The sequence below is a fragment of the Clostridium sp. genome (genome assembly GCF_050717535.1).
Lineage (GTDB): Bacteria > Bacillota > Clostridia > Clostridiales > Clostridiaceae > Clostridium_AD.
In genome coordinates, this window is the sequence record NZ_JBOITM010000088.1 from 1 (window position 1) to 57,671 (window position 57,671).

47 protein-coding genes, 1 pseudogene and 1 other annotated feature are annotated in these 57,671 nt (G+C 31.0%); of the genes and pseudogenes, 15 read left to right on the forward strand and 33 right to left on the reverse strand.

All coding sequences use genetic code 11. The features are described from left to right. Positions 1–105 precede the first annotated feature (105 nt). The 3 genes from ACREVU_RS19030 to ACREVU_RS19040 form a co-directional block, all read right to left on the reverse strand. Complete coding sequence (locus ACREVU_RS19030; protein ID WP_431553174.1) at positions 106–1,425, reverse strand: hypothetical protein; 1,320 nt, start codon at positions 1,423–1,425, stop codon at positions 106–108. A gap of 348 nt (positions 1,426–1,773) precedes the next feature. Then, on the reverse strand, positions 1,774–2,187 hold the full coding sequence (locus ACREVU_RS19035; RefSeq protein ID WP_431553175.1) for a hypothetical protein: 414 nt from the start codon (positions 2,185–2,187) through the stop codon (positions 1,774–1,776). Positions 2,188–2,280: 93 nt separating this feature from the next. After that, a complete protein-coding gene (locus ACREVU_RS19040; protein WP_431553176.1) occupies positions 2,281–5,280 on the reverse strand; it encodes a DEAD/DEAH box helicase in 3,000 nt (999 codons plus the stop codon). Positions 5,281–5,619: 339 nt separating this feature from the next. Here ACREVU_RS19040 and ACREVU_RS19045 point away from each other — a divergent pair, with 339 nt between their 5' ends. Further along, the gene (locus tag ACREVU_RS19045; RefSeq protein WP_431553177.1) at positions 5,620–6,669 is read left to right on the forward strand and encodes a resuscitation-promoting factor; all 1,050 of its coding nucleotides are present in this window, start codon (positions 5,620–5,622) and stop codon (positions 6,667–6,669) included. A gap of 191 nt (positions 6,670–6,860) precedes the next feature. On the opposite strand, the gene larA is transcribed toward ACREVU_RS19045, so the two are convergent. The 10 genes from larA to ACREVU_RS19095 all read right to left on the reverse strand — a co-directional run bounded on the left by larA (position 6,861) and on the right by ACREVU_RS19095 (position 19,053). Continuing rightward, a complete protein-coding gene (larA, locus tag ACREVU_RS19050; RefSeq protein WP_431553178.1) occupies positions 6,861–8,135 on the reverse strand; it encodes a nickel-dependent lactate racemase in 1,275 nt (424 codons plus the stop codon). A 154-nt stretch (positions 8,136–8,289) separates the two neighbouring features. Next, positions 8,290–9,432 (reverse strand): acyl-CoA dehydrogenase, encoded by a 1,143-nt coding sequence (locus tag ACREVU_RS19055; protein WP_431553179.1) that lies wholly within the window; start codon positions 9,430–9,432, stop codon positions 8,290–8,292. A gap of 47 nt (positions 9,433–9,479) precedes the next feature. After that, a complete protein-coding gene (locus tag ACREVU_RS19060) occupies positions 9,480–10,913 on the reverse strand; it encodes a D-lactate dehydrogenase (RefSeq protein WP_431553180.1) in 1,434 nt (477 codons plus the stop codon). 124 nt (positions 10,914–11,037) lie between these two features. Next, positions 11,038–11,976: an electron transfer flavoprotein subunit alpha/FixB family protein gene (locus ACREVU_RS19065; RefSeq protein ID WP_431553181.1), complete on the reverse strand. Its 939-nt coding sequence runs from the start codon at positions 11,974–11,976 to the stop codon at positions 11,038–11,040. A gap of 19 nt (positions 11,977–11,995) precedes the next feature. Next, entirely contained in the window at positions 11,996–12,781 is a 786-nt protein-coding gene (locus tag ACREVU_RS19070; RefSeq protein WP_431553182.1) for an electron transfer flavoprotein subunit beta/FixA family protein, read from the reverse strand. 237 nt (positions 12,782–13,018) lie between these two features. Continuing rightward, positions 13,019–14,542: an L-lactate permease gene (locus tag ACREVU_RS19075; RefSeq protein ID WP_431553183.1), complete on the reverse strand. Its 1,524-nt coding sequence runs from the start codon at positions 14,540–14,542 to the stop codon at positions 13,019–13,021. A 110-nt stretch (positions 14,543–14,652) separates the two neighbouring features. Continuing rightward, positions 14,653–16,050, reverse strand: coding sequence for an FAD-binding oxidoreductase (locus ACREVU_RS19080; protein WP_431553184.1), 1,398 nt, complete (start codon positions 16,048–16,050; stop codon positions 14,653–14,655). A 65-nt stretch (positions 16,051–16,115) separates the two neighbouring features. Further along, on the reverse strand, positions 16,116–17,330 hold the full coding sequence (locus ACREVU_RS19085; RefSeq protein ID WP_431553185.1) for an electron transfer flavoprotein subunit alpha/FixB family protein: 1,215 nt from the start codon (positions 17,328–17,330) through the stop codon (positions 16,116–16,118). A gap of 17 nt (positions 17,331–17,347) precedes the next feature. After that, positions 17,348–18,136 (reverse strand): electron transfer flavoprotein subunit beta/FixA family protein, encoded by a 789-nt coding sequence (locus ACREVU_RS19090; RefSeq protein ID WP_431553186.1) that lies wholly within the window; start codon positions 18,134–18,136, stop codon positions 17,348–17,350. A 218-nt stretch (positions 18,137–18,354) separates the two neighbouring features. After that, entirely contained in the window at positions 18,355–19,053 is a 699-nt protein-coding gene (locus ACREVU_RS19095) for a FadR/GntR family transcriptional regulator (protein WP_431553187.1), read from the reverse strand. Between the two features lie 580 nt (positions 19,054–19,633). Between ACREVU_RS19095 and ACREVU_RS19100 the strand changes: the two genes are divergently transcribed. Beyond that, positions 19,634–20,521: a resuscitation-promoting factor gene (locus tag ACREVU_RS19100; RefSeq protein WP_431553188.1), complete on the forward strand. Its 888-nt coding sequence runs from the start codon at positions 19,634–19,636 to the stop codon at positions 20,519–20,521. Between the two features lie 165 nt (positions 20,522–20,686). Here the strand turns inward: ACREVU_RS19100 and ACREVU_RS19105 are convergent, their stop codons facing one another. The 5 genes and pseudogenes from ACREVU_RS19105 to ACREVU_RS19125 form a co-directional block, all read right to left on the reverse strand. Next, positions 20,687–21,118, reverse strand: a complete 432-nt coding sequence (locus tag ACREVU_RS19105) for a hypothetical protein (protein ID WP_431553189.1) — start codon at positions 21,116–21,118, stop codon at positions 20,687–20,689. 305 nt (positions 21,119–21,423) lie between these two features. After that, positions 21,424–21,843: a type VII toxin-antitoxin system HepT family RNase toxin gene (hepT, locus tag ACREVU_RS19110; RefSeq protein WP_431553190.1), complete on the reverse strand. Its 420-nt coding sequence runs from the start codon at positions 21,841–21,843 to the stop codon at positions 21,424–21,426. A 12-nt stretch (positions 21,844–21,855) separates the two neighbouring features. Continuing rightward, positions 21,856–22,260, reverse strand: coding sequence for a type VII toxin-antitoxin system MntA family adenylyltransferase antitoxin (mntA, locus tag ACREVU_RS19115; RefSeq protein ID WP_431553191.1), 405 nt, complete (start codon positions 22,258–22,260; stop codon positions 21,856–21,858). Positions 22,261–22,404: 144 nt separating this feature from the next. After that, positions 22,405–22,554 (reverse strand): annotated as a pseudogene (locus ACREVU_RS19120) (TipAS antibiotic-recognition domain-containing protein); the annotation flags it as partial. A 2-nt stretch (positions 22,555–22,556) separates the two neighbouring features. After that, on the reverse strand, positions 22,557–22,646 hold the full coding sequence (locus ACREVU_RS19125; protein ID WP_431553192.1) for a MerR family DNA-binding transcriptional regulator: 90 nt from the start codon (positions 22,644–22,646) through the stop codon (positions 22,557–22,559). Between the two features lie 397 nt (positions 22,647–23,043). Here ACREVU_RS19125 and ACREVU_RS19130 point away from each other — a divergent pair, with 397 nt between their 5' ends. Together ACREVU_RS19130 and ACREVU_RS19135 are read left to right on the forward strand one after the other, a co-directional pair. Next, positions 23,044–24,060 (forward strand): 2-hydroxyacyl-CoA dehydratase family protein, encoded by a 1,017-nt coding sequence (locus ACREVU_RS19130; RefSeq protein ID WP_431553193.1) that lies wholly within the window; start codon positions 23,044–23,046, stop codon positions 24,058–24,060. After that, positions 24,042–24,800, forward strand: a complete 759-nt coding sequence (locus tag ACREVU_RS19135; protein ID WP_431553194.1) for an acyl-CoA dehydratase activase — start codon at positions 24,042–24,044, stop codon at positions 24,798–24,800. The genes ACREVU_RS19130 and ACREVU_RS19135 overlap by 19 nt, the downstream gene beginning before the upstream one ends. 138 nt (positions 24,801–24,938) lie before the next feature. Here the strand turns inward: ACREVU_RS19135 and ACREVU_RS19140 are convergent, their stop codons facing one another. Continuing rightward, the gene (locus tag ACREVU_RS19140; protein ID WP_431553195.1) at positions 24,939–26,444 is read right to left on the reverse strand and encodes a DUF1846 domain-containing protein; all 1,506 of its coding nucleotides are present in this window, start codon (positions 26,442–26,444) and stop codon (positions 24,939–24,941) included. A 390-nt stretch (positions 26,445–26,834) separates the two neighbouring features. Between ACREVU_RS19140 and queD the strand changes: the two genes are divergently transcribed. From queD to queC, 4 genes are read left to right on the forward strand one after another with little or no spacing between them, the layout of a single operon-like run. Further along, positions 26,835–27,263: a 6-carboxytetrahydropterin synthase QueD gene (queD, locus tag ACREVU_RS19145; RefSeq protein ID WP_431553196.1), complete on the forward strand. Its 429-nt coding sequence runs from the start codon at positions 26,835–26,837 to the stop codon at positions 27,261–27,263. 4 nt (positions 27,264–27,267) lie between these two features. Beyond that, positions 27,268–27,933, forward strand: coding sequence for a putative 7-carboxy-7-deazaguanine synthase QueE (gene queE, locus ACREVU_RS19150; RefSeq protein ID WP_431553197.1), 666 nt, complete (start codon positions 27,268–27,270; stop codon positions 27,931–27,933). Positions 27,934–27,937: 4 nt separating this feature from the next. After that, a complete protein-coding gene (gene folE, locus ACREVU_RS19155) occupies positions 27,938–28,528 on the forward strand; it encodes a GTP cyclohydrolase I (protein ID WP_431553198.1) in 591 nt (196 codons plus the stop codon). Positions 28,529–28,545: 17 nt separating this feature from the next. Then, a complete protein-coding gene (queC, locus tag ACREVU_RS19160) occupies positions 28,546–29,202 on the forward strand; it encodes a 7-cyano-7-deazaguanine synthase QueC (protein ID WP_431553199.1) in 657 nt (218 codons plus the stop codon). A 59-nt stretch (positions 29,203–29,261) separates the two neighbouring features. On the opposite strand, the gene ACREVU_RS19165 is transcribed toward queC, so the two are convergent. The 7 genes from ACREVU_RS19165 to ACREVU_RS19195 form a co-directional block, all read right to left on the reverse strand. After that, on the reverse strand, positions 29,262–29,585 hold the full coding sequence (locus ACREVU_RS19165; protein ID WP_431553200.1) for a thioredoxin family protein: 324 nt from the start codon (positions 29,583–29,585) through the stop codon (positions 29,262–29,264). Positions 29,586–29,831: 246 nt separating this feature from the next. Then, complete coding sequence (locus tag ACREVU_RS19170; RefSeq protein ID WP_431553201.1) at positions 29,832–30,527, reverse strand: hypothetical protein; 696 nt, start codon at positions 30,525–30,527, stop codon at positions 29,832–29,834. Between the two features lie 72 nt (positions 30,528–30,599). Then, positions 30,600–31,130 carry a hypothetical protein gene (locus ACREVU_RS19175; RefSeq protein WP_431553202.1) on the reverse strand — a complete coding sequence of 177 codons (531 nt, stop codon included), beginning with the start codon at positions 31,128–31,130 and terminating at the stop codon, positions 30,600–30,602. A 169-nt stretch (positions 31,131–31,299) separates the two neighbouring features. Next, the gene (locus ACREVU_RS19180; RefSeq protein WP_431553203.1) at positions 31,300–31,878 is read right to left on the reverse strand and encodes a 5' nucleotidase, NT5C type; all 579 of its coding nucleotides are present in this window, start codon (positions 31,876–31,878) and stop codon (positions 31,300–31,302) included. A gap of 112 nt (positions 31,879–31,990) precedes the next feature. Continuing rightward, positions 31,991–32,887 carry a GNAT family N-acetyltransferase gene (locus tag ACREVU_RS19185; protein ID WP_431553204.1) on the reverse strand — a complete coding sequence of 299 codons (897 nt, stop codon included), beginning with the start codon at positions 32,885–32,887 and terminating at the stop codon, positions 31,991–31,993. 134 nt (positions 32,888–33,021) lie between these two features. Next, complete coding sequence (locus ACREVU_RS19190) at positions 33,022–33,675, reverse strand: hypothetical protein (RefSeq protein WP_431553205.1); 654 nt, start codon at positions 33,673–33,675, stop codon at positions 33,022–33,024. A 284-nt stretch (positions 33,676–33,959) separates the two neighbouring features. After that, positions 33,960–35,123: an iron-containing alcohol dehydrogenase gene (locus tag ACREVU_RS19195; RefSeq protein WP_431553206.1), complete on the reverse strand. Its 1,164-nt coding sequence runs from the start codon at positions 35,121–35,123 to the stop codon at positions 33,960–33,962. A 312-nt stretch (positions 35,124–35,435) separates the two neighbouring features. Here ACREVU_RS19195 and ACREVU_RS19200 point away from each other — a divergent pair, with 312 nt between their 5' ends. From ACREVU_RS19200 to ACREVU_RS19210, 3 genes are all read left to right on the forward strand, one after another. Next, positions 35,436–36,146, forward strand: coding sequence for an HAD family hydrolase (locus tag ACREVU_RS19200; protein ID WP_431553207.1), 711 nt, complete (start codon positions 35,436–35,438; stop codon positions 36,144–36,146). A 105-nt stretch (positions 36,147–36,251) separates the two neighbouring features. Then, positions 36,252–38,342, forward strand: coding sequence for a helix-turn-helix domain-containing protein (locus ACREVU_RS19205; RefSeq protein WP_431553208.1), 2,091 nt, complete (start codon positions 36,252–36,254; stop codon positions 38,340–38,342). A 149-nt stretch (positions 38,343–38,491) separates the two neighbouring features. Beyond that, positions 38,492–39,919 carry an MATE family efflux transporter gene (locus tag ACREVU_RS19210; RefSeq protein WP_431553209.1) on the forward strand — a complete coding sequence of 476 codons (1,428 nt, stop codon included), beginning with the start codon at positions 38,492–38,494 and terminating at the stop codon, positions 39,917–39,919. Positions 39,920–40,045: 126 nt separating this feature from the next. On the opposite strand, the gene ACREVU_RS19215 is transcribed toward ACREVU_RS19210, so the two are convergent. Further along, positions 40,046–40,705 (reverse strand): Type 1 glutamine amidotransferase-like domain-containing protein, encoded by a 660-nt coding sequence (locus ACREVU_RS19215; protein ID WP_431553210.1) that lies wholly within the window; start codon positions 40,703–40,705, stop codon positions 40,046–40,048. A 117-nt stretch (positions 40,706–40,822) separates the two neighbouring features. Further along, on the reverse strand, positions 40,823–41,353 hold the full coding sequence (locus ACREVU_RS19220; protein ID WP_431553211.1) for a GNAT family N-acetyltransferase: 531 nt from the start codon (positions 41,351–41,353) through the stop codon (positions 40,823–40,825). A 486-nt stretch (positions 41,354–41,839) separates the two neighbouring features. Next, positions 41,840–42,091 (forward strand) — a binding site (T-box leader). A 61-nt stretch (positions 42,092–42,152) separates the two neighbouring features. Between ACREVU_RS19220 and gltX the strand changes: the two genes are divergently transcribed. Together gltX and ACREVU_RS19230 are read left to right on the forward strand one after the other, a co-directional pair. Then, positions 42,153–43,808, forward strand: a complete 1,656-nt coding sequence (gltX, locus tag ACREVU_RS19225; protein WP_431553212.1) for a glutamate--tRNA ligase — start codon at positions 42,153–42,155, stop codon at positions 43,806–43,808. 105 nt (positions 43,809–43,913) lie between these two features. Beyond that, positions 43,914–46,409 carry an MBL fold metallo-hydrolase gene (locus ACREVU_RS19230; RefSeq protein WP_431553213.1) on the forward strand — a complete coding sequence of 832 codons (2,496 nt, stop codon included), beginning with the start codon at positions 43,914–43,916 and terminating at the stop codon, positions 46,407–46,409. Between the two features lie 45 nt (positions 46,410–46,454). On the opposite strand, the gene ACREVU_RS19235 is transcribed toward ACREVU_RS19230, so the two are convergent. After that, positions 46,455–47,318: a metallophosphoesterase gene (locus ACREVU_RS19235; RefSeq protein WP_431553214.1), complete on the reverse strand. Its 864-nt coding sequence runs from the start codon at positions 47,316–47,318 to the stop codon at positions 46,455–46,457. Positions 47,319–47,671: 353 nt separating this feature from the next. Here ACREVU_RS19235 and ACREVU_RS19240 point away from each other — a divergent pair, with 353 nt between their 5' ends. After that, positions 47,672–48,244 (forward strand): hypothetical protein, encoded by a 573-nt coding sequence (locus ACREVU_RS19240; RefSeq protein ID WP_431553215.1) that lies wholly within the window; start codon positions 47,672–47,674, stop codon positions 48,242–48,244. A gap of 105 nt (positions 48,245–48,349) precedes the next feature. Here the strand turns inward: ACREVU_RS19240 and ACREVU_RS19245 are convergent, their stop codons facing one another. From ACREVU_RS19245 to ACREVU_RS19260, 4 genes are all read right to left on the reverse strand, one after another. After that, on the reverse strand, positions 48,350–50,197 hold the full coding sequence (locus tag ACREVU_RS19245; protein ID WP_431553216.1) for an ABC transporter ATP-binding protein: 1,848 nt from the start codon (positions 50,195–50,197) through the stop codon (positions 48,350–48,352). A 45-nt stretch (positions 50,198–50,242) separates the two neighbouring features. Further along, a complete protein-coding gene (locus ACREVU_RS19250; RefSeq protein ID WP_431553217.1) occupies positions 50,243–52,045 on the reverse strand; it encodes an ABC transporter ATP-binding protein in 1,803 nt (600 codons plus the stop codon). Between the two features lie 554 nt (positions 52,046–52,599). Continuing rightward, the gene (locus ACREVU_RS19255; RefSeq protein ID WP_431553218.1) at positions 52,600–53,412 is read right to left on the reverse strand and encodes an SWIM zinc finger family protein; all 813 of its coding nucleotides are present in this window, start codon (positions 53,410–53,412) and stop codon (positions 52,600–52,602) included. 23 nt (positions 53,413–53,435) lie between these two features. Beyond that, positions 53,436–56,465 carry a DEAD/DEAH box helicase gene (locus ACREVU_RS19260; RefSeq protein WP_431553219.1) on the reverse strand — a complete coding sequence of 1,010 codons (3,030 nt, stop codon included), beginning with the start codon at positions 56,463–56,465 and terminating at the stop codon, positions 53,436–53,438. Positions 56,466–56,756: 291 nt separating this feature from the next. On the opposite strand from ACREVU_RS19260, the gene ACREVU_RS19265 reads away from it, so the two are divergent. Beyond that, the gene (locus tag ACREVU_RS19265; protein ID WP_431553220.1) at positions 56,757–57,650 is read left to right on the forward strand and encodes a chemotaxis protein; all 894 of its coding nucleotides are present in this window, start codon (positions 56,757–56,759) and stop codon (positions 57,648–57,650) included. Positions 57,651–57,671: the final 21 nt, after the last annotated feature.

Genomic DNA, 57,671 nt, shown 5'->3' on the forward strand with positions numbered 1-57,671 from the left:
GTGATGTTTATGTATTTGTAGTTACTTACATTATATCATTTTTAAGAGGATTTTTATACTTATTAATGCTTTTAAACGTTTATATATCAAGGTTTTATGCGAGTTTTACTTGTGCGAAGTTTGAGTAATAGATAAAACTTCAACAAATTTATTGTTTAAATCTCCTAATATAGAAAAATTGAAGGTTGGTAAAATTGAACTTCCAGAATTATTAATTATATCATCTGCAGAATAAGGTGTTGTATCTGCTGGTCTTGTTATTTCCAATGAAATCTGAAAATCTGATGTAGTTGTATAAACTGGATTTATTGCACTATTACCAATAAGTACTGGCACATTACTAAGACCAGTAACTATTTGTAATGCATCAACATTTCCAATAAAAATGTTGTTAATAGACATTGTTGTTGTACTTGCAGGCGCTACTCCATTTAACCAACCTGCCACAGCATTCATGTAAGCATATGGTGATGGTATATGGTTTTTGTGTGTTGCTACCAAATTATCATTAACATAAAATGCCACGTATTCTTGAGCTAATTCTATCCTGTACCTATTTTCTAAAGAAGTCGGTTGTGATAAATTTATGGTGCTAGTTTCAATATCTGATACCTGTGCACTAAATTGTGTTACTGTTTTTATTATCGTTTCATCTGTGCCATCAAATTTAAAATATGCTGATATAGTGGGTGTTATCGCAGCATCTAAAAGTCCAAAATATCCTACCTGATTATTAATTCTTTGAGAAATTATTGCGTTTGTTGTCATTATTAATGGACCATAGTCAATATTTCTTGTGATCACTGTAAAAGAACTATTCGTAGTTCCACTTGCAATTGAACATAATGAGTTTGCTACTGTTATTGCTCCTCCTAAACCTGTAATTGGCTTGAATTTTGTGTGATGTCCTGGTCCTGTTCCTGTTGATCCTGTATACACATCTGCCAATAAAATTTCTGTGTCACTGATTACGCTTTCAATTTTTGTATAATTTGTGTCTGGATCAGTGCCTAATTTTATATAATCTCCGTATGCTTCTGAGCCATCTGTAAAGTCTGTAGTAACACCTGTAACCACATTGCTATTATTTGTAAATGTTAAATCTCCACCTGTTTCAATATAATAAATTGTTGTTCCAGGAAAATCTTCTCTTAAACTTCCCTCATCTGTTGTAATAGGTCCCCTCATTGACAAATTTCCCCTAGAGTCTATTTTGTAATCTGTTAGGTCACCAATATTTGTTAAAGTTGTTAATGTTCCCGGTTCTGGCCAAAATCCACCTAAACTTTCATATGTTTCTGCGGTTGTTAGTGTTACTGTTGTGATTTTTTTTAACCTGTCTAGAATTGTGTCTGGGGTTGGGTTCTCCTGTAATTCACCAATTTTATTATCAATTGATTGTATAACTCTTGGTACAATTGCCATAATTTCCTTTCTACTTTAATTATCTATTTATATGATCCTTAATTCTATAGTTAACATAGCCTTCAACGAGAAATAGTGTATTTTTATATAGAATATTTATAATCACTATTCTATATAATATTAATTTTTAGTGTAATTATTACAAATTTTATGAGTCCTCTTATTCTAAAATAAAAGAAATAATTTAAACAGCATTATAAGTATTTCATAATAATCAAATTCAATAGCATCCAAATAAATATTCTTTAAAATATATTTGCCACCCAAAAATAATTAAGGGTGGCAAAAAGGTGGCAATAAAGACTAACTCAAAAGGTCAGTCGATTGTAAAACTTAGTTGTTATGTCATTACTCCAGTTGTGTTGTAAGCTTCTTCATAACATCCCTTAATTTAACTTCGTAAAGCTCCTCAGGAGCTATTATTAAAATTAATTTTACGGCATTATCGGATTTATCCCATTTATAAGCTTTAATATCCATAATAGCACCCTCTGGAACATATTCTTCAATGTCCATTGCAATTTCTTCTGCCAGTGAAAGATATTCTTCAAATAATTCATCTTCCGTTAATTCAGCTACATCACACTCTTCTTCCATTAAACCATTTAGGGTATTTACATCTACACTTAAATTAAAAGCTAATGTGTCCTCTCGTTTTGTACCTTTACTCATGTCCTTAACTACTTTAAACTCTGTGTTTTTTTCAATTATATTTTTTATATCTTCACTACCTACTATTTCACTATTAAATTCTACGTACATTTTTACTCCTCCTTTGAATCTTGCTGCCAATTGGCCTCTTATTATATTATACTAAAATATTGCGAGAAATCAATTCGCTATTTTTTTTCACCTCTAAAATCTAAAAAGCTCCAACAACTCTTCCTTTGTAAGTTTTCCTAAAACATGACTGTTTGTAAGTTCCCCTGTAATTACACTGTCTATTAAATCTTTTTTATTTTCCTGAAGTAGAATAATTTTTTCTTCTATAGTTCCCTTAGCCACTAACTTTATTACTTCTACTACATCCCTTTGGCCGATTCTATGAGCCCTATCTGTTGCTTGATCCTCAACTGCTGGATTCCACCAGGGGTCAAAATGAATAACTAAATTTGCCGAGGTTAAGTTAAGTCCTGTTCCTCCCGCCTTTAGGGAGATTAGAAAAACTCTTTTCTCGGAGCTACTATTAAATTCATCTACCAATTTAATTCTATCCTTAGGTTTTGTTTTTCCATCTAAATAAAAATATGAAATTCCTTTTTTATTTAAATTCTTACCAATGTTTTTAAGTGCCGACGTAAATTGGGAGAATAACAACACTTTACCCTCTGAATCTATATGTTTTTCAATAAGTTCCGTTGCAACTTTTAGCTTACCACTTCCACCTTTGTATTCTTCTATTACAAGTGATGGGTCAAGGCAAATTTGCCTTAGCCTAGTTAGATAAGAAAAAACCTGTATTTTGTTGTCACTGCTGTTTTTCATTTTTTCCCTAACAGCTTTTATATATGCTTTATATACAGCCTTTTGAGGACCTGTCATTTCAACAATAAATTTCTTTTCTATTTTATCTGGCAGTTCTTTCATTACTTCCTTTTTAGTTCTTCTTAATAGGAAAGGCTTAATTAACAATTTAAGTTCCTCTAAATCGCCTTCTTTATTAAGGGTGAATTTACTTTCAAAAATTTCTTTAGAATATAAATAATCTGGCATTATAAAATCAAAGATAGACCAAAGTTCAGTTAAATTATTTTCCATTGGAGTTCCTGTTAATGCGAATCTTACCTTAGCTTTAACTTCTTTTATAACTTTTGTGTTTTGAGCTAAATAATTCTTTATATTTTGGGCTTCATCTATAATACAAGCATCAAAAATAATATCCTTATATTGCTCTATATCCATTCTTAAAGTTCCGTAGGTTGTTAATATAACATCATAATCTTGCATATTATGAATTATTTCATGTCTTTCAATTTTTTCTCCATGCACAATGCCTATCTTTATACTTGGCGCAAATTTTTCAAGTTCTGCCTTCCAATTATAAACAAGGGAGGTAGGACTAATTATAATTGATTTTTTATTTTCCTGCGACAATAGGAAAGCTATTGTTTCAATAGTTTTACCAAGACCCATTTCATCAGCGAGTATTCCTCCAAAACCTAAACTGCTCAATCTTTTAAGCCATTTAAAACCGTCAATTTGATATTCTCTAAGTTTTGCATTTAAATTAATCGGCACCCTAATATCCATATTATTTATATTCACTAAATTATTTTCTATATCCTCTAATACTTCAATACCTTTAATAAATTTAAGGTTTTTGGTTTTTATCTTTTCATTTAAATATAATGCTTTGTTTTTCTGTATTTCTATTAACCCATTTTCATTATTTTCCTTTGTAGTTAATGAAATTAATAAATCAAAAAAGTTCTTAACTCCCTCATCTTCAAAATCCAAAAAGTTATTATTATCAGTCTTGTAAAACCTATTGTTTTGCTTAAATGATTTAAGTACACTATCAAGCTCTCTATTTTCAATGTCATGTATACTATAGGAAAAATCATAATAGTCATCCTTATCCTCAAACTCAGCTTCAATCGCCGTAAAATCAAAAATTCTCCTATGTTTAAACCCTTTCCCAAAGGTAACATTTCCTAGGCAATGTAAATTATTTTCGCTTTTACTTAATATATCAAATAATTCCTCATCTCCACCTATAAATAGTAACCTTTCATTTCTTTTTATGAACCTAAATTTCTCTAGCTCCATAAGGATTTTTTCTTCTTTTTTATAATCTCGTACAATCGTAGCATTACTTTTATCATCTTTTAATATATTGATTGTCTTATTAGCATAAATAATTTTTATGTCACAATAAATATTATCTTCATTATCATATAAGTGAAACTCTGGCTTTATATAATTTGATGCAAAGATTTTCACCTCTTGACTAATATTAATATTATTTGAAATACTACTTAGAAAAGTTATAAGTTTGTTATAGTTTTCTATGTCTTTTCCGTATTTAATTTCACCATTTCTTTTTAATTTATCAGATAGAAGAATATATCTTGCCACCTGATTTACTGATGGTAAATAAAGCTTCCAATTAAATAAATACACATCGTTCTTATCATTTAAGGAAACTGGAAATTGCTTATGGGTTGTTAACACGAAATACTCTTTTCTAATTTTCAGTGTAAATGTTATGGGCAAATCGACATTTAAGATTGGTGCATCAAATTCAAAACTATCATAATTGAATTTAATTTTTCCTCCCTTAACTCCTTCTAAAAAAACTCTTAGATCAATAGGTTCAATCTTAGTTTTTATGTTTCCTATCGCTTGTTGAGCTTCATAATAAGTAGGGTCTTTTGAAACTTTACGAACTAATCTTACATAAGTATTAGTACCTTTACTATTGAAATTATTATCTTTATACTTTTCCTGATTCTCATTTAGTTTCATCTTTTGATTTATTTCAGTTTTTCCATTTATCTCTGGTTTTTGTTTTTTAGCAGAACTTTTTGGTGTAATTCTGCTAAAAAAACTATATGCTGTAGCCGTTATATGACTACACATAAATAAGTAGCCCGTATTAGAACTTTCTTTGAAATCCTCACAAGTACATTTTACACTATCTAACCTTCTCTTTATTAAGTCTATTTTTATATGCGTGTTTAGCTCACCTGTCCTGGTTTCATTACTAACGCATCCATAAATATGATACATACTTTCAATTTTCGTTCCTTTGATCTTAGTGACCAATCCACTATTAAAAACCCTTTCGCCCTCACTTCTCATTAAAATAGAAGATGACTTAAATACTATGTTCTCTAACTCTTTTAACTTCAAAATATCACCTCCATATTAATGTTAAGTAGTTGTAAATGGCATATCTTTAACCTCTTAAAATAATTGGACCCTTACTGTCTGAATTTTTACAAATTATATTAATTATAACACTTTCAACAAAAGTTGATATAATAAATTTATTTCCTCCTAACTTAAAATGTGATATACTGCTATTAAAATAAATTACCCTACACCTCTTGGTATAGACATACATAATTCCCTACAACTCATACATCTTTATAGATTTCTGTTAAATATTAAATATTTTCAGATAATGTATTTAGGAATCACACATAATGATTGTATTGAAATTGATTGTATTGAAATTTAAATTAGGAGATGGTTATTATTGTAAAATTCATAAAGAATAAAAAGCTAAAAATTATAATTGGATTTGTGCTGGTGACTATAATTGCAAGCTTTACTACTTTCATGTGTATAGCAAGAAAAACCCTTGTAGTGATTGTAGATGGTAAGCAAATTAAATTAGTTACTTACCAAAAAACTTTTGACAGTGCTTTAAGAAAAGCTGGTATAGATATAGCCTTAAAAGATAAGATTGATAAAGTTTTAGCTTCAAATATAGTTAACAATGATGTTATAACTATTAAACATGCTGTAAATTTCAAGGTATTAGTAGACAATAAAGAGCTTAACATAACTTCAGCAGAAAAAGATATTACTCTAATGTTAGATACAGAAAAAATAGTTATAAGTCCTAATGATAAGATTTCCCCACCAAAGGAAGACAATTTATATAAGGATATGAATGTTGTCATAACTAGGGTTAAAACAGAAACAATCCAAGAAAAAAAACCTATTGACTTTAAAATAGTTATAAAAAAGGACACTGCTGCATTAAAATCTCAAAGTAAAGTTGTACAAACGGGCATAAAAGGCGAAAAAAATGTTACTTCAAATGTTACTTATGAGAACGGGAAAGAAGTAACTAGAAAAGTTATTAAAGAAACTGTAGTTAAAGAGCCTCAGCATAAAATTATAGCTCAAGGCACACTATCAACTTTAACCCTTTCAAGAGGATCATCCTCAAATAATTCTTCTAACATTCAAAATATAAAAGCTGATACAAGCTATAATAAGACTTTTACCGTAAAGGCTACTGCTTATTGGGCTACTGATGGAATAAACAATACATATACTTTCTCTGGGAGAAAGGCTGTGCGAAATTCAAATGGCTATAGTACAATAGCAGTAGACCCTAATGTTATTCCTATGGGAACAAAATTATATGTTGAAGGGTACGGTTATGCTATCGCAGCTGACAAAGGTTCTGGAGTTAAAGGCAAATTTATAGATGTGTTTTTCAATACATCTGAAGAAGCATCTAATTGGGGAGTTAAATATTTAGAGGTTAAAATATTAGATTAATTTTTAAAAATCTCATATATAGTTTTTTTGATTACCAGTTTTAAATTAGGTGGCACATTTTTTAAAGGGACTATCTCAAAATAGAAAGTAATTTCTATTTTGAGATAGTCCCTTTACTTGTAACTTACCTCTTTTCACGTGATTGATACCTTCTTACTTGTCCAACTTGCCACTTACCAAGTGGATGGCACCTATTTTACCACTACTGAAACTCCATCTGGTATTACTGTTATTTTTGCATCCTTCCCTTTTATCTCAAAAGCTTTTTCAAGCGCTTCTTCAAAGGTAAATGCATGCAACATATGCATATTTTTTACAATTCCCGGATCACACATATCTGTAACATAAATTACAGTATATCTATCAAGTATACGCGCAAGAATTTGAAATTCCCACTGATCTGGTACAGTATCATTTCTTCCAACTTTAAGCACCCTATCAAGAACTTCCCGAGGGCTACTTGCATTTGCCATATTGTCATAGAAAGACTGACCACCATGTCCATCATTACTAGCAGACATCATGATTATAACTCCGCCCTCTGTACAAGTTGCTTCTGCTGCACTCATACCTTTTACTGACTGATATATATTTTGATCAAGAGGATATCCTCCATTAGATGTAATTACAATATCTGCTTTAACAGCTTTTACAGATGCAAGTTCCATTACAAATTCACATCCCTTTATGTGGGCAAGCTGACTATCCCCTGCAAATGCATTTATAACCTTTTTATCACTATCAATAACAACATTTAGTATAAATGCTAACTTAGCTTGTTTTGCAGCATAAAGCATATCTCTATGAAGTGGGTTATTTTCAAGAATTCCTGTCCTAGCATATTCACTTGCTATAAATTCAGAGCAATGATTTGCCATAACTGTTTTCGCTGATGCCACTCCTGGAAGAACGCTCTTACGTCCGCCTGAAAATCCTGCAAAGAAATGTGGTTCTATAAATCCTTCTGCAATTAAAAGTTCTGCTTCCATTGCTACTTTATTAAGTAATAGTTCTCCACCTGAAGGAAGCATTCCAACGTTAACCATATTATCATAATCCGTTGATACATGAATTTTTATAACTTCATTATCCACAATTTCAAGGCCAAACTTATCAATCATTTCTTCTCTTGTAGTTGGTCTATGAAAACCTGTTGCAATTAATATTGTTATATCAATTGTAGGATTTGCATTTCTAATTCTTTTAAGTAATATAGGCATTGTTACTTTACTTGGTACAGGTCTTGTATGATCACTAGTTATTAGAACTAAATTTTTTTTACCTTTAACTAACTCTTCTAGTTTTACACTCCCAATGGGATTATCTAGTGCTTTATTCACAATTTCCTGCTGAGTATCATTAACCTTAAAATCATGTGCTTGTGATTCCAGTATTGCTGCCAAGTTTTCATCTGGTATTTCTATATCCAAAAATTGTTTTGAATAAGGTATTTTAATTTTACTCATATATTTTTCCTCCCTACATTTTAAAAATAGTCAAGAGATTAAAATTCTCTTAACTATTCTATACTGCTTATTTAATCAAAGTTAGTTTACTAACTGATTTATTTCAATTTATAGAAAGTAAGCTTTTATTTTAGTGTTTAATTTTAGTTTTCTACTATTTAACACCCATCCATCCAGCAATTACCATCATTTGAACTTCTGATGTTCCTTCATAAATTTCTGTAATTTTTGCATCACGCATCATTCTTTCAATTGGATAATCACTTGAATATCCATATCCACCAAATAATTGTAAACAACGTCTTGTTACATCGCTGGCATTTCTAGAAGCAACTAATTTTGCCATAGCAGCGAAATGTGTAAATTTTTCATGATTATCCTTTGCACATGCAGCTTGATATACTAAAAGTTTTGCAGCTTCTGTATTTGCACGCATTTGAGCAAGTTCAAATTGTGTGTTTTGGAATTTTGAAATAGTACGACCAAATTGAACACGTTCATTAACATATTTTATAGTTTCTTCTATCGCACCTTCTGCAATACCAAGAGCTTGAGCTGCAACACCAATACGACCACCATCAAGAGTTGCCATTGCAAGGCTAAATCCTCTACCTTCTTCTCCTAAAAGATTTTCCTTTGGAACTATGCAATTATCAAAGAATAATTCACATGTAGAAGATCCCCTTATTCCCATCTTTAATTCATGAGTTCCAACAGTAAAACCAGGGAAATCTTTTTCAACGATAAATGCTGAAATACCTTTTGTTCCCTTACTCTTATCTGTCATAGCTAAAATAATATATACGTCTGCATATCCTGCATTAGTAATAAATATCTTACTGCCATTTAATATATAATTGTCTCCCTCGAGTACTGCTGTTGTCTTTTGCATAGAAGCATCAGTTCCAGCAGAAGGTTCTGTTAATCCGAAGGCACCTAATTTTTCACCTGAAGCAAGTGGTTTTAAATATTTCTCTTTTTGCTCGTCTGTACCATATGTGTAAATTGGTGTTGCACAAAGACTTGTATGTGCTGAAACAATAACACCTGTTGTAGCACAAACTTTAGATAATTCTTCTACACATTGTACATAACTTAATGTATCCATTCCAGCGCCACCAAATTGTTCTGGAAATGGAATCCCGAGCAAGCCCATTTCAGCCATTTTCGCTACATTTTCTTCTGGAAAGCGCATATTTTCATCAATTTCTTTTGCGATTGGTTTTACCTCTTTTTCTGCAAAATCGCGATACATTTCTTGTAGTTGTTTGCTGTCTTCATCTTGTTTAAAATTCATATTAATTCCCACCTTTTTTTTTATTTGTGTTTGTCAATTGTGTTTTATTAGTTAGCACCATCTATGACATCGCATACTTTACCTGGATTCATAATACTATTCGGATCGAAAGTTTTTTTAATACCTTTCATGAGTTCCATATTTATTCCTCCGACGCACTCTAATAAATAGCTGATCTTTCCACTACCAATCCCGTGTTCTCCTGAAACAAGTCCGCCACAATCAATTGCTTCTTTATAAATAATATCAAAGAATTTCTCAACTCTTACTTTAAATTCTGCTTCCTCTAAATCATTACTACATTGGTATATATGAAGATTTCCATCTCCTGCATGTCCAAAACTCCTAATAGTGAGTCCACACTCCTGCCCAGTTTTATTTGCAAAAGCAAGATAAGAAGCAATTTTATTTATTGGAACTACCACATCACATTCATCGAGTAACTTTGTTTCTGCCATAATTGCATCTAAGAAACTAGAACGTGCAGCCCATGCATCTTTAATTTTTGCAGGTGTATCAGCTACAAGAACATCAATTGCTCCTGCTTCTAATACTATTTCACTTGCTTGTTCAATAAGGTTGTTTAATTCATCTTCATCACTTGCATCTATAGTAACAAGTAAATAAGCATTTGCGGTTACTCCACCAACTACTTGAGGGAATACGCTCTTTCCAATAAACCTTTCACTAGATAAAACAATTTCTCTTTCCATAAATTCCAATGCTTGTGGATTCATGTGTTGCATTTTAAATTTAGGAACAGCAGAAATACAATCATCTAGATTTTCAAAAGGAATAATTAAACTTGCAACTGCCTTTGGTGCTATAATAGTTTTCAAAGTAAGCTCTGTAATAATCCCAAGTGTACCTTCTGACCCAATCATTAAATTCAAAAGACTGTAACCTGAACTTGTTTTTGATACTGTAGCTCCAAATTTAGTAATTTCTCCTGTTGGAAGAACAACTGTCATTGCACGTACATAATCACGTGTTGCACCATACTTAACAGCTCTCATTCCACCAGCATTTGTTGAAACGTTTCCACCTAAACAAGCGGACTTTTCACCGGGATCTGGAGCATATAATAATCCTTGTTTTGCACAATCCTCTGCAAGGTCCTTGAGAAGTACTCCTGCCTCAACATGAACAACAAAATTTTCTAAGTCATAAGAAAGTATTTTATTCATCTTTGTAAGATCAATTAAAACTCCTCCAAGTAGTGGAACTGCTCCTCCTACAAGTCCTGTTCCTGCTCCTCTTGGAGTCACTGGTATCTTATTTTCATTACATATTTTTACTACCGCAGCAACTTCCTCTGTAGAGTGTGCCATAAATACAACTTGTGGAGCGTTTGTCCCATAAATAGGCATTTCATCATGAGAATAATCTTCATTGATATCATCACCTGTTAAAATATGTCCTGGAGCCGCCTCCTGTAATTGTAAGATTAATTCTTCTGTCAATTGATTATACTTAGCCATAATAACCCTTCCCTTCTAAACTTTTTCTTACTCTATAATGCTTCTAAGAAACATAATCTGAATCCTGTTTTACATAATGGAATGTTCATGCTTACATTTTCCTTTAATTTTTTTTATAAAACCTTTAGTTTACTTTTATTTTCTTCATTTCTTCAATCATAACTGGAAGAATATCGCTCACATTTCCAATAATACCTATATCTGCTATTTCGAAAATTGAAGCTTCTTCATCTTTATTAATTGCCACAATATATTTAGAACCTGACATTCCTGATGTATGTTGTGTTGCTCCAGAAATACCACATGCAATATAAAGTTTTGGTGCTACAATCTTTCCTGATTGTCCAACTTGGTGTGTACGACAAATCCAGTCACTTTCAATTGCTGGTCTTGTTGCACCTACTACACCACCAAGTACACGTGCTAATTCTTCAACAAGCTTAAAATTTTCTATATTTCCCATTCCACGTCCACCAGAAACAATAACTTGTGCTTCTTCTAAATTGACAGATTCACACATTTCTTTTACCCTATCAACAATTTTTGCCTTAACAGCACCAGCTGGAATTTCTACTTTTTTCTCTGTAACACCTGCATTTAAACCAGCTTCTGGCTTTGAAAAGCTTCCTTTTCTAACTGTAACTACGGCTGTCCCATCTACTTCAAGGTTTTCTAAAATAGTACCACCATAAGCTGGTCTAGTGTATATAACTTTACCATCAGTTTTATTAATTCCTATTACGTCAGTTACACATCCCAGGCACATACGTCCTGCAATACGTGGTGCAATATCTTTAGCCATTGGTGTACTTGCAAGTAGTACAATATCTGGGTTTTGCTGCTTAACAGTTTCTGCTAATACTTCTGTCAAAGTATCACAGTCTGTAGCAGTTTCTGTAAAAATAACTGGAATGCCTAGTGCTGCTACAGTATCTGCCGCAGCACTGTTACCTACTATAAGAGCTGCTGCCTCTGCATCTAATGCTTTTACTGCACTAATCAATTCAAGACTTCCGCTTAATACTTTTTCTCCATCTGTTTCAATAAATAATAATGCTTTCATAATTTCGTTTTCCTCCTTATTAGATTGTCTTATCTTTTTTCATTTGCTCTATAGCAGCGCTTACTGCTAGCGACGCATCTTTTTCTTTTATTTTGATACCAGCCTCTTTCTTAGGAGGCTGCACATATTCAATCAACCGTACTTTTGCCTTTTTTACCTCTCCAATTTCTGCTGCGCAGTAAGTTGGAATGATTGCCTTACGGCTTGCCATCTTAGTTCTAATAGTAGGATAACGTGGATCATAATTTGGTTTACTTACTGTTACTACAGCTGGAGATTTTATAGAAACTATATCATATCCTTCTTCGGTTTCCTTATAAACTTCCATGCCACAATCTTTCAAATTAATTTCAATTGCGCTACTAACAAAGCTTGTCTCCAATTTTTCAGAAAGTATTGCTCCTACCTGACCAGTAATTTCATCTGTGGATTCCTTTCCACAAAGAATTAAATCAAATTTTTCACCTTTGTCTTTTTCAATTTTATGAATAGCATCTGCCAAAACATAAGCTGTTCCAGTAGCATCTAAATCTGCATATAAATCATCTTTTGCAAAAAATGCTTCTTTAGCTCCTACAGCAAGGCAGTTTTTCAATGTATTTATAGAATCATCTGCTCCAACGGTTAATACACTAACATTTCCTCCATTAGCTTCCACAAAACGAACTGCAAGTTCTAATGCATATGTATCAAATGCATTTGCTACCATAGTGACTCCATTCAAATTAGGTTTTTTCGTATTATTATCCAAGTGGATTTCAATAGAATCATCTGGAACCTGTTTTACACATAACATAATATTCATATTTTTCCTCTCCTTTACACTTCTACATTATTAAATCGTTTTCTTGATAAAACCACTGTTTATTTATATTTTTATAAAATACCATTTTATAAAAATTGTTTCAATTAATTTCTATAAAAATATTATTGATTGGTACTATGGTCCTACCACTTCAGTTAAGTTTATCACAATATTTATAACAACTCAATCATTTATACAAATTTCTTATCTTGCCATTTGGGTGGCTATATCATCCTCCTACATCGTAAAGAATTTTGCTCCGAAGTACGTAATTAATCCTAAGATTGTTACATATGCAAGGCAGAATTTTAAAGTTGCCTTTAATATTTTACCTTCAGCTCCTACAAGCCCAGTGGCTGCGGTTGCAACTGCAATACTTTGAGGAGAAATCATTTTACCTGCAGTGGCACCACCAGTATTAGCAGCTGCTAACCAATAAGGACTCATATGCAGATTTTTTGCAACTTCAACTTGTAAAGGTCCAAATAGAACGTTAGCAGAAGTATCACTACCAGTTACAAATGTACCTAGTGCCCCTATAACTGGAGCAATTAATGGATAAAAACTTCCTGTTGCTGCAACTAAAACTACCGCAATAGATGTTATCATTCCGCTATAGCTCATTACCTTTGCAAGAGCAACTATTGAAAGTATTGTTATTGCAGTTTTGCTCATTTGCTTGCAAGTATCTGTAAACACTTTTGATATTTCTTTAAACTTAGCCCCTTGAACAAGTCCCCCTATAAAGGTGGCAAGTATTATAAGTGTTCCTGGATTAGCAATCCATGTAAAGGTACTAAGTTTTGCATGGGGACCAGTATATATTTGAAGTGAAGTTTTTATAGTTGATAATGGTTTATTAATCCATGGAACTAGAGAGCTTGTGATTAATATAAAAGTTAAAATTAAAATAAATGGCACCCAGGCTATAAATCCTTGTTTTAGAGATATATTAACCTTATCTTTAGCTGCAGTTTTTTTATAAAATACTTTAGCTATTACAACTGTTACAATAATACATACTATTGACCCAATTAATGCTGGAAGTTCCGCTCCAATGTATTTTGCTATTAAAAGTTCTGGAATTGCAAAAGCTAGGCCTGAAGCAAGACAAATAAACACAACTCCCTTTATAGCTTTTACGCTTTTACCTGTGAGCATTACGAGTACTAATGGTAAAACTACAATTAATGCAAACAATTGAATACCAACCGCATAACTTAATGTAACTGGGTTGATTCCTGCAACCTTTGCCAGTGTTGTTACAGGGAGTCCAATTGCTCCAAAAGCTGTTGGTGTTGTATTTGCAATAAGACATATTATTGCTGCAAATATTGGATCAAAACCAAGTGCAGCTAAAATGCTGGCAGGTATTGCTACTGCTGTACCAAAGCCTGCAATTGCTTCAAGAAATCCACCAAAACCCCAAGCAACAATTAAAACTAGTATTCTTCTATCAGTAGTGATTCCAGTCATCATATTCTTTATTACGTCCATACTTTTTGTATGAATAGAAAGATTGTATGTAAACACCGCCGCTATTATTACAACAATTATTGGCCATAGTGCCATTGCTGCGCCCTCAAGTGTTGCTGTAAGAGCCTCACTAATTGGCATCTTCCAAACTATGATTGCAAGTATTATAGTAATTACAAGTGTAATGGAACAAGTCTTATGTCCTGGCATTTTTAAAACACCCAGGGACACCATAAGCCATACAATGGGGATAAGTGCTATAAAAAACAATAAATAATTGTTCATCTTTTATTATCTCCTTTACTTAGTGTGATTTGTAATATTACTGAAATCGAATACATAAATTATTTTTATATCGCCAACATCTTTAAAAGATATTAGCGATATGATTTGTTTTATTCACAAACCTTGCCTGGATTCAATATATTTTTAGGATCAAATGCCATTTTTATATTTCTCATAAGTTGTACATATACAGGTCCTAATTGTTCAAGCATATATGCTTTCTTGGCAAATCCAATCCCATGTTCCCCAGATACTAAGCCTTTTAGCTGCCTAGACTTACTATACATTGCTTCAAATACTTCAGCAATTTTCTTTTCCCATGCTTCATCTGAAAGCGCATCTTTTAATACATACACATGTAAGTTACCATCACCTGCATGGCCAAAGCTTCTTATTCTTACATTAAACTGCTTTTGAAGATCATTAGTATACCTAATAAACTCTGCAACTTTATTTCTTGGAACAACAACGTCGCATTCATCCATATCAGTAGTTGTTGCTTTAACAGCTTCAAGAAAAGCACCTCTTGCAGACCAAACAGCCTCTTTTCTTTCATCTGTATCAGTTATAAATACATCAAGAGCACCTTCTTCAAGGCAAATGTTAGCTACACTTTCATAAGCTCTTTCTATTTCTTCTATAGTATTACCATCAAAAGTTAATAAAAGATAAGCATCCGATGAATTATCAGGGAATTTTTTCCCTAGAAATTCTTCAGCAGCAATAATAACTTCTCTTTGCATAAATTCTATAGCAGTAGGTGCAGATTTCGATTTAACTATCAGTGGAACTGTATTTATTGCCATGTCAAGATTAGGGAAAGGTATTAATAATGATACAGCCTTCTTAGGTAGTGGTATAAGTTTTAATATTATTTTTGTAACTATTCCAAGTGTTCCCTCAGAACCACATATTAAGTCTTTTATACTATAGCCTGTAGAATTTTTAACTACTTTTCCTCCCACTTCAAGTATTTCTCCACTTGGAAGAACTACTTCAAGACCTCTTATGTAGTCTCTAGTAACTCCGTACTTAACAGCTCTCATTCCTCCTGCATTTGTATTTATGTTACCAGCAATTGTTGCAGATTTCTCACCTGGATCTGGTGGATAAAACAAATCAAACTCTTCAACATATTTGCTTATTTCCATTAAAAGTACTCCTGGTTCAAGAGTTAGTGTTAAGTTTTCTTCATCAATTTCAAGTATTTTATTCATTTTGGACATATTCATCATAATCCCACCGAAAATTGGAACTGATGCCCCAACTAGTCCCGTTCCTGAGCCTCTTGCTACAACTGGAATTACGTTTTCAGATGCATATTTCATAATTTTTGAAACTTCGTCTGTGGTAAGAACTTCAACTAATACCTCTGGCATTTTGCTTATTCCACCCATTTCATCATGGCTAAAATCATCATTTATTGCGTTCCCTGTAAACACTCTATCTTTATCCAATATTGACACTAAAAATTCTATATCGTTAGTATCAAGTTTTTTATAATCCATAAAAGTACCTCCTCGATTCTTAAGTTAGTGTATTCACTAGCTTATTTATTACTTTTAACGGTGCACTAAAAGTTACTTACACAAGACTCTGCTCCAAAATTTTTAATATTTTCTATTAACTTTGGAACTATTTCATATATATCTCCTACTATTCCATAGTGAGCTACATTAAATATAGAAGCATTTTCATCCTTATTTACTGCAAATATACGTTCTGAACTATTCATCCCAGCAGTAAACTGAACTGCACCAGAAATTCCAAGAGCTATTATTAGCTTTGGTTTAACTGTTCTTCCAGAAAGACCAATTTGTTTTTTAGGATCAATCCATCCTGCTTCAATTGTAGGTCTTGTCCCAGCTACTTGTGCATGTAAAAGATCTGCAAGTTCCTTAATCATAGCCATATCTTTTTCTGATTTTAAAGCTCTACCAACTGCAACGATTACCTCTGCATCTGAAATATTTTCTTCCATTTCTTTTTTTGTAACCTTTAATACTTGGATATTTGAATGGAGTTTTGCTTTATCTATATTACAAATTGTAATTTTACCCTTTGCATCACATTGTTTTTCTGGGGCATCCATTACCTTATATCTTACTGTAGACATTTGTGGTCTTGTATTCGGACATAAGATTTGGGCCATAATGTTACCACCAAAAGCAGGTCTTATCTGCACAAGGTCAGTATTTTCTTTCATTTTAAGCATTGTACAATCAGCAGTGAGGCCTGTTCTAAACCTTGCAGCTACTCTAGGGGCAAGAGATCTACCAATGGTTGTAGCTCCAACTAGTAAAGATGATGGCTTTACCTTATTTATAAAATCTTCAAAAGCAGCAGTATAAGGTTCTATCCTAAACTCTTCTAACTCTTCGTAGTCGTATACAAAAACCTCATCAACTCCATAATAAAGCAATTCTTCAGCTTTTTCCCTTATGTTGTGACCGATAAATATACAATACACTGGAAAATTTACAACTGCAGCTAGCTCTTTAGCTTTTCCTATAAGTTCCATGGTTACTGGATGTATAACACCTTCTACATGGTCAACATATACTCCTATACCTTTCCATAAACTCTTGTCAACCTTTACAGCTTCCGTTTCAATGAATTCCATTACTCCAGCAGGACCTTTCTTAACGCAAATCTTACACATTTTACAACCTGCATTAACTTCTATTTTTCCATCAAGGTATTCAATAGCACCAAAAGGACAAACCTTTAACAATTCTTTAACGTTTGAATCGTTTACTTTTTCTTGGTTACAAATTAACTTACTCATGAGAATTCCACCCTTCTTTATACAAATTTTAACTCTTTAAGTTTAGCAGCTATTTTCAAACTAAGTTGTGCTCCGGTGCCTGTCCATGTTTCTCTATCATTATTTACAGATGGAGGAAATATTCTTTCAACCTGAGTTGGTGAACCATTAAGTCCATATTTCTTTTCATCTTTATCTTCAAAGTCATTTAATGTTATCATTTTTATTTCTCTATCTTTTGTATCTATTTTCTTCCTATATGAAGGAAGCCTTGGCTGATATATATCTTTATCTACAGTTAAAAGACATGGAAACTGGATTTGAGCAACTTCAATAGTATTTGCCATATCCATTTCTACAATAACTGATTTCTCTTTTAATTCTATTATCTTTAAAACGTTTGCAATGTGTGGGATACCTAAATATTCAGCCATCTCTGGTCCTACTTGAGCTGTATCTCCATCTGTAGTCTGCTTTCCACATAATATAAGATCAAATTTCCCCATTTGTTTTACGCCTTGTGAAATTGTATAAGATGTAGCAAGAACATCTGCTCCAGCAAATTTTCTATCTGATATTAATGCGCCTTCATCTGCGCCCATCATATATGCTTCACGTATTACGTCCTTAGCTTGTGGTGGCCCCATAGTTATAACTTTAATTATTCCACCCTTTTGCTCTTTAATTTTAAGTGCTGTTTCTAATGCAAATAAATCAAAAGGATTCATTTTTGAATCTACTCCATCCCTTTTTAAAACACCTGTAACTGGATCCACTTCAACTTTTGAAGTTCCTGGAACTTGCTTTATACATACTAAAATATCCATATATTTTCCTCCAATCATTCTTATATAAAACTTAAAATTCATTAATGGTAGTATGGTCTGACCACCTTTAATTAATAATAACATACTATTATATATATTTCTATAATAGTTAAATAGTTAACGAAAAAAATTGTTTTATGCAAAAAAAAAGCAAAAGTGAGAGTAATAATGACCATTACCCTTATTTTTGCTTTTTTAATAAACTCCATATTTAAAAATTAATTTTCTTTTTTCATATACCTATTTGCAAAATCCAAATGTTCTCGCATTGCTTTCCGAGCCTCTGCTGAGCTGTGCTTTTCCATAGATAGATATATCTGATTATGTTGATTAAAAAGTACTTCCTTATTCTCCTTATGAGCTAGTATTAATTTTCTTGCATCCACTATAAAGTGATCAACAAGAGTTGATACTGTTTTTAGAATATTAAAAATTAAAACATTTCCTGAACATTCTGCAATTTTATAATGAAACTGTTTATCAATTTCAGCATTAACACTTTCATCACTAGAATTCATAAACTTTTCGGTAATCTCTTTTAATTCTTTCAATTGCTCTACAGTTATCCTTTTAGAAGCAAGGCCTGCAGCCTCCACCTCCATAATCTTTCTAAGCTCCCATATAGCATCTGGATCGCTACCTTCTAACATAAACATAATTGATAGTGGTTCAAATAAATTATCTTGAAAACTTGTTTTTATGTAATTGCCTTCTCCTTGTTTACACTCAATAAGTCCAATGACCTCTAATGCCCTAAGTGCCTCACGAATAGAAGCTCTACTTACCTCTAATTGCTCAACAAGCTTTCTCTCTGAAGGAAGCTTATCTCCCTTTTTAAGAGTCCCCTTATCTATCATATCTTTTATTTGCTCTATTACTTGTTCGTAAACCTTTGTGTTTTTTATTGGACTAAACATTTTGTCCCCCTTGGATATAACTCATAAATCATATATATAATTGTTTTACTCTTATTATTATACATTTTTTCCTTCTAATATTCAATATCATACATCATATATACTATAACATAATAATTATAGTTTTGCGATATGTTAAATTAATCGCAAACTATTGATGATTATTATAAAACTAGATTTATAATAATACGGTAATAAACATACCAGTGACTCTTTTAGTTACAAATTAAAAATATCGCATTAATCATAAAATTTTAGGATGTACAGTATATGTAACAAGTTGAAAAATCACAAAATCTAATTATACAAAAGCTATATGACATAACCATAAATTTAACTATTTCCATCTACTTACAAATGTGGTATACTACCATTACAATATATACCATATGCATTGCTATAGAAATACCTTTACCCCTTAATTCCTTGCAACTTTTCAGATTATTATTAAATACTATATATCTAAAAAATCTACACTTTAACCTCTCCCCCTAGATAATTATATCTAAATTTATAATAGGAGATGATTATTATCGTTAAATTTATAAAATATAAGCGAAAAAAAACTGCAATTAATTTTATGATGATTACAATAATTACCACCTTAACTACTTTCATGTGCTTCGCAGGTAAAAACAACATATTAGTTGTAGATGGTGAACCCATGGAATTATTAACTTACCAGGAAACTCTTCACAACACTCTGAGCAGTGCTGAAATAAATGATACCCTGCCTATAAATGTAACGGTATTTGTTGACAATAAAGAGCTTAATATAAGTTCTTCTGAAAAAACTATTGCTCTAATGTTAAAAGCTGAAAAAATATCATTGAGTACTACTGATAGGGTTTCACCATCAATAGGAACTATACTATTTCCAGGAATGAATGTTATCATAACTAGAGTTAAAATATCAACAATTAAGCAAACAGCACCAATTGCTTTTAAAACCATTACTAGAAAAGATATTAATACCTTAAAATCTAAAATCAAGGTTTTACAAATCGGAGTACCAGGTCAAAAAAGTGTTACAGTAAATGTGACATATGAGAATGGCAAGGAAGTATCTAGAAAAGTTATTAGTGAAAAGGTAATTAAAGCAGCTAAAAGTAAAATTATAGTTCAAGGTACTTTGCCAAAAATAACCTTTTCAAGAGGTGGATCTTTAACCCCCTCTAAAGACATCCTTACTGTAAAAGCTACTGCTTATTCTGCAGACGAAATGAACAATGCCTATACTGCCTCTGGAATAAAAAATGTCCGAAATGCAAATGGCTACAGTACCATTGCTGTAGACCCTAGAATTATCCCTATGGGAACAAAGCTATATGTTGAAGGTTACGGCTATGCTATCGCTGCAGATAAAGGTTCTGCAATAAAAGGAAATTTTATAGATGTTTTTTTTAATACCAATAAAGAGGCTGTTAATTGGGGTGTTAAATACATTAAAGTTCAAATATTAGATTGATTATTAGCGCATGATCATTATATATGATTAAATCATCATTATCGATGTTGCACTATTAACACCCAACCACAAAAACTGCCACAGATACTTCTGTGGCAGTTTTTATTTTAGTTATATATATATTAAAGAAAGTATATTGCCACGTGGATGGCATCGTATACTGCTTTATGCTGCAAATGATTCTTTTTCAATTATTTCTCTCTTTTGCTTTTTAATATGTAGAGTTATAGTGGAACCAATAACTCCAGCTAAGTAATCACTTAATATCAAAGTTATTACTAATCGATTAAATTTAAATGAATTTTCCGTTTTATTAAAAATTTTAAAAAATATGCTATAAAAAGCATAGAAAAATATCTCAGGGAAATAGGCTAATAAGATTTCAATAAAACTCCCATTTTCAATAAAATAAATACCTACTCTTAAAATATAAACAAAAATTGCACACATAACTCCCATTTTTATTGTATCTATTTCATCAAACAAGTATAAAAATACTGGGAATAATATTATGGCAACTGAAACTCTAAAGTTAGATATAAGTAAATTCATGTTTATCTGTGAAGTTATTGCAATAATTATAGATATTATAATCATTTTTTTTTATTTTATAGTTTTCATAATTGTCATATACATTTATCCTCACAACTATATTTTTTTAAGAGTTGTAATAATTATTAAAAGTTTACAGTCTAATACTAACATTTCGATATATATGTTGCAATTTATTTTGTTGTTTCTAAAGTATTTAGTAATAATATAAATTTTCAAGGGGAAGGTTAACAACTTTCAATATAATAAAAAAAATAGGGGAAGTTAGTAATTTCTAAAAATTACTAACTTCCCCTCCATGGCAACTTTATTATTTATTAAAACTTGCCACTTAAATGTAACCTCTTTTACTAGCTCATACTTGCTAATATATCACTTATAAATTTTTCGAAATCTTCCAAATTATTTTGAGTTATGTCATACACCATCTTATCATTAATATTAAAGTACATATGCACAATTCTATTTCTGAACTTTGCCATTAAAAAATATGTGGCTATATCTTCTGTTTTAATGACATTGTTATCAGCCAATATTTGAAAATGCGCCTTATTATCCTCTGGTTTTCCCCATCTATTTCTTGCAATTAAATGGCTAGCTATATCCAGCATGGCTTCTATAGTAACTTGTAATAAATATTTCGAGCTATCCACATTTCGAAAATCTTCAATAAATATTTCCTTATCTATTTTACTAAGCTTCTTCAATTTTGCTACGTTAGTTTGCATAAACAATATTTTTTGCTCTAATTTTTCTCTATCAAAATTCATATTTACCCCCACCTATAGTGAATAACTTTCATAGTAGTCTTTTCTAAAAGAGTCTATATAATATTTTTCTTCTCTATATCTGCTAATTACGTATTCAATATAATCACATGTTTTTATGAAATCAGCTTCATATAGACTTCTTCCTTCTCGTATAGTTTTAAATTGTAATGTTATAGGCGCTTTTTTTAAATCTACAGTATCAACATTTTCATAACCTATTATATCTGATATATTACATGATATTTTCATTTCATCTATAATAGAAATATCTTTACTAAACAAAATTGAAAAATCAATATCACTCTCTTCTCTTTGATATTCCGTTCCATATGAGCCAATTAACCAAACCGCTAGAATATCATCATTAGTTTTAAAGTATTCTGTTAATGTTGTAATCTTATCTTCAATATCTATCATGTAATTCCAACTCCTTTATTGGTTAATCATAATATTAAAACGAAATTTAAATTGTTCAACTATCTATATTATAGCCTATTTTCTACAAGATATCATTGATCTTAATAAAAAAAGAGGGACTTATTTAAAAATCTTTTCTGAAAATTAGTTGTTATCACAATAGTAAATCATTGCCTCACTTAAAAACTTAGCTAACCCAACCTTATGCTTATCAATGTTAGCTGTAAAACGTTCATCACAAACATATAACTCTCCAAGTCCTCTAAATATTTTCATAGTACAGTTGTAGAAGTTATCTACTTTAGAATACCTATTTGATCATAATGATGAAGTGTACGCACACTTACCCCCACTATATCAGCTACTTCTTTTATTTTATAAGACATAAAAAATCATCCCCTTTATTTTCTTTGTCCCTATAAATTTATAATAAACTATAACCCTACGTTAGAGTCAACATAAATTTAATATTTATTTCGACTTTATACTCTATTGACACACTTTACGTATACCACATTAAGCTTGTCACTTTTGCCACTTGCCATGTGGGTGGCAAGTGGCACCGCACCTACTCTTTTTTGACATCCCAGGCCACATGTAGTATACTTTATTAATATAAAATATAATAAGACAGTTCTAAACCATCCTGTCTATAAACAAAACTAGGACGTAGCTACCGTTTTAGGTAGTTTTTTTGTTTAAGGGCGGTTTATGCCCTTTTTTATTTGCTTAATTTTTACACCGATAAATAATTAATGGATTAGTTTTATAGGAGGCTTCATAATGAAAAAAATAGGTTTAACAACTACAGTACCAATAGAGGTTCTTATTTCAGCAGGTTACACACCCGTAGATTTAAATAATATTTTTATAACCTCAAAGGACTATATGAAATATATAGATGTTGCAGAGAGAGATGGATTCCCTAAAAACTTGTGTTCTTGGATAAAAGGAATCTATGGAGCTTGCTTAAAAAATAATATTAAAGAGATAGTTGGAGTTGTTGAGGGCGATTGTTCTAATACAAAAGCCCTTATTGACGTACTTGAACTTCGAGGAATTAAAGTTTATCCATTTTCCTTTCCCCATAGTCACAAGGTAGATGACGTAAAATATGAAATAACCAAATTTATGAATACCTTTGACGTAACAATTGAAAAAGTTGAAGTAGTTAGAAAAAGGTTAAATGAAGTTAGAACCTTAGCAAAAGAAATTGATGAATTAACTTATATTGATAATAAGGCTACAGGCTTTGAAAATCACCTATATCAGTTATGCACAAGTGATTTTAATGGAGATATAGATAATTTTGAAGCTGACCTAAAAAAAGTTATTATTACTATTAAAAATAGGAAGCCCATAAGTAGAAAACTGCGACTTGGATACATCGGTGTTCCGCCTATGACTTCAGATATATATGAATTTGTTGAGAGGCTAGATGCTAATTTCGTGTACAATGAAGTTCAAAGAGAATTTGCTTTTCCTAGAGCTGATAGCTCATTAGATATATTTCAACAATATTACGACTACACTTATCCATATAATGTTGAATTTAGAATTAGAGAATTACAAAAGCAAATTGGCCAGCGAAAATTAGATGGTATAATTCACTACACTCAAGCCTTTTGCTATAGAGCAGTAGAACATATTGTTTTAAAAGAAAAATTAGATATTCCCATATTAAATATTGAAGGAGACAAATTGAACGTCCTAGATGCAAGAACAAAACTTAGGTTAGAAGCCTTTCTTGATATGCTAATAGACTTAAAGGAGGCTAAAAAATGCGAGTACTCGGTATAGACCTTGGAAGCCGCTCGGTTAAGATTGTTTTAATGGAAAATAATAAAATAATTCAGAAGGAAAAAGTAAGTACCATGAATTTTTACAAAAATTACTGTGACTTTAATGGTAAAGTTATTGTTAATTTAGAAAAGTTTCATCTCGGACAAATAGATAAAGCTGTGTCAACAGGCTATGGAAAAAACAATACTGATTTATTGCTCTTTACTCCAATAAATGAACTAAAAGCCCATGTCTATGGAGGCTTCTATCAAACTGCCCTAAAGGATTTTATACTCTTAGATGTAGGAGGCCAAGACGTTAAGGTTGTAAAAGTAGAAAGAGGCATTATTACAGACCTAGAGCTTAATGAAAAATGTGCCGCCTCCTGTGGAAGATATTTAGAGAATATGGCAAATGTACTTGAAGTATCCCTCCATGATATGAGTGAGCACTATGAAAATCCTGTGGAACTTAATTCAACCTGTGCTGTATTTTCCGAGTCAGAGTTAATTGGTAAAATAGCCGAAGGTATAAGTATAGAAACCTTGTGTTCTAGTGTTAACTATTCTTTATACAAGAGACTTAAACCTCTTTTAAGTAAATTCAAAGGTAAAAAATTAATTTTAACTGGCGGTGTTGCTACTAATACTGCAATAAGAAAATTTTTAAAACAAGATTACGAAGATATAGTATCCATTAAAGAGCCACAATTTAACGGTGCAATTGGATGCTGTTATTATGGAAGTGTTTTTTTGTAGCACTGACCTATATTATAACAGCCTAACAAAAAAAGTCACACTCCCATTTAATATAGGAATGTGACTTTTTAATAACTCACTATTTAAAGAGATATTCACTTAACTTAGTTAGTTAGTTCGTTAACAATACAAAAATTATTATATATAATAAAGACTTTCAGTTGCATATTCCGCATCAGACGTTATGTCTATGCCAAGTTTTCTAAAAGTTTGCTCATCAGCTGTACTTATAATTGTAGTTGAGTGAGCTTGACATCCTTTTAACATTACCAACTTATCCATAGCTACCTTTGCTATTGGATTTGTAGCAGCACATATACTTAGTGCAATTAGTATATTTTCACAATCCAAAGCGGGTTTTTTACTGCCTAATACTTTAGATTTTAAATTTATAATTGGCTCAAGTATAACTGGAGAAATAAGATGAATTTCGTCATCTATATTTGCAAAATATTTAACCGCATTTAAAATTATAGCAGCTGTTGCATCCATTGTATCTGAACTTTTACTAGTTAATATTGTTCCATCATTAAGCTCTATTGCGAGGGCTGGGCAAGCTTCAGTTTTACTGGAGCATTGTTTTAAAGTAGCTGAACGTTCTCTTGCAGGCATAACAACTTTTCTATCTTGCTGTTTTAAATTAAGTTCTTCCATAAGAAGCTTAACTCTATCAAAAGTTTCTTTGTTTATATACCCTTTTTTATACTCACAACCTGTTTTAAAGTATCTTCTTATTACCTCTTGCCTTGATGCCTCTTTGATAACGTCATCGTCAATAATTCCAAAGCCTACTCTATTAACTCCCATATCTGTTGGGGATTTGTAGACAGCCTCTTCTCCTGTTATTCTTTCTATAATTCGTCTAAGTACAGGAAATGTTTCAATATCACGATTGTAGTTTACAGCTATCTTGTTGTAGGCATCAAAATGGAAGGAATCTAGCATATTTACATCGTTAAGGTCTGCTGTTGCAGCTTCATATGCTATATTTACAGGATGCTTTAGTGGAATATTCCACACTGGGAAAGTTTCAAACTTTGAATAACCAGCAGCTCTTCCATGCTTATGTTCATGATAAAGTTGACTTAGGCAAGTAGCTAGCTTCCCACTTCCTGGACCTGGTGCTGTTACTACTACAATAGGTTTTGTAGTTTCAATAAATGGATTTTTACCATATCCTTCATCACTTACAATTGCATCTACATCTGTAGGATATCCTTTAGTTGCTCTATGTTTATATACTTTTATTCCTCTGCGTTCAAGCTTATTTATGAAGATTGTAGTTGCTGGTTGCCCGTCATATCTAGTAATTACAACACTATTTACATCAAGCTCATATGCACGTAAATCATCAATTAATCTTAAAACATCCACATCATAAGTGATCCCAAAGTCTCCTCTTATTTTGTTTCTTTCAATATCTCCTGCAAATACACAAATAATAACCTCAACTTTTTCTTTTAATTTATGTAATAATTTAATCTTTGCATTTTCATCAAACCCTGGTAAAACTCTTTTTGCATGAAGATCATTAAAAAGTTTTCCACCAAATTCCAAATATAACTTATCATAATTGTTAACTCTTTCTAAAATATACTTTGATTGCTCTTCTAAATATTTTTTCTGATCAAATCCTATTTTCATTTTTACTCCTCACTAACAACGTTATTTGTTAGATATATTATAACCAATATTTTTACATAATAATATAATTAAATTTGCTTTTACAACTTTATATTATTACACAATTTCAGTTCAAAGTAAACTGAATTTGAGATGAAAATTTCACATTATAATTTGACATACCTCACAGCTTATAGTAAAGTTAATAATTATAAAACTAAATAAGACAGTTCTAAACCATCCTGTCTATAAACAAAACTAGGACGTAACTACCGTTTTAGGTAGCTTTTTTTGTATAAGGGTGGATAATACCCTTTTTTATTTGCAAAAAATTATAAGATATAAGAACTGACACAGATTTTATAATGATTATTTATTAAATCAACATAAACTCTAGGAGGAGTGTACCACATGTATATTTTAAAGGCAGAACATAGCTTTGACAGTGCACATTTTCTTTCTGGCTATGATGGAAAATGTTCGAATATTCACGGACATAGGTGGAGGGTTGAAGTAGAAGTCCAATCAGAAACCTTGGCACAAGGCGGTCAGCTTGACGGAATGATAATAGATTTTGGTGATTTGAAAAAAGATGTTAAAGCTATAATAGATTCTTATGATCATGCCTTAATAGTTCAAGAAGGTACCATGAGAGATGTTACCTTAAATTGTATTATGCAAGATGGCTTTAATGTAATTGAAGTTAATTTCAGACCAACAGCGGAGAATTTTGCATGTTTTTTCTTTAAACTAATTAAAGATATAGGATATCAAGTAAAGAGAACTACAGTTTATGAAACACCTACTAATAGTGCAACATATGAAGAAAGCGAGGCATAGCAGCGTGAAATTTAAAGTAGTTGAAAAATTTACAAGCATTAACGGGGAAGGTCCACTAGCAGGACAACTAGTAGTATTTATAAGATTTGCAGGTTGCAATTTAAATTGTAGTTACTGTGATACTAAATGGGCTAATAAAGACAATGTGTGTTATGATTTCATGACTTCGGGTGAAATATATAACTATATTAAATCTACTGAAATACAAAATGTAACCTTAACCGGTGGAGAGCCATTGCTTCAAGAAGGAATTATTGAACTATTAGAATTGCTTTCTAAAGATAGATCCCTTCATATAGAAATTGAAACTAATGGTAGTATTCCTTTAAGTGAATTTGACCACTTAGAAAATCCACCAAGTTTTACTATGGATTATAAATTGCCTTGTAGTAATATGGAAGATAAAATGGATTTAAACAACTTTGATCATTTAAATCCTAGGGATACAGTTAAATTTGTTTGTGGTACCATGGAAGATGTAAAAAGATCCAAATTCATAATAGACAAATATAAACTCTCACATAGAACTAATGTGTATATTAGTCCAGTCTTTGGACAAATTGACTTAGCAAAGATTGTAGATTTTATGGTGTATAATAAAATGAATGGAATTAATCTTCAAGTTCAACTTCATAAAATCATCTGGGATCCAAATAAGAGAGGTGTATAAAATTATGACAATAGATACAAAAGCAATAGAAGAACATATAAAAGGCATTTTAATAGCTTTAGGTGATGACCCAAGCCGCGAAGGTCTTAAAGATACTCCAGCACGTGTAGCTAAGATGTATGAAGAGGTATTTGCAGGCATGTGCTACAGCAATAATGAAATTGCTGAAATGTTTAATACAACTTTTGAAGATAAATTAATAATTAAAGAGGATTGCCTTGATATAGTCATAATGAAGGATATCCAAATTTTTAGTCATTGTGAACATCATCTAGCTCTTATGTATAATATGAAAGTTTCAGTTGCATATGTCCCTACTAAAAAGATTATTGGTTTAAGTAAAATTGCTAGAATAGCTGACATGGTAGGCCGAAGATTGCAACTTCAAGAAAGAATAGGCACAGACATAGCTGAGATTATGCAAATAGTAACTAGTTCCTCGGATGTGGCTGTTATTATAGAAGGCGAACACGGTTGCATGACCACAAGAGGCATAAAAAAACCAGGCACTAAAACAATGACAACTACTTATACAGGAAGATTCAATACTGATGTAATTTTAAATAATAAATTAATGATGCTTTTTAATAAATAAAGGTTGGTGTATTAATTATGGATAGGGAGAAAGCAATAGTAGTATTTAGTGGCGGACAAGATAGCACAACTTGCTTATTTTGGGCATTAAAAAAATATAAAAAAGTTATAGCTGTGTCTTTTGATTATGGTCAAAAACATATATTAGAACTAGATTGTGCAAAGGATATATGTAAAAAACACAATGTAGAGTATCATTCTTTAGACTTAAACCTATTAAATCAATTAGCACCAAATTCATTGACAAGAAAAAATATGGAAGTAGACAAGTCAGCACCCAGTGGTACTGTACCTAATTCCTTTGTAGATGGAAGAAACTTATTATTCTTAACCTTTGTAGCAGTATTTGCAAAGCAAAGAGGGATAAACACTATTATAACTGGTGTATCTCAAAGTGACTTTAGTGGGTACCCAGATTGTAGAGACGTATTTATAAAATCCTTAAATGTTACCTTAAACTTAGCCATGGGCTATGATTTCGTAATTGAAACGCCTTTAATGTGGATTAACAAGGCCGAAACTTGGAAAATGGCCTATGATTTAGGTGTACTTGATATAGTTAAAGAGGATACTTTAACTTGTTATAATGGAATAAAAGGAAATGGCTGTGGAAACTGCCCTTCTTGTAAATTAAGAAAAAAAGGGTATTTAGAATTCAAAGAAAAATATCTTTAAAATAAATAGAGCGCTTCGTAAATTTAATAAATTTTACTAAGCGTTCTTTTTTTATTATTCTAAAACAACATATTATAATATCTTTCTATAGTTTTTTCTAATATTTCAACGCTGATAAATCTTGCCTCACGAATTATTTCTTTGCCCTCAATATAAACCAAAATCCCCGGCAAAGTAAATATTGAATACTGCCCAGCTGCCTCTGTAAATTCATCAACACTAATTTTACTTACTACAATCTCTGGAAACTTAATTAGCATTTCTTCAATCTTAGGAAGCAGTGCCCCACATACGTTGCATGCTTCTGAACTAAAATAAAGCATTGCTATTGTATTGTTTTTTATGAACTCATCTATTTCATCTAAGGTATTTAACTCTATCATTATTATTCCTCCTAACTGGTGCTTGATGCCTAGTGTCATCCATGTGACAAGTGGCATCTTCAAACTAATTATTTAATAAAACTACTAAATAATCAGCTTTTTTATACCCCCACCCCCTATATACTATTCTTTTATTTTCAACATGTCAATGCGCGGCTAATAGTTCTTCAAGATCACTCAAATTATATTTTATTACCCCTTGTTTATTTAAATTTTTTTAGCATACTTTAAAATTTTAATTAAATGCTATTTTCTATAGCTTACTTCTCCCAAATCTGGTACATGTTCAAATTTAATAATATTATTATCGTATAAGAATTTCACACCATCAATCCATTGTCCTTCATAATCTTTCTGCAAAAATGTTTCAATTAAAGATACCGATGTTATTTTCCCTCCAGTTGACCCTTGAAAATAACCTGTTGCCCAGGAAGATCCTTTAAATTGAGATACATCGCTAATTTTCTGATTATCTTCAGACTCTTTTAAATTTATCACTGCAATTTTTTTCCCATCAATTTCTGTAATTTCATAAACCTCAATAGGAAGATTATTAAAATGAATCTCTGATATTGCTTTAGAAAGAGCATTCAACTTATTTTTTACGGATAAATCTTCGGATATATAAGTTCCAAAATGTATCTCCTTAATATAGCTATTTATATCAGCTGAATATATTGGGTAAACACTATTTTTGGGTTTAGATATCTCTTCCTTTACGAAACCAGCATTTGACTCTAAATCCTTTAATTTAGTTTTTAAGCTTTTAGATTCTTCCGTTAACTCCACAACTGAATTTTCTAACTTACTATTTTTCTCCTTCATAGTACTAATTTCTTTTGTTAGTGTGGTATTCGCCTCTTTTAGTGAGTTAGAACATCCACTTATTAACACAACCACAGTAACTATGACCACACATAATGATATTATTTTTTTATACATTTTACACCTCCACCGCCTATTGTACTTTATTACATATAACCACCATTACTAATCGGAAGTTTATTTGAATTTTTATTTATTTTCAATAAATTCTATAATTTTAAGTTCTAATTTGTCTAGATTTTTCACTTGATTCGTCTTCTCTTGTGTGTAATCTTTCTCAGATCCTAGGTTATTCCATTCTATAGTTTTCTTATGTCCTTTTAAGTAGATGGTTAGATATGATTTCACAATGCTTGAATCCATTTTAGCCTCATATGTAATTTTATCTGGATAGCTCATGATGTTTTTTTCAGTAATATAAGTTTCAATTTCTTTCATTTCACTTTCGGTAAGCGATAACTTTGTTTTAACTTTTCTCTTATTCACCGATTCCTTCACAAAAGTATCATTTAAAGTATTTAATACATTTTTAGGCTTTCCATTATACTTGAATAATATTAAATTTACGTCTTCTCCAACACCATACCTTAAAACAATATTAAATTTATTTTTTTCACCTTGGTATTTATATAAATCAAAAACAAAAAATCCTAAAATTATAATTAATATTAGGAGTAAAATTCTCTTTATGTATCCTTTTTTTCTCAATCTACTTCTCATGATACCCACCCCCCATAACAACTTAAATTTAATCCTTCTTCTTATCATTGAAGTCAAGATCAGATATTTTTATCATTAATGTTATATTATGGTTAAATAGTATCATGCTTTCATGCAGCAGTAAATAGTTTTAATTTTTATAATTTATCAAAAAATAAATAAACTGCCATTACACTGCTTTGCACTGTAATAACAGTTTATTTATTATTGAATATATTTCTTTCCAATTATAAACCCTAACTATATTCTCATTCAATGGCTTTCGATTATAATTAGTATCTATCAAAAGAACCTTAAATCCTGCATCTGCTAGCTGAACTGCGTTGTCATAATTATCTTCGATAAACACATTACATTCTAATTCTCTTGCTTTATCCACTTTATAATGACTTCCTAAAACAAACAAATCGTCATAGGGAATTCTATTTTTTCTTAAATAGGAATGAGTTAACATAGTGAGTGATTTTTCTCTTGCCGTAACGAAAAATATATTGTGCATAAGACTTAGTCTTTCTATAACAATCTGCACATCTTCTCTAAGCTTTTGCTCTGAATGAATTTGGATTTTATTTTCATCATAAAATTCTTCATATTCACTCTGCTTAATACCTATTACCTCATGGATATAATATTTAGTTATTTGATCTTCAGTTATATTTTTGTTAAAATATTTATTGGTAATATTAAGCCAATAATAAGCATCCGTTATTGTTCCATCAATATCAATACATATATTTAAATTTTTCATCTTTTCTTCACCTCCCTTATGTATTCATTATATGCTCGGAAGGTTAAGAACAAGTTAACGCTTGATTATGTTTTGTTTAATTTTTGAGAATTTTAATAATATTTAAACTACGTTAAGAAACTATATAATAATCCATTACAGAAATCTCTTCAAAACCACAGGATTCATAAAGTGCAAGAGCTTTTTTATTTTCCGTAGCAACTTCAAGAAAGGTATTATCTACTTGTTCTTTCTTTAATATATCCAATGCTAAGCACAAGATTTCTCTTCCATAGCCATTTCCTCGAGAATCTGGAATTACTCCAAACCCATAAATAAAGCCCTCATTATCCGCTATAGAAATACGGATTTTACCTATAACTTCCCCCGAAAGTTCTGCCAAATAGTTGATAGCAGAATCATCTATCTGAAGAGATATTTCATCTATGTCTTCTTGAAGTTTCTTTTCATCTACATCCTTTTCAAGATTACCAAAATAAATAGAATCTTGTCTATAAAGTTCAGTAGCATCTTCCTTTGTTGCCGGCCTTAGTATTATTGCATGGTTAGTAGACTTGTACACTGATTTTTTATTCAAACACATCTTGTACTCAGAAGACCCATATTCAGCACCAATGTTATTTATAAAGGTTAAACCTGAAAGTGATGTGTGATCACATAGCAATAACACCTCTGATGGACATATCTTTTGCCATTCTTCCTCAGCAAGTAAATATAGTTTTTTAAATATTCCCTTCCTACGAAACTCAGGTTGTACCATCCCTGTAACCTCTACTGAAGTTCCATGAAAATTACATAGGCCTAAATAACCTACTAAAATTTCATTATCGTAATATAGAAACTCTGCCATAATTTTGTTTTTTAGGTGCATTTTAAAATCCAGCTCTAATTTCAAATTAATCTTTTGCTTTTTATAGCAAATAGCTTCTAAACTTTTAATAGCTTTATAGTCCTCTTCATTTAATTCGGACTTCATAGTCATAGTAATCGTATGTTGGTGATTGTCCATTATTTTTCCCCCTATTTCTCAAAATCTATACTTAGAATATAACCCATACCTTTGTAAGACTCTATATAAAAAATAATTATACTTGTTCTTTAGTATGAAAATCATATACTGCTTCATTATTTTCAATTATAATCCTATTTTTTACTGTTTCTATCTCGAGAAATAACCTTCCAAAAATGTCTAAGGGTATGAACCCCTTCATAAAGAAGACCTGTTTTACAAAAGAAACGATCGTCATCCTTTGTTTTTATCTTCTGTATAAATGGATAATCCTTGAGATTACCTGAATAATAAATAAATTCACCCATAATGCCGCTAATATCTGTTGGTGTTATCTTATAAGATTCTAATGTTGTAAGTTTAAGTCCTCCTTGTCTTAGGGTTTCCATGACAAATTCAGAGCATATGTAGGTCTTGTAAATAGTATGCTTTTTTTTAGAAATAAGCCCAAGGGCTTGAATGAAATTGTAGTAATAAACCTCTTCGTCATTATATATATCGTATATGAATTTACTTATTAATTCATATTGCTCTGCAGTTACAGGTATACGATATACAATAATAGGTACATCATCCTTAAGTCCTATTGTAAGTGTAAACACACTCTCTCTGATAATACCGCCTACAAGAGGATTGCTAACTGCCAATCTACAAAAGGAATACATTTGGCTTAAATTTTCATCTAAACTTATTGATGCATGATTATATTTTCCTTTTAAAAATTTTCTAATTATCTTACCCATAGAAGTTGGTGTTCTTGAAATAATAACATAAACATACTTTTCCATCTTGCTTCTCCTTGTAATTACCTAGATATTATTTAAATAAAATTCATAAAATATAATATTTATAATTATTTACATAAAAAATAAAAGTAATTCTATTATAAACCTTATTTGATTATTTTCCATGTAATTATTTTAATCTCATATTTGCCTATGTTTAAGATATTATTATTTCCATGTTTTACACTTATCAGGTTATCTAATTTGCAAAAAGAACTCCAAAACCTTGATATTTCTAAGATTTTGAAGTTCTTATTTGATTTGTATTTACTACAATATTATCTAAATTATAATGATGCTCTAAATATATTTAATACATCCTGAGCTTCTAAAACTCTGAAGTTTCCTAGATTACCATTTCTTGTAGCTTGCTTTGCCATTTCTTCTAATTTATCTTCGCTTATGCCAACTTCACTTAGTGAAGAAGGAATTCCTAAGGAATTATAATATTCTCTTGTTTTTTCAATTGCCTCATTTGCAATTGCATACTTATCACCACTCTCATCAATATCCCAAACATTTACTCCATATTCAACAAATTTATCTAAGGTTGAATCACTTAAAATGTATTTCATCCAATGTGGTGTTAATATCGCAAGACCTACTCCATGAGTAATATCATAGTATGCACTTAGTTCATGCTCCATTGCATGAACACTCCACTCTGTTTCTTTTCCATAGCTTAAAAGACCATTTATTGCAAGGCTTGAAGTCCACATTAAATTAGATCTAGCTTCATAATTTTCTGGGTCTTTTAAAGCTATTGGTCCATAATTTATGCAGGTTTTAAGCATTGCCTCAGCCATTCTGTTTTGCAAAAACGCTTCCTTTGTGCTACTAAAATACACTTCAAATATGTGACTAGTTATATCTGCAGTACCTGCTGCTGTTTGTCTTTCAGGTACTGTGTAGGTATAAGTAGGATCCAATATAGAGAACTTAGGTGCCATATCTTGGTGTCCTGTGGCTAATTTTTCTTTTGTGTCAAAATTGGTAATTACAGCTCCAGCATCCATTTCAGAACCTGTTGCTGCAAGAGTTAATACAGTAGCAAGTGGAAGTACCTTTTTAATCTTCCTTGGATCTAGCACTATATCCCATGCATCCCCTTCATAATAATAGCCTGCTGCTATTACCTTTGCACAGTCAATTGAGCTTCCCCCACCAACTGCAAGGATAATATCTATCTCATTATCGCGGCAAATTTGAACACCTTTTCTAACACTAGTTAATCTTGGATTTGGTTCTACTCCTGAAAGCTCCCAATAACTAATATCATTGGTTTTAAATATCTCAGTTATTTCATCATATAATCCACTTTTCTTAATGCTTCCGCCTCCATAAACAAGTAATACTTTAGAGCCATATTTTTTTATTTCACTACCAAGTACATCTATTTGATTTTTACCAAAAAATATCTTAGTTGGAATTGAATAATTAAAATTTTTCATGTTAAATTCTCCTCTTTATTTTTTATTTTTTTTTCATAGTTTCTTATTTAATTAAGACCACAGACATTACACAGTGTGCAATATTTTTAAAATCATTCAATAATATTAACTTTATAAGTGTTATTCTACCACTATAATCATTTAATGCAAGTACACACTTTTATAACATATAGTTACTATAATGATACTATTAGTTTTTATTGACAAAACTTAGAATTACACATAATATTTCTTTATTACCTATAATATAAAACGAGTAAAATCAATCAGTGTACAAGCAAGTGCACTAGATATTACGAGGAGCGTAAATAAATGAATACAATATTGTTTGATCTTGATGGTACCTTACTTCCTATAGACATGATTCTGTTTGAAAAACTATATTTTAAGGAGCTTTCAAAAAACTTTGCTGATATAATATCCCCTAGTGAACTAGCCAAAAATATATGGAGTTCTACTAAAATAATGGTAGAAAGCACAGAATATAAAACTAATGAAGAAATATTTATGGCTGACTTTACCACTAGAATGAATATGGAACTTCCCGTTCTGCAAAAACGTTTTGATGATTTTTACGATACAAATTTTTTAAAAATCAGTGAATACGTTTTGGATATCCACTGCATAAAAGAAAGTGTTAATCTATTAAAAGCAAAAGGTTATACTGTTGCACTAGCTACTAATCCATTGTTTCCTGAAAAAGCTATTCATCATAGAATACGTTGGGCAGGCTTTAAGCCAGAAGATTTTTCATATATTTCAACCTTTGAGAAAAACCATTACTGCAAACCTCAATTAAAATATTATGAAGAAATACTAAAAGATATTGAAAAACAGCCAGAAGACTGCTTGATGGTTGGGAATGATGTTCAAGAAGATATAATTGCGAAAAACCTTGGACTAAAGACATATCTAATAACAAATAATCTTTTACATAGGACCCAGGAAGAAATAATAACTGATTATAGTGGAGAATACGAGGATTTCTATGAATTTGTAAAATACTTACCTTCTATAAAATAATAAACCTTCTTTGGTGCTTTTTAATTCATGATGTATACTGTATATATATCGCAAACTTGCCACTTGCCACCTGGGTGGCACCGTGCGCCAAAGGAGATTATTACAATGAGAAAAAAATATATAAGTTATATAAATGATTTACCTATAACCATCTCCCTTGAGAGTATAAATGACTATCCAATACACTGGCATAATTCTATAGAAATAATTTTTGTACTTGAGGGCAGTGTTAATGTACTTATAGAATCAGGAACTTATGAAATTGAAGACGGTGAAATTGAAATTATAAATTGTGATGAAGCACACAGAATTTATTCAAAAGAAAAAAATAAGGTGTTAATTTTTCACGTTGACCCTACATTTTTCGAAAAATATTATGATGATATGAAAAATATTTATTTTTATACAAATTCTACGCAGGAAGGCGCACAACTTGAAGAAAAGTACGATATTCTTAGAAAATACTTATCTATTCTAGCTTGCGAAGTAATACAAAAGAGTGAGAACTTTGATGATAAAATAGAAGCTGTTTTAGTAGAATTATTATTCCATTTAATAAATAACTTTCACTATCTTAACTACGATGAGAAAGATTTAAAAGAAAATGTAATCCAATTTCAAAGGTATCATAGAATAAGAAAGTACATCTATAATAACTACATGAATAAAATTAGTTTACAAGATATAGCTAATACAGAATATTTAAGTTCTTATTATTTATCTCATCAAATAAAAGATATATCCGGAACAAGTTTTACAGAGTTGGTTAATATTGTTAGAGTAGATGAATCTATTAAATTATTATTGGATACAGATAGAACCATCTCAGATATTTCTCTCGATGTTGGTTTTTCTCATGCCCGGTATTATAATAAGAGCTTTAAAGATTACTATAAATGTACTCCCCTACAGTTCAGAAAAAAATATCATATAGATGAGGATAAATTTGATAGCTTTAAACAAATGCAAATACATGATTTATACGAAACTCTCCCATATATATCTTATTATTTAGAAGACTATGATAGATTTAACTATACTAACAAAATCATTAAACTCCAGATAGATTCTCTTTTGCCAGGTACAAAATTACAACATATATGGAAAGAAAAATTGAATTTAGGTCAAGCAGAAGAACTAATTAAATCCGGTGAACAGGGATACTTAAGATCTATTCAAGAAGCTATAGGCTTTGAAAATGGTATAATTCAAAATTTATTTGGAAAAGAAATGAAAATATATTTTAATGAAAACGTAAGATTTCTAAATTGGAATGAAGTTGAAAAGCTATTAGAGTTTTTAATGGATATATCACTTATACCCTTAATAATTTTAAACCAGACTTTTGAGGATAGGAGCTCTTTCATAAAACTTTTAGAAAGCTTTATATTATATTTTGCTGATATATATGGAATTGAGGTAGTTAGGCTGTGGAAATTCCAAGCCTCCAAAGATTTATCCGTAGAGTATATAGATATTACACGAGAAATTTTTGAAAAGTATGAATTGCAAAATTTAATAGAGGAGCCTTTTGATGTTCCTAAAACTATAAATACTATTTATGATTCCTCCTACATGCTTCCATATATTATTCATAATTTCATTAGTAACAATAACAACAATCTGCTTACACTTAAGGCTTTTGATACTGTAGAGGAAAACTCTATTTTAAACAACGAATTATTTTTTGGATCACCAGGACTTCTTACTTTAAATGGGATAAATAAAGTTTCCTATTATGCCTATTATTTATTGTCAAAACTAGGCAATGAGGTTATAAAGCAAGGTGATGGATATATTATCACAAGGCAAGATGAGGATATTCAAGTTTTACTTTACAGTTACAGTGATGAACTTAATTCCTTAATTAAGCTAGAAGATTTATCCAAAGGTAAGGGGAGCAAAAATATTACCGAGAGAAAGATATCCTTATCCATTAAAAATTTAGTTAATGACTATAAAGTTATTAAATATGAAATTGGTGAAAAAATTGGATCTGCTTACGACATTTGGTTACGTATGGGTAAACCCAAAAGACTTAGTTATGATGAGTGGAAAATTCTAACAAAGATTTCTGCTCCTAATGTTTCACTTTCTTTTGCAAAAAAAACTACAGTTTACAATAACATAATAAAGATTGAAGGCTATGGAGCCACTTTAATAGTTCTTCAAAAAGTACAAAAGCACCTATTTTAGGGTGTTTTTTTGTTATTTAAGTATTATTGAAAGTAAAATGTTAGCAACTTTGTCCATTTTATCTAGCAACCCTGTGAATGTTAATGTATTCATAATAGCGTAGAATAATACTTATGGTAACAAAAAATTCTTAAGGAGACGTGGGTTTCATGACAATGGGTAATGTAGCAGAAAGTAATAAAACATTTGGTGAGGAAAAAATTGGAAAACTATTATTTAAATTTTCCGTTCCAGCTATAATTTCTTTAATGGTATCAGAAATGTACAACATGGTGGATTCTATGTTTTTGGGGCAAGCCATAGGGGCTGATGCTATTGGTGCACTAACCATAGCTTTTCCAATTCAACGATTGTTTTTAGCTATATCAATGCTTATAGCTATCGGTGCTTCTACCTCTGTAGCAAGAAGCTGTGGAGATGAAGATTATGAAAATTTAAGAACTATAATACCTAATGCTATAGTTCTAATGCTTATAATAGTATGTACAATTAGTGCTGGTATTTTTATTTTTCAAGATACAATTATAAAAGGTTTAGGTGCTTCAAAAAATATATTCCCTCTTGCAAAAGATTATGTAAGTATAATACTACTTGGAGTAGTATTTCAATCTTTCACAGTAATCGCTTCATATATTATAACTGCTTTTGGCAATACCAAGATAGTTCTATTAAGTACTTCCCTTGGTGCAATTATCAATGTAATTATAGATTATTTACTAATAAATGTTTTTTCTTATGGTATAAAAGGTGCTGCTATAGCAACAGTAGTATCTCAAATAGTAGCTTTTATATATGTACTAACTGAATTTATGAAAATAAAAAGCAGCTTAAAATTTTCCATTAAATTAACTCTTAATAAAACAGTATCTATTGGAATAATATATGTGGGATTTTCAACCTTTATTGTAGAGATATCAGATGCAATTGTAGCTGCTATATTAAACAATTTACTGTCTTCTTATGGTGGAGATATGGCCATTGTAACAGTTGGATTAACTACAAGAGTTTCCATGTTTTTATTTATGACGGTAATGGGAATAAGCTCAGCTATGCAACCAATAGCCGCTTATAATTATGGTGCTGGAAATTATACAAGATTAAAAGAAGTTGTTAAAACATCTATCATTGCAGTGTCTGTAAGCTCAACTGTGTTGTGGGCAATATTTATGATTTTTGCAAAGCCACTTATAGGCATATTTATAAATGATAGTGCTATTATAGAATCCACAGCAAAGGCTTTTAGGATAATCATAGCTGTCTTCCCTTGCCTTGGGATATATTACTTGTCAATTTCTTATTGCCAAGCTATAAATAGGGTTAAAGCATCTTTCAAGCTATCTATTTATAGACAACTAATAATATTTATCCCACTAGTATATACCCTTGTAATGGGCTTAGATATGGGAGTACTAGGGGCTTGGCTTGCTTACCCAATATCAGATGTTATATCCTTCATTACAGCTGCAATATTCATTAAATATACTTACACTTCCTTAGAAATACTGGAGATGCATCAAATTTATAAGGTAAACAAGGCTAAATTTACAAAAGCTAGACTTGCTCATGCAAACATTTAGTTGTAAATATAAATATTTTTAAAGAAATAGCTTGTCCAAGTTGCCACTTGCCACGTGAGTGGCACTAAGGCATCCGAAAAAAACAACTAGTTATTATGCTAGTTTACTTTTTTTAGGATGCCTTAATTAAATTATTTTACCATTTTTTACTTTGACTCCCACTATATCTCCTTGTTTTATCATTTTTATATCCCCATAAAAATGCACTTTATTATTCATTACAATAATTCCATCGCCATCATTACATGCATAGACTGTGTTTCCTGTGTTTTTAGAGTATTCTTTTAAATCGACTAAATAATGACTGTCCTCATTCCAATGTGGCATAAAATCGAAATCAACAAGTGCTAAGGATGATAAATCTGATAATCCAACTATATCTTTGTCACCAAATTGTGCGGCTGATATATCTTTTGACATAAGTATTGCACCTGCACTTACTCCTATAATGTGACCACCATTTTCAACATATTTTCTAAGTCTAGTTATAAAATACCTTTTCTTTAGGTTATTCAAAAAATAATAGGTATTCCCCCCTGATAGATAGATTATGTCTGATTTAAATATTTTTTCTATTTTATCCATATTACAAAAATCATCTATGTCATAATAATCAACATTGAAATTTCCATATTCACTTAACTTATCTTTTGTTTTTTCAAAATGTTTTAATTCTTTATCAGTCATTGAAGGTATATAGCTTATAGTATATTTTTTATCAGAAAATATTTCTTTCATTTTTCTTTTCAAATTGACATTATCATTTTCAGTAAAATCACTGAGCATAATCAAGGCTCCCATATTATTATCATCTCGCTTTCATATTTCATACTTATATATTTATGCATTGCCTCTTAAATTTGTACCTGAAGTGCTAAAGTAGCATTAAATATAACTACGCTTTTATGAAAAATATTCTTCACTTAATAATCCCATAACAATTTCATCATAATACTTACCATCTTTGAAAATTTCTTTTCTTAGTCTACCTTCTTGTTTAAATCCACATTTTTCATAGCATTTAATTGCACGTTCATTAAAAGAATATACCTGCAATTTTATTTTATGTATATTCATCTGCTCAAAAATAAACTTAATTAATACCTTCATTGCATCAGTGCCATATCCTTTACCCCAGTAATCTTTATCCCCAATAAATATGCCTACAACTATAACGCTATTTTTCCAATCTATATTATTTATTCCACAGCCGCCTATATATTTGCTATCCACTAATGTCTCTATGGCAAAACTATATATTTCCTTCGTAGCTGACATTCCATCAAACCATTTCTGTTCATCTTCAAAGGTGAATAGATAAGGAATTCCTGGATGTAAAAGTCTCTTTAGCTCAGGATCATTTATAAAATGCTGGGCTAACTTCACATCTTCTTTTTTATATTCTCTCAATCTAATTTTTTTACCAGTATACATTAATACCATTCCCCCTTAATACTATATATTATATCTTGCCATAAGATATTCATCATCATATTTTAAATTGAAACAAAAAAGCTCCACGAAATCACTATGAAAGTGACTCCGTAGAGTTACCTACGTGTAGGATGGTTCCCTGTACCGCTAACATTTTGTTAGGTACACTCACTGTATATGTTATATATTATGGTATTGTCAATATATTGTCAATATGAAATCATAAAAAGTGCAAAATATTCTCACTATTATTATGTAGCATTCTAAAACTCTACACCTCTACTTAGTTTGAATAAAAATATGGACCACAGCTTCATGACAAACAATTCTGCAATTGATATTCTAACATTTCCATTAATAAACTACACATCTGTTAAACTAGTTTTTCTTTAATCTACACTTTAATTGATGAACTAATGATATGTTGACATTCTAAATAATGCATGTATAATTATAGTTAAACAATGAAATAATAACATTAGAATATATAATGCAATGAAAGAGAAAAGTAGGTATATTTCAATTTAAAGAGAACCAATGATGATGGAAATTTGGTGTTTGAAACTACAGAAAGAAGCTCTGGAGCAGTGGACTGAAATTTTTGAGTAAGTCCAACGGGAACTTTCCGTTAAAAAAGTACAGTATGAATATATACTGTTAATGAGTGGATTTAGGTATTGAAAGATACCTTTACATCAATTTAGGTGGTACCGCGGAAGTTTACCTTTCGTCCTATTATAGTATAGGATGAGAGGTTTTTTTTGCCATGAAATAATATAAACAAGAAAGGATGATTAAAATGGACAACATAAAACTAGCAGATTTACTACTCCCAAAAATAGATAAAACTCCAGAATACTATAATAATATCTACCCAGAAAGAAACCTTAAAGAAGGCGCTATGGTTACAAGATATGCCCCTAGTCCAACCGGCTTTCAGCATCTTGGAGGAGTATTCGCAGCTCTTATATCTGAGCGAACGGCTCACCAGAGTGGAGGAATATTTTATTTTAGAGTAGAAGACACAGATAAGAAAAGAGAGGTAGCTGGTGCCATTGAAGAAAGCACTAGAACTCTACGCGATTTTGGAATTTTCTTTGATGAAGGAGTTGTGGATTCTAAGAGTGAAAAAGGTGCTTATGGACCTTACAAGCAAAGCGATAGGATGGAAATATATCATGCCTATGTAAAAGATTTAATAAAAAAAGGCTTAGCTTATCCTTGTTTTTGCACGGAAGAAGAATTAGATGAAACCAGAAAAATCCAACAAGAACTTAAAATTAATACAGGCTATCATGGGAAATGGGCTATTCACAGAAATGCCACTTTTGATGAAATTAATGAAAATTTATCAAAAGGCAAACCTTTTGTTATAAGACTTAAATCTCCTGGTGATCCAAATAAAAGAGTAATTTGTAATGATTTAATTAAAGGCGATGTAAGTATGCCAGAAAATGATCAAGATATTGTGTTACTTAAAACTAATGGTCTTCCAACCTACCATTTAGCTCATGCTGTAGATGACCATTTAATGAGAACAACCCATGTTATACGTGGTGAGGAATGGTTTTCTTCTCTACCTATACATTTGCAATTGTTTGAAATGTTGGGCTTTACCGTTCCAAAATATGCTCATATTCCTACAATAATGAAAATGGATGGGACATCAAGACGTAAACTTAGTAAAAGAAAAGATCCAGAAATACGTGTAGATTATTATAAATCTGAAGGTTATCCTCTTGTTTCTGTAACTGAATATCTTTCAAATTTAATTAATTCTAATTTTCAAGAATGGAGAACAGACCATGCAGATGAGCCTTGTGCAAACTTTACCATTATACTTGAAAATATGAGCAAAAGCGGTGCACTATTTGATATCTTAAAACTTAACGATATGAGTAAGGATGTTATAGCTGCTATGAGCGCTGACACCGTTTATGACTTATACCTTGCTTGGGCTAAAGATAATGATACGAAAGTTGCGGGTTTACTTATCCAAAATGAGGATTATGCAAAGCAAATATTTAATATTGAAAGAGAAAATGACAAACCAAGAAAAGATTTTGTAAAATGGTTAGATGTAAAAGAACATATTGAATATTTCTTTGATGATTTTTATAAAAATAGTATTAGTGCTGGCACTAATTTCCCTGAGAATATATCAAGTGATGATATTAAAATAATCCTTGCGGACTATATAACTGTATATAATCATAATGATGATGCAGATACATGGTTTTCACGAGTTAAAGACCTTTCTGAAAAACTTGGATATGCAAAAAACGGAAGAGTTTATAAAAAGAATCCTGATTTGTATAAAGGTGTAGTTTCTGATGTTGCAGCAGTTATCAGAGTGGCCTTAACTAACAGAACACAAACTCAAGATTTGTATGAAGTAATGCAAGTTATGGGTGAAAAACGTGTTATTGAAAGATTAAGTCAAGATTTTATTTAGTAAATAAAGAACTTGCCAGGTAATACCCATGGGCACCCTGGCAATTTCTTTATTATTTATACTTTTTTATTTAATTTTAACTTATACAAGAGGAAGTGACTTAACATGAAACTATCATTTTTAGGTGGGGCCTATGAAATTGGTGCTAGTTGCATTTTATTTAAAATTGACAATAAAAATATATTAATGGATTCTGGCATACGTCAAAGTACCTCTAAAGATCCCTTACCTGATTTCAGGACAATACAAGAAATGGGTGGAGTAGATGCTATTATAATTAGTCATGCTCATTTAGACCATATTGGCAGTTTGCCTATAATAAGTAAAGAATATCCGAATGCTAGAGTATACATGAATAACATGACTAAAGATTTAGTAAGAGTACTACTATATGATAGTATTAAAATAATGAATAACAGAGATGCTGAAATTCCACTGTATGCTCAAGTAGATGTAGAGGATATGTTAAATAGAATCTTTACTATAAATTATGAAGTTCCCTTTGAAATTTTTTACAATTTAAAACTCACCTTCTACAATGCCGGTCACATAGCAGGCGCAAGCTGTGTATATTTACAAGGTAGTGAAGGCTCATTATTTTATAGTGGTGATTTTTCATTATTTTCTCAAAAGTCTGTAGAAGGTGCAAAAATCCCTAAACTAAGACCAGATATTGGTATTTTCGAATCTACTTATGCAGATAAACTGCATTCAAATAGGGAAATTGAAGAGGATCGCCTTATAGATATTGTTAATGATTGTGCTTGCAACAACGGGAAAATGATAATCCCTGCTTTTGCCTTAGGTCGTGCGCAGGAAGTTATACTTATACTTAAAAAAGCTATGAACTCTAAGAAATTAAAAAAAGTTAATATCTACATAGATGGCATGGTAAAAGACATTAATAGAGTTTACACATTTAATCCCCTTTACCTCAAAAACACTTTAGGAAAAAAAGTTTTAAGAGGTGTGGAACCCTTTTATGATGATAATATTATACCAGTAAAAAATAAAGAGCAAAGAGAGACCTTGCTTGATTCTAAGGAAAGCCTCATTATAATATCCAGTTCTGGCATGCTTACAGGAGGTCCTAGCCAATTCTACGCTGAAAAAATCGCTACTATGGACAATGGTTATATAGTTATAACAGGATATCAAGATGAAGAATCTCCGGGAAGGAAACTTTTGAATTTGCTAGAAACTAACAAGGATGATAGAACTCTCGAAATAAACGGCAGAATCATTCCCGTAAAATGTCGGGTAGAAAGAGTAGGCCTATCTGCTCATGGAGATAAAAGTGAAATTCAAGCTCTAATAGCAAAACTAACCCCTGATAATGTGTTTTTAGTACATGGTGATAGTGAAGTTATTAATAGCTTTGCAAAGGATGCTACAAAGGGTATACGTGGAAAACTTTTTGTGCCTAAATCTGGTGAGTCTTTTGATATGGAAGTTAAAGCTCCACGGCCACAATTAAGCAAACAAATTCCTGTGGTAATGAAATCAAAAGAACCACTAAATAAAGAAAATCTTAAAATACTATGGAGTTTTGTTCGTGAAAAATATATGGATAAATTTTTCACCATAGAAGAATTAACTTTTATATGGAGTGGTACAAAAATTCTTAAAGTCTTAGAGATAGACAAGTTTAAACTTGAAATTTTAGATTCACTTTATTTTGAAAGTGATTTAAGGCGGCTTTTCTTATTTAAAGCTAGAACTCCTGAAGACGTAAGGTTAGATTTAGTGCCTAAAACATTAAAAGCCAACGAAATAACTTCCATTACTTCCAAGTATTTAAGCGCCTTTCAATATAAAAAACTAGGTTTAAATCAAGAAGAAAGAGTCGCAATCCTATATTTTGATTTTCCAAGAAGAGTAGATAATTCTATTCATGAAGCTATTAAAAATATTGAAGAAAAAACAGGATGGAAATTTGAAATAAACGAGCAAATGAATTTGCAGTCTTCTGATAATCTTATAAAAAGCTTATTTAAAAATGCTGATATAAAAAAAATTTCATGTCACCTTAATGAAAATAAGATAATAGTAACACTAAAGTCATCTTTTGAAGTCACTACTCAGTTAAAAGAATTCAACAACCTCACTGGTGTAAATTTAGTAATTCAAAGTGAAAGTAACGTCTTATCAAATTCTATGTCAACTGATAATTATGCTATATTCAGTGAACACAGCAAAGCTCCTTTAGAGCAAAATATAAGTTTTCAGCTTATTGATGAAGCTTTTATGTATGAAGAATTTAAGCCTTATAAAAAAAGTATAAAGCATAATCATATGGGTAAATTTATAGAACTTACTTTTATTTCCCCAATCATTGGTAGAAAATATCTTAGTAAACTTGAAGCTCTATCAAAAGAAATAGCTTGGAATATAAACATAGCAACTTCTGTTAATCAAAATGCCATTATAAATTTAGTAGTGCAGCTATGTGATGATAATCAGGTGAATTTAAAAAAGAATCCCGCCTTTAATGAGGCTGCTTTAAAAGTGATTTTGAAGTGTGAGAGTATAGATGAGAATGTATTCCTCAAAATCAAAGAGACTTTTGAATATAACACAGGATGCACCTTAGAAATTTAGATGTCACCCAAGTGGAAAGTAGCAAGTTCTCACTCGGGTGATGCTCTATTTTTCCACTGCCTTTAATGTCACACATACTATTTCTGGTCTATTAAATACTCTTTGGGGAAAGACACTATTACCGAGTCCTCTACTTACTACCATAGTTATATTATCTTTTGTATACATTCCTTTGTAATACTTTGGCCAAAATCCTTGTCCAGGCGAAAAAACTCCTCCTATAAAGGGAATAATAAATTGACCACCGTGAGAATGGCCAGTAAAAGCAAGATCAATATTATTATTAACATAAAGGTCAAAAAACTCAGTTCTGTGAGAAAGTAGTATATTATAATACTTTTTATTATTGACAAGGAGCAATTCTCTTTTTATTATATCTTCATTGAAAAGAACTTTATATTGACCAATGGTACTGAATATAGGGTCATCTATTCCCGAAATCAGAATCTTTTCATTATCCTTTTCATAAAAAATAGATTCATTTCTTAAAACAAATACTCCCCTTTCTTTAAGCTTTTTTTCTAAAGATGCAAAATTACTAGACAATCCCTCGTGGTTTCCATTGACATAATATATTGGTGCTATGGATTTTATTTTATCTATAAGTAATAGCGCATTTTCTTCATTATATTTTCGTCTATCCACTAAGTCTCCTGTAATAACTATAATATTGGGCTTTTGTGATTTTATTTTTGCTACAAGAGTATTGTCATCTTTGTAAAAAACTTTGTTATGTAAATCTGAAATTTGAACAATCTTAAAATTGTTAAAAGCTATAGGCAGTGTATTGCTATTTATATTGTGCTTAGAAATTACTATATTATTGTTTTCGAAATAAGAAAAGCAACCTAAAAAGAGAATAATAACAATGATTATTATAAATTTTTTTGAAATAAATTTTTTAAACATAAAGATTACCTTGCCCTCTCAATTTTGTGAAATATCAACAATATGTGAAAATATCATGATTTTTAATATATTAAACTAAGAAATTTTGAATTTTAATTTGCTTTAATTATATCCTAAAGATTTACTTTTACAAACAAATTTAATTCATATTTTATAATTCAAATAATCTTCCAGAGTTCTGTTAAGCTGGTAAACATATTTTTACATAGTTATTTATCAAATTAATTATGTTATAATAAGTTATATTTATTTTAGTAAAACAATTAATTAATAGTAAATTTTTATTAAAATGGAGGAAGTGTAACTTAAGCCTAATAAAGACCGTTAATAACTTTGCGAAAGGATGATTTAGCATGAATGTTATAATCTCACAAGATAAAACCAAATATTTTCTTAATAGCTATTTCAAGTATTTATGGTTTAAATTTTTTATTATCCAGGAAATACTTTTTATTCTAGCTTGTTACTTTCAACACTACAACATATTAAGTTCTATACTAAGTTCTCTTATACTTATCCCTGTTTCCTTTGGCATTTCTAAGTTACTTCACAAAGAAAACCAAAAATGCGTTGTGGAATTCTATTACAAAAATGGCAGTAAATTCAAATCTAATATAAAAACCAATGATAAACTCACTATAATATGTAACCTTAAAAAGTTTAATGGTCCAACCTTTGGTGCTCTTACTTTGAGTAGGAACTCATTAATGTTTACACCCTTTAAAGAGAGCCTTAATAACGATAAGTTTATAATTAATAATATTAAAATGCCTAATGTCCATATATCTATTATGAATACAAAAGATTCATGGATTAACAAAGCATTTTTCAAAGGAAATCTTTATTGCTTAGAGGTTAAATTGAATAATAAAAAGCTTGTATTACAAATGCCTACTGATGATTTAAATAAAACCTTATTTTCATAAAAAACTAAAGCTTATTTTATTGTTTTAAAGTAAGCTTTAGTTCTAAATTTTAACCACTAGCATGTACAACTTGCCACTTGCCACGTGGGTGGCACTATTATTTTCCTAGGAAACCACAGATTTGCTTGCTAGCTCTTTTTCTTCAAGCAACTGATTGGTATATAGGGTATAGTAGTAACCTTTTTTTCTTAGTAGCTGCCTGTGAGTCCCTGATTCTGTAATCTTCCCATGCCTTATGACAAGAATTTTATCTGCAGACACTATTGTAGAAAGTCTATGGGCCACCACAAAACTAGTTCTATCTGAGAGAACTTTTTCTATGGCATTTTGTATCATTCTTTCTGTTTCAGTATCTATAGAAGAGGTAGCTTCATCAAGAACAAATAGTGCTGGATCCGCTACTATAGCTCTAGCAAAGGAAATAAGTTGCTTCTCTCCGGTGGATAGATTTCCTCCACCCTCACCAACTTCAGAATCATAGCCTTTTTCTAGTTTACTTATAAAACTATGAGCATTTACAAGTCTTGCTGCATTTTCAATTTCATCCTCCGTTGCATCTAGCTTTCCATATTTGATATTATCTCTAATATTTCCACTAAATAAATGTGGACTTTGAAGTACATATCCTATATTCGATTGAAGCCACAATAGTGATCTTTCTCTGTAATCTATTCCGTCAATTAATATTTTTCCACTACTTGGCTCATAAAATCTACAAAGCAAGTTTACTAAGGTACTTTTACCAGAACCGGTTTCTCCAACTAGTGCTATGGTATCACCTTTTTTAACCTTTAGGTTAAAGTTTTCAAACACTTTTTCACCGTTTTTATAGGAAAAGCACACATCTTTAAACTCAATATCACCTTGTATTTCTTCAAAGTTCTCTACTTTTGGATCAAACAAATCCCCGTACTTTTCAATTACATCCTCCCTATCCCATATTTCTGGCTCTGTTTCTATTAATGTTATTATTCTTTCTGCAGATGCCTGTGCATTCTGAAGTTCTGCAATGGTTCCAGCCAGCTGACTTACAGGGTCAAAAAACTGTACTGTATAAGCAATAAACATTACAAAAGTACCATAGGTTAGTGCTCCTGATATAACACTTTTCCCTCCTATCCAAAGAACAAAGCCTGCTCCTAAACTTCCCATAGATATAACAATTGGAAGAAAGAGAGCAGAAAACATAGCTGCTCTTACAGAAGAATCTCTCATATGCCCTGCATCAACATTAAATTCTTTCAAATTTTCTTCTTCTCGAACAAGAGTTTTGGTAGTCTTAGCCCCAGATACCTCTTCACTAAAATCTGCAGTTAATTTTGAATTTAATTTTCTTACTTTTCTATAAGATTTCAAAATTTTCTTTTGAAAAAACATTCCTATTAAAAATAAGGGTGGTACTACACTCATGCATATTAGTGTTAATCCTACATTATTATAAAGCATTACTCCTATAAACCCAATCATCATAACTAGCGCCCAAACCATGTCTATAAGTCCCCAGGATATTATTTCACTAAGTCTTGCTACATCTGAGGTCATTCTTGCCATAAGCCATCCCACTGATGAGTTATCATAATATGAAAAGGATAATTGTTGAAGCCTTTTAAACCCAAGCTTTCTTATATGATAAGCCAGATGTGTTTCAATCTTACCTGCATTTATTATAAATAATCTTACATTTAATGCTTGAAAAACAATTATGCAAAAGTAAACTATTGCAAAGATGGTAAGCCCCTGTGTTGTTTTCTTCATTATAAAATTATCGATGGCATACCTTGTAAGTAATGGCATTACAACATCTATTCCTGCCACACCTACCATTAAGAAAGCCAAAAATGCAAGTCCCTTTTTAAATTCCGTAAGGTATTTAAATAGCTTTCTCCATATTCCTATATCTATTTTTTCTGTAGATTTATTTCCCACTAATTTTTTTTCGTCATTACTAGCCATAATATCACCGCCCTTGAATAGTTAGTGTACCTGTTGTACACTGATTTACTCATTGCATACCTGCTTTTCATCATCTAGTTGGTCTAATGATGTCTGTATTTCCCATATTCTTTTGTAGATACCATCTTTTTTAATAAGGGTTTTATGGGTACCAATGTCTTCAATTTTTCCATGATTTAATACTATAATTTTATCTGCAGCCATAACTGTGGAAATTCTATGTGAGATTATGAAAGTAGTGCTACCTTTATTTTTCTTTTTAAGTTCTTCCCTTATAACCCTATCCGTTTCAGTATCCACTGCACTTAATGAATCATCAAATATTAATATAGGCATATCTTTTATAAGTGTTCTTGCAATGGCAACTCTTTGTCTTTGTCCTCCTGACAAGGTGACACCCTTTTCTCCCACTATTGTGTCATACCCCTTTTCAAAAGAATTTATAACATTATGCACAGCAGCTACTGTGGCTGCATTTTGAATTTCTATATCCTTTGAGTCTATCTTTGCCATTTTAATATTTTCCTTTATGGTTCTTGAATAGAGAAAGGGCTCTTGAAGCACTATTCCTATATTGCTTCTCATATGCTTTCTTTCAATATCTTTAAGCTCTACTCCATCAATTTTTATAGAGCCACTATCATAGTCATAAAGTCTTAATAAAAGATGTACTAGTGAGGATTTTCCTGAACCTGTTGGCCCAACAATAGCCACTGTTTCACCTTTCTTTACTTTAAAACTTATACCGCTCAGAATTTCATTATCACTCTCATATTCAAAGTCTACATTTTCAAAACTTATTTCTCCACTAATCTCTGGTTTTAGTGCTTTACCCTGTTCCTGTTCCACTGGCACATCCATAATATTTGTTATTCTCTGAAGAGAAACTGACATTTTCCCCATATCAGAAAGAATTCTGCCTAGTTGCCTTACTGGCCATAATAACATTCCTTCATAAGTATTAAATACCACAAGTGTCCCCAAACTTATTTCTCCATTAACTGCAAAGTATATACCTGATACTAAAACCAGACCAATTTGAGTCATGCACAGAACATCTGATGTAGACCAATAAGTTGAAAGTAGCTTTACTAAATTAAAATTCAAATCCCTATATTTCATGTTTTCACTTTCATATTTTTCAATTTCAAAGTTCTGTCTTCCAAAAGCTTTTACAACTCTAACTCCATTTAGATTTTCTTGAAGCACTGATGTTAAAACTCCCTCTTGAGCATCTGCTTTTTCAAATGTATTTTTTATTTTATAAAAAAACACATATGAAAATATAAAAATAATAGGTACTATAACCATTGCAATAACCGTCATCTTTTTATTCAGTGACAACATCATGATAATTGCAAAAGATACTATAAAAAATGCTCTTCCGATTTCCACCATCTGCGTTGCAAAAAATTTTCTAACGGTTTCAACATCTGAAGTGCATCTTTGGATTAAGTCTCCAGATTCTGCTTTTATGTGATATGCATAAGGCAAATTCTGAATATGATCATAAAGCTTCACTCTCATATTTCTTGCTATGTTTTCAGCTGCCTGGGCGGAAAGCTTTCCTCTAAGAAATAAGAAAATTCCTCTTACACAGGTTAATATTACAAGACTTAAAGAACATATCCATAAATTTCTAAGAAGCACTCCTGTACCGCCAACCAATGTTACTAGCCTTTCTATAGGCACCGGAACATCTAATGGTTTATTTCCTATTACAGAATCTATTGTTATTTTTATAATCATAGGTTCAAGCATTGCTATAAATGTAGCTGCTGCTATAGAAAGTATTGCAGTAAAATATAGTAGTCTATTACCCACCGTTAGCTTTAAAAGCTTCTTCATATAAACTCCCCCCTTATGGCCCACCACCAAGTAATATTTTGAAAATCTCAAGTGTGAAAATTATAATTCCATCCACTGAATTTTCTGTAGTCATGTTTTTTAATCATTTTCAAATCACTCCTCGTATTTAATAGAATAGAAGCTTTGTTTTTTATGCAAATTAAAAAGCCGAAGAATATATGTTCTACGGCTTTACCTATTAATTAGCTAGAAAAGATATGCTTAATATTATTACAAAGCAGTATCCTTTACCACTAATAGAAAAAGCCATAGGCACACAACCCACGGCTTATATAATTAATATAAATAACAAAATTATTTAATATTAAAGATTCATACCAAGATCGTGATTATATACTTTATTGAATCTTACTACAAAGTTCACACTTTCAAATGTAAATCTTTTATCCCTCAACATGGTCACGACCCCCTTTTTAATATTAGTTGTTGCCAACAAAATAATTATATACCCTAATTATATATATTACAATGTGAAAGTAAAAAAATTCAGATATATCTGAAAATTTTATAAACTCTATGAATCTACATTTTTTTTACTTTCCACCTAAATACTTTCTAGTCTCCTCTTCCGCATTTGTATATGCTGTCCTCATTTTGAGTCCAAACTCATCTTCACTAGTACAAAAATCTGGAATCCCCAATGTTTTTATAACCCCATGCTTAACTTCAGGAGTTACATAGGAAAAGGACATGTTAAATATATCTTCATCCAGCTCTTTATAACTGGCAAATTCTCTTTTCAAATCATAAATAGTTTTTTTTGATTTTAGTTGTTTTCTTACTTTTCTCTTAACCTTTTCGCTTTCACTCCCACTTCTCAAAATTCTCAAACCTTTTAAAAATTCATTTTTTTCCATGCCTCTTAATTTTAAAATTACAAAAGGGTCTTTATCAAATTCAAGCCCAAGCATATAATGAACTGCAGCTATATGTTTACAAGGATTTGCAGAATCTGGGCATGAACACTCCGTAATTAAATGTATTTGTTTTTTAGGAAATAGAGAAACCCCAGCTTCTTTAAAAGCTTCTTCTATATTTTCAGGCATTTCTCCATTTAATATCATGGCGCAAAATATAGCCTTTTGTGACATTACATTCATGATATTTTCCCATTGGTCTTTTGAGAAGACATCAATTTCCATATTTACCTTATAAGGTGTTGATCTACCACCCTGAACTTCTGCTTCAATTTCTCCCTTAGATACACGCATACTTAAAACATTACCAGCTCTTGCGTATTCCCGTCCTTTGTCAATTCTAGAACTTATAGTAAAACTTGAAATTGCATTATTCCATTTCTTAGACCACCAATTTATGCCAAATTCATTTCTTATTCTTCCAGGCAAAAGGCAACATCTCCTTACCGCTATCATTTATTTACTATATTGTCATGCTCTAATATAAATAGTTCTTTAAGTTCTTCATTGCTCATCTCTGAAATCCAGTTCTCATTTGTAGAAACTATACTTTCAGCAAGTGCTTGTTTTCGTTCTAGCATTTCATCAATTTTTTCTTCTAAAGTTCCCATACATATGAACTTATGCACATGAACATTCTTAATTTGGCCTATTCTAAAAGCTCTATCCGTTGCTTGATTTTCTACCGCAGGATTCCACCATCTATCAAAATGAAATACATGATTAGCTTTTGTAAGGTTTAGCCCAAGTCCACCAGCCTTTAGTGATAATACAAATATCATAGGCTCCTCTGTGTCGTTTTGAAAAATATTAATGAGTTCTTCTCTTTTCTTTCTACTAGTGCCTCCATGTAAAAATAGTGTTCTTACCCCTAGTTTTTTCTCTAGTTCTGTCTGCAGTATATGACCCATTTCTGCAAACTGGGTAAATACTAATGACCTATCACCTTCTTCTATAACAACTTCTAGCATTTCCAGAAGTCTCTCAAGTTTTCCAGAACGGCCTTCAATTTCACCGTTGTCCTTCAAAAACTGAACAGGATGATTACAAATCTGCTTGAACTTTGTTAGTGAAGAAATAATAAGACCCCTACGCTGAATGCCTTCAGAGCTATCAATTTTATTTAAGCAATCCACTACTACAGCCTGATATAATGTAGCCTGTTCCTTTGTTAAAGGGGCGTATTCCTTAGTCTCAATTTTCTCCGGTAAATCTTTAATAATATTTGCATCAGTTTTAAGTCTTCTTAGTACAAAAGGAGAAATTATTTTCCTTAGCTTAGTACTTTTTTTAGGATCTCCATCCCTCTCTATAGGCACTGCAAATTCACGTCTAAAGGTTGACCAATTGTATAGATACCCTTTGTTCAAAAAGTCCATAATTGACCATAAATCAGAGAGTCTGTTTTCAACTGGTGTCCCTGTTAACGCAACCTTATACTCTGCTTTAAGGGACTTTATGTGTTGCGTTTGTTTGGACGCACTATTCTTAATGTTTTGAGCTTCATCTAATATAATCCCTGCCCATTCTTGCTTTTGAAATAGTGCCTTATCCCTAACTATTAGGGCATAAGTTGTGATAACAACTTCATTTTTATGTATTCCCTCACTAAAAGCTTCATACCCCCACCTATTATCTCCGTGATGAATTGTGGATTTAAGACCTGGCGCAAACTTTTCAATTTCTTTTTTCCAATTTCCCACAACTGAAGTCGGACATATTATAAGTGTTGGTTTATCTGTCAACTTATTTTCTCTCTCGTAAAGCAAGAGACATATACTTTGTATTGTTTTCCCTAAACCCATATCATCAGCAAGGCAAGCACCTATACCATGATCTCGCAAAAATGTTAGCCAGTAAAAACCTCTCTTTTGATATTCCCTTAAAGTACCCCTAAATCCTTTCGGAATATCAACTTCATCTATACTATTGTGATCAAATAATTTTTCAAAAAAATTTCCCACGGCTTCTTGATTATCAATATTATCAACACTAACTCCTGGAATTATTTCCTCTTCGCTTAAGTTCAGTCTTAATAATTCTCCAACAGGAATCTTACCATTTAAACCTTTATTCATTTTCATCTTGGAAAGTGTCTTAATTTGATGTATATCAACCTGTACCCATTGACCCCTTAACTGGATAAATGGTACTTTCAAATTTGAAATCCTTTCAAATTCTTTCTCACTTATCTCACCTCCATCTAAGGCTAACTTCCAATCATATTCAAGAATAGTATCCATATTAAATGTACTCTTCGTTGCTAAATTACTATTTGTAGTATGATTTCTATCCTTCAATTTAACTGAAATCTTTGAAGGTTTTTTCCACCAAGCTGGTGCAATTATTCCAAAACCCTTTTCTCTTAAAAAATAAGCAGATTCTCTTAAAAATGAATAGGCCTCCTCCATAGATAATTTACACTCTACTGGTACTGCATCATAAAGACTCCTTTCAATAGGAATAAATACTTTTGATGCAACTGCTAAATCCTCTAGAAGTCTTTCTTGTGGATTATTAAATTTTTTATTTAAATAGGTTATAGTATCCAATGATTCTTCAAAAATCATTTTTGCCGGAAGCATAAGACTAAGGTCATCCTTTGCTTGAAGTACATATTCAATTGTCCACTCATCACCTCTACTAGGTGGAACAACCTTAAAACAAGTACGAAACTTAAAATTAGTGTTTTTTACCTTTATAGGTTCTATCCATTTCTTATACTCATTTAACATTCTAATTTGATTACTTGTCTCAATAAGAATCTCAGGACGTTCTGAAAAAAGAGATTTTATCCAGTTACTTCCTAAGTTACTAGAATCAGACTCTAGTTCTTCATTATCTTTGTTTATTTCACTACAACTATTTCTTACCATAGTATCAATCATAGTATCCATAAAATTACTCACCAATTTAGTAGCATTGGTGTATATAAATTCTTGATTTTCTAAAGGGAAATAAGCCTTACACTCTGTGGGCATGTTACTGCATAATGTCCTCTTTTTAACAACATACTCAGAATCACTTGTATGCCACCTCCACCTAGAATTCACCTTTTTATTTACTCTATCTATGGTTAAGGAAGGCAAATACTTATGTTTTATAATTAACTCAGCTGTAAATTTTGCCACTGTAATCCAAAACTTTAATTCGCTAGACAACTCTATCCCATTTAAATGATTTCTATCTATATTTAAAATCATATGAAATGAATCTAAATTATTAAAAGTAATACCTCTAATTTCTTTTTTAAGAAGCTGCTTCTTTATCACATCATATTTATATTTTCCACATCTTATTTCTGATGATTCGTTATTTGTTTTGTTACGCAGTTCAACAATCGAGGCCATATTCTCATATATTGGAAGTGCATTTTTAGGTAACCTACCTCTTCTTGTACACTTAGTTTCTCCATTTTGACCCCACAATATAAATGTGTGCTTACCTTCTGTAGTTTTTATCCATCCGCCATTTAATATCAATTTTCTTCACCCTCTAATAATGCTATTAATATTTTATTGCATACTATATAGTTTACCATATTTACATTGAAAATTTCAATTTTATATGTTGTTTTATTAATTTTAAATCATTTTACACCCTTAAACAATTGACTATATTGCTAAAATGTTATTAATTCATTAATCTCAAATGTTTAAGTAAAGTTATAAAGATTTTGTTCGAAATAATAACTATATAGATTTGTTTTAATAATTATCAATTAATTTTTTACTAAATCCTATGTTTATATACATTTGAAAGTGAGGAAAAGTATGAATAATAATATACTACTAGAATCTGGAACTGGTGAGCTTGAAATATTAGAATTTGTGATAAATAACAAACATTATGCAATTAACATTATAAAAGTTAAAGAGGTGATAAATGCCACTAATTTAACAAAGCTTCCTGATTCACATCCCGCTATAGCAGGACTTACACTATACAGAGATAAAATTATAACCTTAATAGATTTAAAATATGTGTTAGAAAAGCAGCATAAAAGTGAAGTTGAATCAAAAATTATTCTTTGTGAATTTAATAAAATTGAAGTTGCCTTTAGTATTGATAACATTGTAGGTGTTCATCGTATTAAATGGGAAAAAATAACTAAGCCTGATGACATCTCTGTTAATTCGCTAGTTATAGGAAATATTGTTTTAAATAATAAAATAATATTATTGTTAGACTTCGAAAAAATAGTTACAGATATCAGCCCCTCAACAGGCATCAGTGAGGATAAAATTGTGGATATAGCTTATAAAGACAGATCATCAGTTAAACTAGTACTCGCTGATGATTCTCCACTAATTCGAAAACTATTAAAGGATACTCTTATTAAGGCTGGATTTAATAACTTATTAATATTTGATGATGGAAAGCAAGTTTTAGACTATTTACTTAATTTAGTGGAGCATAAAAAAGAAAACTTTATGGATGATGTTAATGTACTAATAACTGATATTGAAATGCCACAGATGGATGGTCATACACTAACAAGAAAAATTAAAGAACATGGTATTCTAAAAAAATTGCCAGTTATACTTTTCTCATCATTAATTACGGGCGATTTAAAACATAAGGGAGAAGCCGTTGGAGCAGATGCACAGCTAAGTAAACCAGAAATTGGGAAACTTGTAACTTGCATTGATGAATTCACTAAATAGGTGTCACCCAATTGGGTGGCA

Excerpts from the sequence above, each read along its gene's own strand:
- ACREVU_RS19130 (WP_431553193.1), top strand. The coding sequence starts at position 23,044 with ATGAAAAAAATAGGTTTAACAACTACAGTACCAATAGAGGTTCTTATT.
- ACREVU_RS19240 (WP_431553215.1), top strand. The coding sequence starts at position 47,672 with ATGAATGTTATAATCTCACAAGATAAAACCAAATATTTTCTTAATAGC.
- queC (WP_431553199.1), top strand. The coding sequence starts at position 28,546 with ATGGATAGGGAGAAAGCAATAGTAGTATTTAGTGGCGGACAAGATAGC.
- hepT (WP_431553190.1), bottom strand. The coding sequence starts at position 21,843 with ATGAATTTTGATAGAGAAAAATTAGAGCAAAAAATATTGTTTATGCAA.
- ACREVU_RS19055 (WP_431553179.1), bottom strand. The coding sequence starts at position 9,432 with ATGAATTTTAAACAAGATGAAGACAGCAAACAACTACAAGAAATGTAT.
- ACREVU_RS19195 (WP_431553206.1), bottom strand. The coding sequence starts at position 35,123 with ATGAAAAATTTTAATTATTCAATTCCAACTAAGATATTTTTTGGTAAA.
- ACREVU_RS19090 (WP_431553186.1), bottom strand. The coding sequence starts at position 18,136 with ATGGATATTTTAGTATGTATAAAGCAAGTTCCAGGAACTTCAAAAGTT.
- ACREVU_RS19125 (WP_431553192.1), bottom strand. The coding sequence starts at position 22,646 with ATGTCTTATAAAATAAAAGAAGTAGCTGATATAGTGGGGGTAAGTGTG.
- ACREVU_RS19230 (WP_431553213.1), top strand. The coding sequence starts at position 43,914 with ATGAAACTATCATTTTTAGGTGGGGCCTATGAAATTGGTGCTAGTTGC.
- ACREVU_RS19190 (WP_431553205.1), bottom strand. The coding sequence starts at position 33,675 with ATGGAAAAGTATGTTTATGTTATTATTTCAAGAACACCAACTTCTATG.
- ACREVU_RS19065 (WP_431553181.1), bottom strand. The coding sequence starts at position 11,976 with ATGAAAGCATTATTATTTATTGAAACAGATGGAGAAAAAGTATTAAGC.
- ACREVU_RS19085 (WP_431553185.1), bottom strand. The coding sequence starts at position 17,330 with ATGAGTAAGTTAATTTGTAACCAAGAAAAAGTAAACGATTCAAACGTT.
- ACREVU_RS19205 (WP_431553208.1), top strand. The coding sequence starts at position 36,252 with ATGAGAAAAAAATATATAAGTTATATAAATGATTTACCTATAACCATC.
- ACREVU_RS19045 (WP_431553177.1), top strand. The coding sequence starts at position 5,620 with ATGGTTATTATTGTAAAATTCATAAAGAATAAAAAGCTAAAAATTATA.
- mntA (WP_431553191.1), bottom strand. The coding sequence starts at position 22,260 with ATGATAGATATTGAAGATAAGATTACAACATTAACAGAATACTTTAAA.
- ACREVU_RS19265 (WP_431553220.1), top strand. The coding sequence starts at position 56,757 with ATGAATAATAATATACTACTAGAATCTGGAACTGGTGAGCTTGAAATA.
- ACREVU_RS19100 (WP_431553188.1), top strand. The coding sequence starts at position 19,634 with ATGATGATTACAATAATTACCACCTTAACTACTTTCATGTGCTTCGCA.
- ACREVU_RS19200 (WP_431553207.1), top strand. The coding sequence starts at position 35,436 with ATGAATACAATATTGTTTGATCTTGATGGTACCTTACTTCCTATAGAC.
- ACREVU_RS19245 (WP_431553216.1), bottom strand. The coding sequence starts at position 50,197 with ATGGCTAGTAATGACGAAAAAAAATTAGTGGGAAATAAATCTACAGAA.
- ACREVU_RS19215 (WP_431553210.1), bottom strand. The coding sequence starts at position 40,705 with ATGCTCAGTGATTTTACTGAAAATGATAATGTCAATTTGAAAAGAAAA.
- gltX (WP_431553212.1), top strand. The coding sequence starts at position 42,153 with ATGGACAACATAAAACTAGCAGATTTACTACTCCCAAAAATAGATAAA.
- ACREVU_RS19165 (WP_431553200.1), bottom strand. The coding sequence starts at position 29,585 with ATGATAGAGTTAAATACCTTAGATGAAATAGATGAGTTCATAAAAAAC.
- ACREVU_RS19105 (WP_431553189.1), bottom strand. The coding sequence starts at position 21,118 with ATGATTATAATATCTATAATTATTGCAATAACTTCACAGATAAACATG.
- ACREVU_RS19035 (WP_431553175.1), bottom strand. The coding sequence starts at position 2,187 with ATGTACGTAGAATTTAATAGTGAAATAGTAGGTAGTGAAGATATAAAA.
- ACREVU_RS19220 (WP_431553211.1), bottom strand. The coding sequence starts at position 41,353 with ATGTATACTGGTAAAAAAATTAGATTGAGAGAATATAAAAAAGAAGAT.
- ACREVU_RS19210 (WP_431553209.1), top strand. The coding sequence starts at position 38,492 with ATGACAATGGGTAATGTAGCAGAAAGTAATAAAACATTTGGTGAGGAA.
- ACREVU_RS19175 (WP_431553202.1), bottom strand. The coding sequence starts at position 31,130 with ATGAGAAGTAGATTGAGAAAAAAAGGATACATAAAGAGAATTTTACTC.
- folE (WP_431553198.1), top strand. The coding sequence starts at position 27,938 with ATGACAATAGATACAAAAGCAATAGAAGAACATATAAAAGGCATTTTA.
- ACREVU_RS19170 (WP_431553201.1), bottom strand. The coding sequence starts at position 30,527 with ATGTATAAAAAAATAATATCATTATGTGTGGTCATAGTTACTGTGGTT.
- queD (WP_431553196.1), top strand. The coding sequence starts at position 26,835 with ATGTATATTTTAAAGGCAGAACATAGCTTTGACAGTGCACATTTTCTT.
- larA (WP_431553178.1), bottom strand. The coding sequence starts at position 8,135 with ATGAGTAAAATTAAAATACCTTATTCAAAACAATTTTTGGATATAGAA.
- ACREVU_RS19140 (WP_431553195.1), bottom strand. The coding sequence starts at position 26,444 with ATGAAAATAGGATTTGATCAGAAAAAATATTTAGAAGAGCAATCAAAG.
- ACREVU_RS19070 (WP_431553182.1), bottom strand. The coding sequence starts at position 12,781 with ATGAATATTATGTTATGTGTAAAACAGGTTCCAGATGATTCTATTGAA.
- ACREVU_RS19095 (WP_431553187.1), bottom strand. The coding sequence starts at position 19,053 with ATGTTTAGTCCAATAAAAAACACAAAGGTTTACGAACAAGTAATAGAG.
- ACREVU_RS19180 (WP_431553203.1), bottom strand. The coding sequence starts at position 31,878 with ATGAAAAATTTAAATATATGTATTGATATTGATGGAACAATAACGGAT.
- ACREVU_RS19135 (WP_431553194.1), top strand. The coding sequence starts at position 24,042 with ATGCGAGTACTCGGTATAGACCTTGGAAGCCGCTCGGTTAAGATTGTT.
- ACREVU_RS19075 (WP_431553183.1), bottom strand. The coding sequence starts at position 14,542 with ATGAACAATTATTTATTGTTTTTTATAGCACTTATCCCCATTGTATGG.
- ACREVU_RS19250 (WP_431553217.1), bottom strand. The coding sequence starts at position 52,045 with ATGAAGAAGCTTTTAAAGCTAACGGTGGGTAATAGACTACTATATTTT.
- ACREVU_RS19080 (WP_431553184.1), bottom strand. The coding sequence starts at position 16,050 with ATGGATTATAAAAAACTTGATACTAACGATATAGAATTTTTAGTGTCA.
- ACREVU_RS19185 (WP_431553204.1), bottom strand. The coding sequence starts at position 32,887 with ATGGACAATCACCAACATACGATTACTATGACTATGAAGTCCGAATTA.
- ACREVU_RS19235 (WP_431553214.1), bottom strand. The coding sequence starts at position 47,318 with ATGTTTAAAAAATTTATTTCAAAAAAATTTATAATAATCATTGTTATT.
- ACREVU_RS19030 (WP_431553174.1), bottom strand. The coding sequence starts at position 1,425 with ATGGCAATTGTACCAAGAGTTATACAATCAATTGATAATAAAATTGGT.
- ACREVU_RS19060 (WP_431553180.1), bottom strand. The coding sequence starts at position 10,913 with ATGGCTAAGTATAATCAATTGACAGAAGAATTAATCTTACAATTACAG.